This is a genomic window from Klebsiella sp. CN_Kp091, assembly GCF_040065095.1.
Taxonomy (GTDB): Bacteria; Pseudomonadota; Gammaproteobacteria; order Enterobacterales; family Enterobacteriaceae; genus Klebsiella; species Klebsiella aerogenes.
This window is the reverse complement of sequence record NZ_JBEAIO010000004.1, coordinates 173,015-228,711: the sequence shown is the minus strand read 5'-3', so window position 1 is coordinate 228,711 and position 55,697 is coordinate 173,015. Positions and strand designations below refer to the sequence as shown.

The window sequence follows — 55,697 nt, the reverse complement described above, 5'->3', positions numbered from 1 at the left end:
CCGCCGCCTGCGATAGAGAAACCTTCGCTGTCTGCGATAGCATTAGCGACAATTTCAGTACCTTTACGGAAGTTCGGGAATTCGAATACGCCAACCGGGCCATTCCACAGGATGGTTTTGGCATTTTTCAGGATATCAGCCAGCTTCTGAGCGGAAACGTCGCCGAGGTCCAGAATCTGCTCGTCATCTTTGATGTCGTTAACGGATTTCAGGGTCGCGGTGGCGGTTTCAGAGAACTCGGTAGCGACGCGAACGTCAGTCGGAACCGGGATATCGCAGGTGCTCAGCAGGCGCTTAGCTTCGTCAACCAGGTCCGCTTCGTACAGGGATTTACCAACGTTGTGGCCTTGAGCGGCAACGAAGGTGTTAGCGATACCGCCGCCAACGATCAGCTGGTCAGCGATTTTGGACAGAGAGTCGAGAACGGTCAGTTTGGTGGAAACTTTAGAACCGCCAACGATAGCAACCATCGGACGAGCCGGCTCTTTCAGCGCTTTACCCAGCGCGTCGAGTTCAGCGGCCAGCAGCGGGCCTGCGCAAGCGACATCGGCGAATTTACCGATACCGTGGGTGGAAGCCTGAGCGCGGTGCGCGGTACCGAAAGCGTCCATGACGAATACGTCGCACAGCGCAGCGTATTTCTTAGACAGTTCTTCGTCGTCTTTTTTCTCGCCTTTGTTGAAGCGAACGTTTTCCAGAACCACCAGTTCACCGGCAGCAACGTCAACGCCATCCAGGTAATCTTTAACCAGACGAACCGGGTTAGACAGTTTGTCTTTCAGGTAATTAACAACCGGCAACAGAGAGAATTCTTCGTTGTACTCGCCCTCGGTCGGACGACCCAGGTGAGAAGTAACCATTACTTTAGCACCCTGTTTCAGCGCCAGTTCGATGGTCGGCAGGGAGGCGCGGATACGCGCGTCGCTGGTCACTTTGCCATCTTTAACCGGTACGTTCAGATCAGCACGGATGAAAACGCGTTTACCAGCCAGATCCAAATCGGTCATCTTAATTACAGACATGGTGAATCCTCTCGTTGATTCTTGATAAAGTTTTGCAAGCGCCGCAGCGCCTTACCTGAAACCTTGCGCAGCCATCGCTAACGTCGTGTCGAGCATTCGGTTAGCAAAGCCCCATTCGTTATCGCACCAGACCAACGTTTTGATCAGATGCGCGCCACTGACCCTGGTTTGCGTACCATCAACGATGGCGCTGTGCGGGTCGTGGTTAAAATCTGTCGAGACCAACGGTAATTCCGTATAGTCAACTATACCATGAAATGCTCCCTGTGCTGCTTTTTGCAGCAACTGGTTGACTTCACAGGCCTTTACCGGTTTTTTCACCGTCACGCTCAGGTCTATTGCGGTGACGTTAATCGTCGGTACACGTACCGCGATCGCCTCAAAACGGTCGTTAAACTGCGGGAAAATACGGGTGATCCCCGCCGCAAGTTTAGTATCAACCGGAATAATTGACTGGCTGGCCGCACGGGTGCGCCGCAGATCCGGATGATAGGCATCGATCACCTGCTGGTCGTGCATCGCGGAGTGGATTGTCGTGACCGTTCCTGACTCAATGCCGTAGGCATCATCTAGCAGTTTAATGACCGGAATAATGCAGTTGGTCGTGCAGGAGGCGTTGGAGACAATGCGGTGCTCCGCGCGCAGTTCATCATGGTTGACGCCGAAGACTACCGTTGCGTCGAGATCGTTGCCGCCAGGATGTGAAAAGAGCACTTTCTTCGCGCCAGCCTGAAGATGGGCTTCGCCATGTTCACGGCTACCGTATACGCCGGTACAGTCCAGCACCACATCCACCGCCAGCTCCTGCCAGGGCAGCGCGGCGATAGAAGGCTCATGCAGTAGACGAATGACGTCATCGCCGACATACAGCTGTTCCCGCTCCTGGCGAACATCCCAGGAAAAACGGCCATGGCTGGTGTCGTACTTCAATAAATGCGCGATGCCTGCGGCATCCGCCAGTTCATTGATCGCCACCACGGTGATTTCCGCACGACGCCCGGATTCATACAAAGCGCGAACCACGTTGCGTCCTATGCGACCGAAGCCATTAATCGCGATGCGTATGGTCATAGGTCTCCTGCAAGGTTATCCCTGATTTGAGGTGGCTGACAGAGTAATCCAGCAACGCCTTTAGGGGAACCTTACCTGTCGCAAACTGCGACTGATTGATTAATTGTCGAACATTTATACGACTGAAACGCTTCAGCTAGAATAAGCCAAAGTCGGAATAAAAGGAATGTTTGTCCAGAGCAATAAACCAGCTATATGACTTGCGTCACATTTTCTCTGGAATAATTTACAGGGTAGTTACATGTTCGAGGAATAGTGCCTACAAAAAAACCGGGTGGCGAGATAAAAGCAAAACGGTAACTCAGGGGTTACCGTTTTTGGTGTTCACACCCTCTCCTGTGGGAGAGGGTTGAGGTGCGGGCATCAGCCCGCACCGTACCAGCGATTACAGCAGTGCTTTCGCTTTGGCAACAACGTTGTCAACGGTGAAGCCGAACTCTTCAAACAGCTGCTCAGCCGGCGCAGACTCACCGAAGGTGGTCATGCCAACGATGGCGCCGTTCAGGCCAACGTATTTGAACCAGTAGTCCGCGATACCGGCTTCTACCGCTACGCGGGCAGAAACGGCTTTCGGCAGTACGGATTCACGATAGGCCGCATCCTGCTTGTCGAACGCGTCGGTGGATGGCATGGAGACCACGCGCGCCTTCACGCCTTCGGCGGTCAGTTTGTCCCATGCGGCAACCGCCAGTTCCACTTCTGAACCGGTGGCGATGAAGATCAGGTCCGGCTGGCCGGCGCAATCTTTCAGCACATAACCGCCGCGGGCCACATTTGCCAGCTGCTCTTCGGTACGCTCCTGCTGCGCCAGGTTCTGACGGGAGAGGATCAGCGCGGTCGGGCCGTCCTGACGCTCTACGCCATATTTCCACGCAATCGCGGATTCAACCTGGTCACACGGACGCCAGGTGGACATGTTCGGCGTGACGCGCAGGGAAGCCACCTGCTCTACCGGCTGGTGAGTCGGGCCATCTTCGCCCAGACCGATGGAGTCATGGGTGTAGACCATCACCTGACGCTGTTTCATCAGCGCCGCCATACGTACCGCGTTACGCGCATACTCGACGAACATCAGGAAGGTAGAGGTGTACGGCAGGAAACCGCCGTGCAGCGCGATACCGTTGGCAATCGCGGTCATACCGAATTCACGTACGCCGTAATGGATGTAGTTACCGGCGGTGTCTTCGTTGATCGGCTTAGAGCCAGACCACAGAGTCAGGTTGGACGGCGCCAGGTCAGCAGAACCGCCGAGGAATTCCGGCAGCAGCGGGCCAAACGCTTCAATGGCGTTCTGCGATGCTTTACGGCTGGCGATCTTCGCCGGGTTCGCCTGCAGCTTAGCGATGAACTCGTTAGCTTTCGCGTCGAAGTCAGACGGCATTTCGCCTTTCATACGACGGGTGAATTCGGCTGCTTCCTGCGGGAAGGCTTTGGCGTAGGCGGCAAACTTCTCATTCCACGCGGCTTCTTTCGCCTGGCCGGCTTCTTTCGCATCCCACTGCGCATAGATGTCAGACGGGATTTCAAACGGAGCGTATTTCCAGCCCAGCGCTTCGCGGGTCAGTGCGATTTCCGCGTCGCCCAGCGGCGCGCCGTGGGAATCATGGGTGCCTGCTTTGTTCGGCGAACCGAAGCCGATGATGGTTTTGCACATCAGCAGGGACGGTTTGTCGGTGACCGCGCGCGCTTCTTCTACCGCGCGTTTGATGGCGTCAGCGTCGTGACCGTCAACGCCGCGCACCACGTGCCAGCCGTAGGCTTCAAAGCGTTTCGCGGTATCGTCGGTGAACCAGCCTTCAACGTGGCCATCGATGGAGATGCCGTTGTCATCATAGAACGCCACCAGTTTACCCAGTTTCAGGGTACCAGCCAGGGAGCACACTTCGTGAGAAATGCCTTCCATCATGCAGCCGTCGCCCATGAAGGCGTAGGTGAAGTGATCAACGATGTCGTGCCCTGGACGGTTAAACTGCGCCGCCAGCGTTTTTTCCGCGATAGCCATACCGACTGCGTTAGCGATACCCTGACCCAGCGGGCCGGTGGTGGTTTCCACGCCTGCGGTGTAGCCGACTTCCGGGTGGCCCGGAGTCTTAGAGTGCAGCTGACGGAAGTTTTTCAGTTCTTCAATCGGCAGATCATAACCGGTGAGGTGCAGCAGGCTGTAAATCAGCATGGAGCCGTGGCCGTTGGACAGCACGAAACGGTCGCGGTCGGCCCAGGACGGGTTCTGCGGGTTATGGTTCAGGAAATCACGCCACAGGACTTCGGCAATGTCAGCCATGCCCATCGGGGCGCCAGGGTGGCCGGATTTGGCTTTCTGTACAGCGTCCATGCTCAGCGCACGAATAGCGTTGGCAAGCTCTTTACGTGAGGACATTTTGACTCCAGTTCGGATGTTATAAGGCCATGCCCTTAACGACTTGACGAGAGCGCGTTTTGGGCTACGCCGGAAAAAAGTGTGAACAATGTAACCCAAGCGACAAAGCATGTACATGGAGCATCCTTTTGCCCATTAAGAAATCTCTGGAACACGTTGTGCTGCCGCGGAATCCACTCGCCCGGATCATGAGATACTATTTATACTTTGCACAGGACGAGGCGGGTCCGTCGTCGCCCATTATTCAGATAAAAAACCATAAGATTGTGGAAGATAAAAATGAAAATTCGCTCAACCCTTCTTGCCTTCGGGATCGCAGCAACATTAACCGGATGTCAGAACATGGACTCCAACGCCCTGCTGAGCTCGGGCGCGGAAGCATTCCAGGCCTACTCTCTTAGCGACGAACAGGTAAAAACCTTAAGCGACCAGGCGTGTAAAGAGATGGACGCCAAAGCTACTATTTCTCCGGCCAGCAGCGAGTACAGCAAACGCCTGAGCAAGATTGCCGCCGCGCTGGGCGATAACATCAACGGCCAGCCGGTCAACTATAAGGTTTATGAAACAAAAGACGTCAACGCCTTCGCGATGGCCAACGGCTGCATCCGCGTTTACAGCGGCCTGATGAACCTGATGAACGATAACGAAGTAGAAGCGGTTATCGGCCACGAAATGGGCCACGTTGCGTTGGGCCACGTGAAGAAAGGCATGCAGGTCGCGCTGGGCACTAACGCCGTGCGCGCGGCGGCGGCCTCCGCTGGCGGCATCGTCGGCAGCCTTTCTCAGTCGCAGCTGGGCGATCTCGGCGAAAAACTGGTGAACTCGCAGTTCTCCCAGCGCCAGGAGTCGGAAGCGGACGACTACTCTTACGACCTGCTGCGTAAACGCGGCATCAATCCATCGGGACTGGCCACCAGCTTCGAAAAACTGGCCAAGCTGGAAGCCGGCCGTCAGAGCTCCATGTTTGACGATCACCCGGCATCGGAAGCCCGCGCGCAGCATATTCGCGATCGCATGAAGGCCGACGGTATTAAATAAGCGACAGCGGGAGGCATTATTGCCTCCCTTTTTTATATACCCGTAAAAATATTTAGCCGCATCAATTGATAATTTAAGCGCACAAACCGTTAATTATTATCACAGCGCATCACAGCCAATTATTTTATGCCCGGCGATTCAGAAATATATTATTTGGTAAATTAAAAAGGCCGCACACTATCTGGCTTCCAGAATCGTCTTTAGCCGAATAATAAATAGTCCACCCCTTACTACCTGGCGCACGGCTCATGCGCCATACAGCCTGTTTCCGGCTGCAATAACTGCTCACACAATGATTGCTTTCGACATTATTTCAGGACAATATCTGACTGGCAGTGATTCCCATGAATATATCGACAGACAGAGAAGTGCCCTCAGTGAAAAAAGAATTACCATTACTCGCACTTGGCATTATTGCCGCCGCGCCGGCTTTCGCCAGCCAACAATCTACCAGTCAGGGCTTTATTGAAGACAGCCACCTCGATCTCTTTTTACGTAACGCTTATATCAAACGCGATTATCGCGATGGTTTGCCGGATAAAGCCGAATGGGGTCAGGGTATCATCGCTACCTTCGAGTCCGGCTTTACTCAAGGGCCGGTCGGCTTCGGCGTTGACGGCATTGCGCAGTACGCCGTGCGCCTCGACGGCGGCCGCGGCCGCAGCGGCGCGGGCGGTATCGACTTTTTCGCCCAGGATGATGATGGCCGCGCGAAGTCCGATTTAGCCAAATTTGGCGCTACCGCTAAAATGCGCTTCTCGAATACCGTACTCAGCTACGGCAGCCAGCGCCCGATGCTGCCTATCGTCTACGCCGATGACTCGCGGCTGCTGTATGAGAGCTATACCGGTACCATGCTGACCTCAAGAGAAATCGACGGCCTGGAAATTAACGCCGGGTATCTCACCGATCAGCAGCGCAAAAGCGACGACAGCCACAACAGCGGCCTGAAAAGCCTGGCCTTTGGCGGCGCCAGCTATCAATTCAACGACCAGCTCAGCGGCGCGCTATACGCTTCACACGTCGAGGACGTGCTGAATAAGCAGTATCTCGGCCTGAACTACAAGCAGCCGTTCGCCGCCGACCAGCAGTTGATTGTTGACTTCAATGGCTATAACTCGCGCTTAGATCAAGAATATGCCGACGCCAATGACACCGGGCGCAGCAACAGCATCTGGAGCCTGGCCGCCAGCTATATCTGGGATATTCATACCTTTAAAGTCGCTTACCAGCAAAGCAGCGGCAGCACCGGCTACCACTACGGTGGGTATCAGAATCAGGGCGGCGTCGGCGATGGCGGCAACACCATCTGGCTGGCTAACTCCTACTGGTCCGATTTTAACGGCGAGGATGAGCGTTCCTGGCAGGCCTCCTATGGCCTGGATTTTGCCGGACTGGGCGTACCGGGCCTGAGCTGGACCACCGCCTACGTTCGCGGCGATAACATTAAAACCGCCGAGACCAGCAACGGTAAAGAACACGAATGGTTCAACCAGGTGCAGTACCAGGTGCAAAACGGCATGGCGAAAGATTTGAAATTGAGACTACGCTATTCGGTGCTGCGCGTTTCCAGCAACGCCAGCGACTATAACGTCAGCGGTAATGAGGTGCGGTTCTACGTCGAATATCCGTTTAACGTATTTTAACCGTGTAATGAACCCTCTCCTGCGGGCCGGCCCTCTCCCGGCGCGCAGGAGCAACCGTCCGGCGCCTTGATTAACCCCCTGTGCCGTGCGGTACCCTCTCCCCGGAAGGGAGAGGGTTGGGGTCACTGGATTATCATTAATACAGCGTCTTCTGCGGCGGGCCGGCAAAGCGCAGCGCGCCAATCTGGCCCATTTTCACTTCCACCACCGATGGCCCCGGCATCGCCAGCGCTTCGGTCATCACCGCCTGGAAATCCTCCGCCCGTTCCACGCTCCACGCCTGCAGGCCAATCGCCTGCGCCAACAGGGTAAAGTCCGGCGTGTGCAGCTCGTTGTAATACTGGCGGCCGCCGAAGTACTTATCCTGAATACCGCGCATCACGCCGTAGCCGCCATCGTTCATAATCAACAGCGTTACGTTGGCCTTCTCCTGCGCCAGGGTCGCCAGTTCGCCAAGGTTGAGGCTCAGGCCGCCGTCGCCGACCAGGCCGACCACTTTCCGTTGCGGATTGGCAATCGCGGTGCCCACCGCCATCGGTAGCCCCATACCGATGGCTCCGGCCAGAGAATGGATATTCATCAGCGGGCCGTGAGCGCGGAACAGGCGGCTGCCCCACAGGCTGCCGGAGACGGTAATATCGCGCACCAGAATGCCGTCATCGGGCAGCGCCTGCGCAATCGCGTCATTCAATTTAGCGTAAGCGCCGCACTGGTCGCGCAGCCCCTGCTCCGCCGCCTCTACCGCCGCTTTAAGCTGGCTATCCCAACGCGCATCGCCCCACATCCGGCCCTGCACCCGCGCTGCCAGCGCCGCTAATAGCGCCCGGCAATCCGCCACCAGGGTATTGTCCATCAAGTAGTTACGGCTGGCCGCCGCCGGGTCGATATCAATCTGCACCCGCGGCGTGGGCAGTTCCAGCGTCCACGAGCGCGTTTCGTTGCTGCGCAGCCGGGAACCGGCCACAAGTGTGAAATCACATTGTGAAATCAGCGCTTCAACCGAGGGAGAATTATGAAACGCGCGCAGGCTGGCGCGATGGCTGTCCGCCAGAATGCCGCGGCCGTGGGTACTGGAAATCACCGTCACCCCCGCATCCGCCAGCGTCTTCACCGCCTCGCCGCTCTCTAACGCGCCGCCGCCAAGCCACAGCAGCGGCTGCTTCGCCTGCTTAAGCTGCGCCCACAGCGTATCGACCAGCGACGCTTCCGGCTCAACCGCCGGAGCGCGTTTCAACGGCGCGGTCAGCAGTGAAAGCGGAATTTTGGCGCTCTGAATATCGATGGGGATTTCCACCGATACCGGGCCGCACGGGGGCGTTTGCGCCTCCTGAATCGCCTTATGCAGCATAGCCACCGCCTGGTTGGCGTTGCTAATGCGGTAAGCGCGCTTCGAACTGGCTTTCAGGAAGGTCAACTGATCGCGGGTTTCATGAATAAAACCGGTGTCGGCGTCCAGCCAGGCTTTTTCGACCTGTCCGGTCAGGTGTAGCAGCGGCGTACCGGCGTTCATCGCCTCAACCAGCGCGCCGACCGCATTACCCGCGCCCGCGCCGGTACTGGTCAACGCGACGCCGAGCCCGGAAAAGCGCCCGTGGGCGTCGGCCATGGTCACCGACCCCGCTTCACCGCGCGCCGGAACAAAGCGGATTTTTTCCCGCTGGCCGACGGCATCAGCGATCGGCAGGTTATGGATAGAAATGACGCCATAAATGGCTTCAACGTGATACTGCTCCAGCGTTCTGGCGATGGCATCGCCGACGGTTATCATTTCGCTCATTGCTCACCCTTTCTCAGTCGCACCAGTGGTTGACGCTATTACCCGTCGCCAGATAAATGCTCTTTTGTTGCATCCAGGCTTTCAGCCCCTGGATCCCTTTTTCGCGGCCCAGACCGCTCTCTTTAAAGCCCCCAAACGGGGTCGAAATGGAGAAAACTTTGTAGGTATTGATCCACACCGTACCGGCTTCCAGTTGCTCGCTCAGACGCAGCGCGCGGCCGGTATCGCGCGTCCAGATCCCCGCCGCCAGCCCGAAGACCGAATCATTGGCCTCGCGGATCAGCGCCGCTTCATCGTGAAAACGCATTGCCACCAGCACCGGCCCGAAGATCTCTTCCTGGCAAACGCGGGCCTGATTGTTCAGCCCTTCAATGATGGTCGGCAGGAAATAGCTCCCCGCCGCCAGCGCCGGATCCGCCGGGATCTCGCCGCCGCATAGCACGCTGCCGCCTTCGCGTTTCGCCAACTCGACGTACTCCAGCACGCTCTGACGGTGTTTATCGTTGATCAGCGGCCCGACGTGGGTGCCAGCGCTGAACGGATGACCAACCCGCAGCTCTTGGGTTAACTCCAGCAGGCGGGCCATTAATTGCGGATACACTTTTTCATGGACAAACAGCCGCGAGCCGGCAATGCAGGCCTGGCCGCCGGAGCTGAAAATGCCGTAGCAGATGCCCCGCGCCGCCTGTTCGATATCGGCATCTTCCAGCACGATGGTCGGCGATTTGCCGCCCAGCTCCAGCGACGCCGGGATCAGCTTTTCCGCCGCCACGTGCGCCAGGTGACGCCCGGTGGTAGTGCCGCCGGTAAAGGAAATTTTGCGCACCTTAGGATGGCGGGCTAGCGCATCGCCGATAATCGATCCTTTACCCGGCAGCACGCTCAGCAGTCCGGCGGGTAAACCGGCCTGCTCAAAGATCTTCGCCAGTTCCAGCGCCATGAGCGGCGTGGCTTCCGCCGGTTTGAGGATCACCGCATTTCCGGCGGCGATCGCCGGGGCCACCTTCTGCATTTCACTGGCGATCGGCGAGTTCCATGGGGTGATCGCCGCCACCACGCCCAGCGGCTCATAGCGGCTCAGGGTCAATAGATCCGCCTGCCGCGGCGTCGGCAACTCCCCTTCCAGTAGTTCGCAGGCGGCGGCAAAATAGCGTGCTGTGCCCGCCGCGCTCATCACCAGCCCTCGCGCTTCCGCCAGCGGTTTACCGTTATCGCGGCTCTGCTTTTGGGTGAGCGCATCAAGCTGTGCTTCAATCAGATCGGCAACCTTATGCAAGATCTTCGCCCGCTGATGCGGCAGCATCGTCCGCCACGTTGGCTCCCGCCAGGCGCGGTCGGCGCAGTCGACCGCCTCCTGTAAATCATCGAGGCTTGCCGCATGCAGCGCCGCGTTAATAGCGCCATCCGCCGGAAACAGGCTGTGCATTAAATTGCCGCCGCCGCGACGCCACTGGCCGCCGATAAAAATGTCTAATTCGTCCATCTCAGTCTCTCTGCGTTATGCCAGTTCACGGCAGGCGCGTACCGCGCTCAGTGCCGCGAGGGTCGATGTTTTCGGATTGCTGGCGAGCGGCAGGCCGCTCAACTCCAGGTGAAACTCGCCGAACAGTCCTTCGGCGTGTAGCGTATGGGTGTTGCGTTGCGTCGTCGGATCGACCATCAGCTGTACCCGGGTCGCGTCAAGGCCGATACCGCCCAGCGCGATGGTTGCCGCCACGTTGGCATTTGCCGGGAATAGCCGCGCCGCCTCGCGGGCGCTGCCTTCAAAGAAAATTTGCGCTTCATTGACCGCGCTGAGGTCGATAAGCTGTTCGGCATAGCTGCCGCGCCAGCTGGCCGGGCTTTTACGCGACTGATAGGTCACTCGTTCAAGCCCCCCCTCTTTGGCCGCCGCCAGGCCGTCAATCCCGGCTACTGCGCCAGCCAGCAGCGTCAGCCTGCCGCCCGCCTGGCGTAAACGCTGTTCCAGTTCGCTGTCCGCCAGCGCGCCGGTGGAGATCACCGCCAGATGCCAGCCGCGCGCCAGCACCGCTTCGCCGTACTGCGCGACCGCCTGCTGGCTGGCGCATTCCAGCACCAGATCCGGCGTCTCTTCGCATTGCAGCGGATCGGTAAGCGGCGTCCCCGTGTGGCCGAACTGCAGGCGGATCGCCGCATGATGCGATTCGCGGGCGACGATCCAGCCCAACGTCACCTGCGGCGGCAGGCGTTCAATCACCGCCTGGGCCATCGCGCCATAGCCGATTAACATGACCTTTTTCATCATCTTTCCTTACAGATGGCGGCAGAAACCGCCGGAAACGTCCAGCGCCGCGCCGGTGGTAAAGGAGGCCAGCGGCGAAGCGAGGAACAGCAACGCCTGCGCCGGCTCCTGCGGCTTACCAAGACGTGCCATCGGGATCCCACGCTTACGGGCAATATCCGCGGTCCACTGCGGCCAACTCTGGCTCTTATCGCTGCGGTTTTCAAAACGGCGCTGCCACTGCCCGGATTCGACCATTCCCAGCAGGATGGAATTCACGCGGATGCCTTTCTCCACCAGCTCTTTCGACAGGGTCAGCGTCATATTGAGCAGCGCGGCGCGGGCAGCAGAGGTGGCAATCATGTGCTCTTCCGGCTGCAGCGCCAGCAGAGAGTTCACGCAGGTAATCGAGGCGATATCCGACTGCTCAAGCTGCGGCTGGAAAGCCTTTACCGGGTTAATCACGCCGAACAGTTTCAGTTCAGCTTCGTGCAGCCAGGCCTCGCGCGGCGTATCGGCGAAGTGGGCGACATAACCCTGCCCGGCGTTATTAATCAGCATGTCGGCGCCGCCGAAACGCGCGGCGACCGCGTCAGCGAAGGCCTGAACTTCCGCTTCATTCAGTACGTCGCAGCGCCAGGAGAACACCTCGCCTTCTGGATATTCGTTTTGCAACGCCGCATGGGCGCTGGCCAGCCGATCCGGGTTGCGGCCGCAAAAGGCGACCTTCGCCCCTTCGCCCAGCAGCAGGCGCAGCGTTTCAAAGCCGATCCCTGACGAGCCGCCGGTGACTACCGCGACGCGTCCTTCAATTTGTGCATTCATCGCGCACCTCTTCCCCTATGCGTAAAAGCTGTTGATTAAAAAAGGTTTCGTTATCGAGATAGCTGGCATGTCCAGCCTGCGGGATGGCGATGTAAGGGGCGCCGTAACGCAGCGCCACTCCCTGTACCAGCTCCGGTTGGGTAATGGCATCCTGCTCGCCGCACCACACCGAGAGACGACCGCGATAGTCGGCGAGCCAGCGGTGGATGTCGTCATGCGCCAGCATCCAGGCGGCGGCGAGGTAACCTTCGCTACGCAGCCTGCACATGCCTGCCGCCACCGTCGCCACATCGGCTTCGCGCGCGCCGGGGCGCAGCAGTTTTGCCGCCCGCCCCTGCGCCATCGCCTCGCCGCCCAGCGCCATCTGCTGTTGACGTCCCTGCCAGACTTTTTCCCGCTGTGCGGCTTCCGCCTGGCCGTATCCCTGCGCGACGTCGGCGAGTACCAGATAAAGCACCCGCTGCGGGTATTTCGCGGCGAAGGCGGCCGCCACCAGCGCGCCCAGCGAATGGCCGACCAGTATGGTTTGCTCTACTCCAGCGCGGTCCAGCATTCGCGCCAGCGCGTCGGCGTAATCACCAGCATCCGCCGGCGTTGCCGCCAGCATCGGGCTCTCGCCATAACCGGGCATATCCCAGGCCAGCACGCGGTAGCCGGGAAGCGCCATCTGTTTATGCCAGGAGGCCGCGCCGGAACTGATGCCGTGCAGCAGCGTCAGCGGAATGCCGCTTCCTTGTTCACGAAAACCCGTCATCATCGCCCCTTAGTTACGTTTTACTTTTGCCAGCGGATGATCTTCCGGGTAGGTCGGAATATGCGGCTTATGGGTGCCGAGCATCACGCACATCAGCGCCTCTTCTTCGCCGTGGTTAAACAAACCGCGGTAGATTCCAGGCGGTACCGAGATCAGATCGCGTTCGCGCAGCACGGTTTCGGTATAGTTGTCGCCGTCCTGAATCATCAGGGTGATCTGCCCTTTGAGCATGAAGAACACCTCTTCTACGTCATCATGCAGGTGCAGCGGGCCTTCACATTTGGACGGCAACACCATGGTGGAGAAGGTGAAGTGCTCGGCCGGAACGGTGTTGGTATCACTGGCGACGCCGGTGGCGCCGGTGCCGATGTAGCGCATCTGCGCGCGGCGATATTTCGGATCGAAATCGGCCTGGAATTTCAGCGCATTCCAGTCGTATTTACGGCCTTCAAAGCGCGCGATACGCGACTCCACCCACTCTTCCATCGTCATATGGTCAGGTTTCAAACTCTGTTTTGCAGTTACGGTTGAATCAGTCATCGTTTTATCCTCAGTAACGTCTCAGCAGCGGCAGTAACAGGGCGCAGCCCACCGCCGCCATCACCGCCAGAAAAATCAGCCCGGAATCCATGCTATGGGTGAAGGCGATAAGCGCGCCCATCACCGCCGGCGATAAGGCCCCGGCAAAGTTTCCCAGCCCGTTGAAAATCCCGCCCGCCGTGGCGCTGACCCGTGGATGGGTCGCTTTAGCCAGCAGCGCGAAAATGTTTGGCGCGCCGGTGCCCCACATAAAGGTGCTAAAGCTCATCGCCGCGATCACCGGCAACGGCGCGCTAAAATGCATCACCGCCGCCAGCCCGATTCCGGCGCCCGCCAGGGAAATAAAGCAGGCGGCGGCGCGCTTATCGACGCGGTCAGAGAGCCAGGCGCCAATGATTTCGCCTAGCAGCATGGCGATAAACGGCATCGACGACAGCCAGCCGGCGTGTTCCAGATGAATGCCTTTGCCTTTAATCAGGTAGCCCGGCAGCCAGCCGTTGATCCCCCACAGATAGGCGAGAAAGGCGATGTTGAAAATGCAGATCATCCAGAAATGCGGACTCACGAAGAGCTCGCGACGCGCGCTGCGGCGCGCTTCCTGCGACGTTTTATCGCTGCCGACTTTCGCCTCCAGCTGCACGCCGCGCAGCCCGATGCGCACAAAAATCAGCACCGGTACCGTCAGCATCGCCATCACGAAAAAGGTGCTCTGCCAGCCGAAGGTATTGAGTAGCCAAATTGACAGCGGGAAACCCAGCGCCGCGCCAACCGGCGTGCCGAGCAGCCACAGCATGGTGGCGCGCGCCTGTAGCCGCTGCGGGAAGGTGTGGCGCACCACGGCGAACGCCAGCGGGAACAGCGGCCCTTCAGCGATGCCCAACAGGATGCGCAGCGTCACCATCAGCGCGTAGTTGTGGGTGAAGCCCATGATCACCATCAGGATGCACCACACCACCATCATTCCAGTTAGCAAGCGCAGCGGCGCAATCCGGTCGCCAAGGCCGCTTAATAACACTGACGAGAAGCCGTAGCTCAGCAAAAAGGCGCTCATCAGAATACCCAGCCGGGTGGTATCGAAATCGATCCCCATCGCCTGCTGGAAGTGGCTATCGGAAAACAGCGCGGCGATACTGATTTTGTCGAAAAACGCCAGCAGTACGCAGGCCAGCAGCGACAGCGGAATGGCCCAACGCACCGCTTTTTCAGGCATGCGGACGCCCTCGCCGCTCGCCTCAGCAGGCGCGGCGTTAGTCTCTAATGTGGTCATTTCTCCCCCTTAAGGGTTCGCGTTAATTATCGCAATGACATCAGCGAGAAAGTCGGGTCAGCGAGCGGGACGTCAGAGAGATCCCTCCCCGCCGCCATCCAGCGCTTCGCCAGCTTCACGGTACGTGCATTATTGAAGGCCACCAGCTGCGTTAAACGTCCATCGGCGTTCAGCGAGAAGTAGAGCGCGCCCTGTGGCTCGTCACGCACGATGGTGCGGCTGCCCGCCTGCGGGATCCCAAGGATCTGGATATTGCGATCGTATTGATCTGACCACAGCCACGGCGCCTCGTCGTAGCCGCTGGCCTGCGGATCGAGCATCGCTTTCGCCGTCGCGATCGCCTGATTTTGCGCAAAGGCCCACGACTGAATGCACAGGCCGTACTGATGGTGCTGGGCGACATCGCCGGCGGCGAAAATCGCCGGATCGCTGCTGCGCCCTTGGGCATCGACGACAATTCCGCGCTCGACAGTGAGCCCGGCATCGCGCGCCAGTTCGAGATTCAGATCGACGCCGATCCCCACCACCACCGCGTCGAAGGTTTCCCGCTGGCCGTCGCAGTGCAGCGTCGGCAGGCCGTTATCATCTTCCAGCTCCAGCGCGCCGCAGCCGCGGCGAATATCAACGCCCTGCCCGCGATGCAACTCATCCAGCGCCTGCGAGACCTCCATACTGACCGAGCGCATGCACAGCGCCGGCTGCTGTTCATAAAGGGTCACGGCTACGCCGCTTTTGCGCGCCGAGGCGGCGATTTCGAGGCCAATCCAGCCGCCGCCGACGATCGCCAGCCGCGTTGCCGATGCCAGCCGCTGCTTCAGACGCTGCGCGTCCTGCCAGTGGCGCAGGGTATAGACCTGCGGATGCTGCGCCCAGGCCTCGGACGGCAGCCGCGCGCGGCCGCCGGTGGCGATCAGCAGTTGGTCGTACGCCAGCGTTTCGCCGTTGCTCAGCGCCAGGGTTTTATTTTGCCGGTCAATCGATTCCGCGCGCAGCGGTCGGTACCAGCGCAGATCCAGCGCCTGCTGCGCCTCGGCGCTGAATAACCGCGGCAGCGCCGGTTCGGCCTCCAGCAATGCCGCTTTCGACAGCGGCGGGCGCTCGTAAAAATCCCATTGCTCTTCGGCAACCACGCAAATCTCGCCGCTAAACCCTTCATCACGCAGCGTTTTCGCCGCCCAGCCGCCAGCCTGGCCGCCGCCGATAATGACTATCCGCGCCGTCATACCGCCTCCGGTTTTTTCTGCTGGCGACGGGTATCGTGATCGATACCGCCTTCCACCGCCCATTCGGTAAAGGACACGAGTGAATGCTCAAGTTCGCGCGGCTGCCAGTTTTCCGTCAGATAGTCATCGTTGGTGTAGTACTCAAAAGCGCCGCCGGTCGGGCTGTTGACATACCAGAAGTAGGCCGAGGAGACCGGATGGCGGCCGGGGCCGATAAACGTGCTCCAGGCGTTTTTATTCATCGCAATACCGCCGCCGATCACTTCGTGAATATCACGTACGGTAAACGCGACGTGGTTAAGTCCACGTTTGCGGTTGGGCAACTGCAATAAGAAGAGGTTATGGTGGCCGCCGCGTACGCCGCAGCGCAGGAACACCGCGCGATTGATATAGCGGTCTGAAACCTGGAAGCCGAGCACTTCGCGATAGAAACTTTCCACCGCCGCCAGTTCTTCCACGAAGAACACCACGTGGCCGACGTTAATCGGCTGCGCGCGGTCGTACACCGGGCTCGGGGTGTCGATGCGACGCACATCGCCCCACTGGTTGATCGGTTCAACGTTCAGTTCAACCGCCGTTTGCTGGCTAACCTGCACCCGCAGCGTCATACCGTTAGGGTCGCGGCACTCCAGCGCGCCGTCGATTTCACGGAAGCCGGGCTGGCGTTCCAGCTTCGGGCGCAGCGCATCCAGCGCCGCCCGATCCGCCACGCCCCAGGTCATGCGACGCAGAGTGTTGCCCGCCTCAAAGGCTGGCGGGAGATCGGCGGCATCGGTCGGGTTAAGTTCGACCCGCGCGCCGCTGAGGGTGGTAAACGCGCGGCCGCTGGCGTCGCCGGTCAGGCCAAAATCGCGCATAAATTTGGCGCTGTGGTTCAGGTCGTCTACGCCAAATTCCAGCTTTTCAATTCCGGTAATACTCATTATTCGTCGCCTCTTTACCGTTCAGTCGCCCGAATTTGGGCGTAAAACATGCCCGACGCAATCAAGCGCCTGCTGTTAAGTTGTTGATTTAACTTGCCTGTGACAAATATCCGAGGAAGCCGGAAATTTTGTCCGCCGCCATACTGACCTCGTTCTGTAACCGCTCGCGATCGCTTTGCGGGATCTCGTCCGACGGCACCAGAATGCTGACGACCGCCGCCACCCGCCCGCTGCGGTCAAAGACCGGATAGACAATCGATGAGATACCGTGGCGGTAGAACGATTCGCCAATCACGTAGCCGCGAGCTTTATCCTGCTGCACCATCTGCCACAGCGCTTCGCGGTCGTACAGCTGGCCCGGCGTATTGCCCGGCAGACGTGCATCCGGGAACAATTGTTCAAACTCGCTACGGGAAACATCGGTCAGCAGCATACGGCCAAGCGAGGTGCAGTGCACCGGTAGCCGCGTTCCGACGCTGACCTGGTTGATACGTGAACCGGCTGCGCTGACGCGGGCAATGTAGATGATGTCGCGGCCATCGCGGATCGCCAGATGGCTGCTGCACTGGCTGATATCGCGCAGTTGCTCGATGACCGGCTGACCCACCTGAGCGACATCCAGTGAGGCGATATATTCAAAGCCCAGACGCAGTACGTTCATGCCCAGCGAAAAGGTATTGGTGCGGGCATTGCGCTCGAGAAAGCCCATATATTCCAGCGTCTGCACCACGCGATAGGCGGTCGCTTTCGGCATATCCACCAGCCGATGCAGCTCGGCAAAGGTCAGATCGCGATGCTGTTCGCCAAACGCCAGCAGCAGTTGTAAACCGCGCTCCAGACCCGGTACCAGGTACTTCACTTCCTGATCGTTCGCCATACCGCCTCACTTGTTAGTTAAAGACAAAACCGCCGTTGACCGGGATCAGCTGGCCGGTGATAAAGCGCGAAAGATCGCTCAGCAGCCAGACCACGCTGCCGGTGACATCTTCCGGCTGCTGCGCGCCGCTGAGCGCGCGGCCGTTCTCATACAGCTGATGACGCTCGGCGGGAACGTATTCCGTGGCCTCAACGCGGGTCAGTCCCGGCGCGATGGCGTTGATACGGATCCGCTTTTCACCCAACTCGCGGGCCATGGAGCGGGTCATCGCAATCACCGCGCCCTTACTGGCGACATAGGCCATCAGCCGCGGCGCGCCCCACAGCGCGGTATCCGAAGCGACGTTGACGATCGCCGACCCTTCGCGCAGCAGCGGTACCGCCTCGCGGGTCACCAGCCAGGTGCCTTTGACATTGACCGTCATCACCCGATCCCACAGGTCCGGATCGTAATCGATCATATTTTTACCGCCGACGCCGGTGGCCATCGCCGCGTTATTGACTAAGCCATCGATAGGCCCCTGCGCGCCGATGGCGCTGAAGACCTGCTCGATCGACGCTTGACTGGCAAGATCGATGGCGTGGGATTCGATCTGATAGCCCTTCTGCTGCAGGCGATGAGCGCTTTCCGCCAGCTCCCCCTGCAGGATGTCGCACATCACCACCGTCGCGCCCTGCGCGGCGCAGGATTCGGCAAAGTGGTAACCGAGGCCGCGCGCCGCGCCGGTGACGACAATACGTTTACCGTTCAGCAGGCCGTTCATCAGGCGGCACCCTGCTGCGCTTCGCGAAGCGCTAACTGCTCTTTCGCCGCTTTCTGCATCATGCGGCGCAGGCGGGACAAACCGACGTCATGTTGATAGAGATATTCATGATCGCGGGCGTTCGGCGCCAGGCTTTCCAGCACCACGCGATCCTGTTCCAGTACTTCCCAGTGCAGTTTTTCCAGACGGTTGCGGTACATAAAGCGCCACAGATCGCGCTGCCAGCCCTGAACGCCGCGGATGCGCCAGAAGAAGACGCGGCAGTTGTCGTTATCTTCCGGAACCACCATGCCGACGATCCAGAAGTGGCCGCCCGGCCCGAAACGCTTTTTGTACGGAATAGACAGGCGCATCCAGTAGGCGCCGCTGTTGCCCAATTCAACCCAGTCAAAGTTGACGCCGCTCTGCCCTTTTTTCTCGAAGATAAAGCCGGTTTTCGTCGGCTGCAGCACCATATCGGCTTTGCGATCGCCTTCCGCCATCGAGTGCGATGACGAGTGCAGATAGGTACCGTGCATCGGGTCCATCACGTTTTCCAGCGCGTACTGGTAGTTGCATTTCCACGCCGCGGTGCACAGGAAGTTACTGTATTTTTCGTGATCGGCCAGTTCCTCCGGGAAGCTCAGTTCATCAGGCTGCTGGTCGGCGGTGACGCCGAACCACAGGAAGATTGCCCCGTGCGCTTCCTGCACGTTGTAGCTGCGCACGCACTGCTGGCCGACCAGCGGGCAGCGGTCAACCGCCGGGACGTCTTTGACTTCGCCGTTGCCGGCGACTTCCACGCCGTGATACCAGCAGGCGATACGATCGCCTAAGTTCCAGCCCATTGACAGGCGCGCGCCGCGATGCGGGCAGCGGTCTTCCAGCGCCTGCACCTGGCCGTCTTTATTTCTCCAGACCACGATCTGCTCGCCGAGACGGGTAATGCCTACCGGCGCAGACTGCACTTCCCAGCTCGCCAGCACCGGATACCACAGGCCGCGCAATCCTTTATCAAGATAGTTTTGTACCGTTGTCGTCATCGCTGTGTCCTCAGTAGCCGTTAACCTGTAAAAATGCCTGGAAGCTGCTTTCGCTCCACGGTTCGCCCTGCTGGTCATGCATCCTGACGCCATTGAGGCCGCTCACCAGTTCACCGAGACTTTCCGCGCCCTGCTCGAACAGCGTTTCCAGGGTGGCGATAAGTTGCAGTTCCCAGTTTTCCGGCACCCGGCTGCGGGTTTGCCAAATCAGATTGTGATAGTCGCCAGGCTTATGGATATTGCCGTTTCCGCCTTCCGCCGGTGGCGTAAACTGGCGGCTTTCCGGTAGCGCCGGGTTGAAGTCCAGGGATTCGCTCATGCCACGTTCTCCTCGATAAAGGTAATCTGGATCTGATTGTCGTATACCCGCACCGGGTAACGATTAAGGTTGCGACCGCCGGGGCCATGCAGGCACTGGCCGGTTTTGACGTCGAATACCGCCTCATGCAGCGGGCATTCCACCTTGCCATCTTCGACAAAGCCCTGGCTCAGGAGCGCATAGGCATGAGGGCAAACGTCTTCCAGCGCGTAATATTCGCCATCAATCAGATAAATACCGATTTCCTTACCGTCGATATTGCCGCTATATGGAAAATCTTCCTGTACTTGCTCCGCGTCACATACGCCTATCCAGCTCATCGCAATCCTCCAGGCTTTTGTTTCATATATGAAACTCTGTTTCTTATTTAATACGGTCAATATAAAAGCGGTGAATGTTTCGTCAAGCGTTAATGTGACAAACTTGTTAATGAATGACTTTTAAATTAGCTAAGTGTGCAATTGATCACGAAAAACTGCATTCAGATGAAATGATGATATTTAAAGTGGTGATCCATTATAAATAAAAATGCCGATTTAAATTTCACACGCGACTATTGACTTCCTTTGCAGACGATCATTAAAAATGTGCAACGGCGGAAGCCATGGTGTTTCACCCATGAAACAATAATTTATTTAATCTTTTAAAAACAACGAGTTTCACTGGTGAATCATTTTACTTATGTAACTATTTCTGGCGTTAAAAAAATAATAACCGGCAATCATTAAATTAAGCGTGGAGACAACAAATGGCGGCAAGATGGCAAGGGGTAATAGCATTACTTTTGTTAATAATTATTTCCTACGTCGATCGGGTAAATATCTCGGTGATGATCCTTAACCCGGAATTTGCGGCCCACTTTCAATTAAATGAAAACAGAATGTTACAAGGCATGCTAATGACATGCTTTCTTCTGGGTTATGGATTTTCGGCATTATTATTAACCCCAGTTATAGAAAGTAAATGGCATTACCGCCAGGGACTCTTAAGCAGCATTGCTATATGGGCGCTGGTTTGCGCAGTATCACCGCTGCTGGGCTCGCTCTTCGGGATGTTAATCGCGCGCATTGTTCTTGGCGTGGCGGAGGGACCGCTATTCTCACTGAAGACACGTTTTATCAACGACAACTTCGCCGCCGATGAAATAGGTAAACCGAATGCGGTGACCGCCCTCGGCGTATCGCTTGGGCTGGCGGTAGGCTTCCCGCTAGTCACCTGGTTGATGGCGCATGTTGGCTGGATCGGCTCCTTCTACGCGCTGGCGCTGCTTAACCTCCTGCTCGGCGGCGGATTAATCTGGCGGTTTCTCCCCGCGCCAAAAGTGACCGCACAGCGCGCGAAGCCGGGCTTCAGTCAGACTTTTGCCCTCGCCTGGCGTACGCCGCTGCTTGGCTGGATCCTACTGGTGGAAATCGCCACGCTCAGCTATCTATGGGGAAGTAGCGCCTGGCTGCCCGCCTGGCTACGCGACGAGCACCACTTCTCGCTGCAGGCCACCGGCCTGCTGGCGGCAGTACCCTTTTTGTTAAGCCTGGGCTCAAAGTTTGTTGGCGGCGTGCTCCTCGACAAAATGCGCCCGGAGCAGGCGCCGCTGCTGTTTATTATCGGCGGCCTACTCACCGCCGGTTCCGTGCTGGCGCTGATGCTCAGCCAGCAGCCGGCGATGCTGGCGCTGTTTATGCTGGCGGCGAACGTTTTCTGGGGATTACAGGGGGCGGCGATCCCGGCGGTGGTGCAGCATCACGCCCCGCGCGAAGCGGTGGGCAGCGCCTATGGGATCATTAACGGCATTGGCAATATCTGCGCGGCGTTTATTCCGCTGCTGATGGGAGTGGTGATGAAATCGGTGGGATCGGTAAGTTCAGGTTTTTCCGTTCTGGTGGCATCACAGCTGATCACGCTGTGCGCCGGCGGCGTACTGCTGCTGCGCATGCGTCGCGCAGCAGCAGTAAACGCTTAGCCTTTCTTCGCTGCCTGAATGTATAGCATCTCCAGCGCCAGAGTCGCCGCCGCCAGGGCGGTGATTTCAGACTGGTCATAAGCCGGGGCGACTTCAACCACGTCCATTCCGACGATGTTCAGATCTTTCAGGCCGCGCACCAGTTTGATCGCACGGTCAGAGGTCAACCCACCGATCACCGGCGTACCGGTACCTGGCGCAAAAGCCGGATCCAGACAGTCGATATCGAAGGTCAGGTACACCGGCATATCACCGACGATCTGCTTCACCTGAGCGATGATGTCATCGACGCTGCGGTCGTTAACCTGGCCCGCATCAAGCACGGTAAAGCCGTTATCTTTATCGAATTCGGTACGAATACCGATCTGCACGGAGTGGTTCGGATCGATAAGCCCTTCGTTCGGCGCGGTGTAGAACATGGTGCCGTGGTCGAATTCACAGCCGTTGGCGTAGGTATCGGTGTGAGCATCGAAGTGTACCAGCGCCATTTTACCGAAATGCTTGGCATGGGCGCGCAGCAACGGCAGGGTGACGAAATGGTCGCCGCCGAAGGAGAGCATGCGTTTACCGGCCGCCAGCAGTTTCTCCGCGTGCGCCTGCAGTTTCTCGCTCATTTCGCGAGCGTCGCCGAAGGCGTAGACCAGATCGCCGCAGTCCACGACGTTCAGGCGTTCACGCATGTCGAAGTTCCATGGGAAACGGTTGTGCTCCCAGGCGAGGTTGGTTGACACCTGACGGATCGCCGCCGGGCCATGACGGCCGCCCGCGCGCCCGGAGGTCGCCATATCAAACGGCACGCCGGTGATGACCCAATCCGCATCGCTTTCATACGGCATAAAGTTCATCGGCAGACGCAGGAAACCAAAAGCGTTGGATACCAGGGAGTTATCGTATTGATGACCTAAAGTGCTCATGGGTATGACCTCTTTTCACAGTCGTGGAACGTAAAAAATAAGTATAAAAAAACCCCTCCGCGTCGTTAGGCCCGACGAGGAAGGGTTTGAATTAGGTTACTGCTTATAAGGACAAATTATCGCCTGAAAACCGCCCGGCGGCAAGCGGGACGTTTATTTTTGACAAGGCGCCGGGGCGAAACCGTTCGCCGGGAAGGCCTGAGCCGAACACGGTGGAAGCGGCGCCGGCTTTTCTCCGCGTAAGGCGAAGGCGGCAAAGCCAATGATCCCGGCGTTACGCGTATCCCCCTGAGCGGAATGGGCGGCATAAGATTGCACAACATCAGAAAACTCAAACGCCGCTACGGTACGGTTATTTTTACGGAATCCTTTGATCGCCAGCGAGCCGCCGGCACGGATAATATAACCATTATTCTGGAGCGAACCGGCCTTACCGCTCAGGACATCGAGACCATCCACGGTAGCAACAATTTCGTAATCCACGCGATGGCTATAATTACGAACATATAATTGATATTGTGTGCCAACGCGGGCCACAACAGCGTATTGCCATTTTCCGGTAGAATTATTATAGCTGCGAGTAATAGGGAGAGAGTTAAAATTAGCATCGCGTACCGCATATTCCAGATCGCTAATTCGAATGCTATACAGCTGGTCGAAACCGGTATGATATTGACCGGAATAATTAATCAATACGATTTCGTCAGGATGGGAATCCTGGCGTTCTGCGGACACGCCTTTAACCGTTGAGTGAACGTCGCTGCCCCAGCGGGTGGCGACATCGGTGGTAGACGCCGCACGGTCATGGTACACAGCCTGGCTCGAACAACCGCCTAATAATAATAAACCGATAATAAGACCGTACCGCGATATACTTTTCATATTCTGTCCCTGTTCCACTAAGTATTAATTCCTCGCGGCAGTGTACAGGCTATTATCGCTTTAAAAAGCATCCACTATGTTTTTTCAGATTTCATTTATAAAAAAGGGTCGGTTTATTAACATAAACCGACCCACCAGCGGATTAGTCTTAATTACTCATCTTCAAGATAAGTATATCCGTACAACCCCGCTTCGAACTCTTCAAGGAACTGCTGCTGCAGCTCGGCGTCGAGACCGGTATTTTTCACCTGATCGCGGAACTGGGTCAGCAACGTATTCGGATCCAGCTGAACATACTGCAGCATATCCGCCACCGTATCACCCTCATCGGAGAGCTCAACCTCAACGCTACCGTCCGGGAAGACGAAAACATCTACCGCTTCGGTATCGCCGAACAGGTTGTGCATGTTGCCGAGGATCTCCTGATAAGCCCCAACCATAAAGAAGCCCAGCATTGGCGGGTTCTCCGGGTCGTATTCCGGCATCGGCATGGTGGTGGCGATCCCGTCGCCGTCAACATAGTGATCGATGGCGCCATCGGAGTCGCAGGTAATATCCAGCAGCACCGCGCGGCGTTCCGGCGACTTGTTCAGCCCTTCCAGCGGCATCACCGGGAACAGCTGATCGATACCCCAGGCATCCGGCATCGACTGGAACAGCGAGAAGTTGACGTAGATTTTATCCGCCATACGTTCCTGCAGCTCATCGATGATCGGACGATGGGCGCGGTTGCTCGGATCGAGCTGTTTTTGTACTTCATGGCACATGTTCAGATACAGCTGTTCCGCCCACGCGCGCTCCTGCAGGTTGAAGGTGCCGGAGGAGTAGCCGATGTGGATATCGTGCAGATCCATCTGACTGTCGTGCAGCCATTCGCGTAGCGAGCGGCGGTTGCCGGTTTCGTGCATCTCCAGCCAGGTTTCCCACATGCTCTGCAGCGGACGCGCGGCGTCTTCCGCCGGCGGGGTCGCCTCGGTGTATTCGTTGCGCTCGACGCCGATAATGTTGGAAACCAGTACGGTGTGGTGCGCGGTCACCGCGCGGCCGGACTCTGTAATCACCGTCGGGTGCGGCAGGCCGTTCTCTTCGCAGGCGTCGCCGATCGCCCAGATGATATTGTTGGCGTACTCATTCAGGCCGTAGTTCACCGAACAGTCGGACTGCGAGCGGGTCCCTTCGTAATCGACACCCAGACCGCCGCCGACATCGAAGCACTGAATATTAACGCCCAGCTTATGCAGCTCGACGTAGAAACGCGCCGATTCGCGCACGCCGGTGGCGATATCGCGAATGTTGGCCATCTGCGAGCCGAGGTGGAAGTGCAGCAGTTGCAGGCTCTCAAGATGGCCTGCCTCGCGCAGAATTTCGACCAGTTGCAGCACCTGCGTCGCCGCGAGGCCGAATTTAGATTTCTCGCCGCCGGAGGACTGCCATTTACCGGAACCCTGCGAGGCCAGACGCGCACGCACGCCAAGGCGCGGCACCACGTTCAGACGGGCGGCCTCTTCCAGCACGATGGCGATTTCCGACATCTTCTCGATGACCAGATAGACCTTATGGCCCATCTTCTCGCCCACCAGCGCCAGACGGATGTATTCACGATCTTTATAACCGTTACAGACGATCACGCTACGGGTCATCCCCGCGTGCGCCAGCACCGCCATCAGCTCAGCCTTCGAACCAGCCTCCAGCCCCAGCGGTTCGCCGGAGTGGATCAAGGATTCAATCACGCGACGGTGCTGGTTGACCTTGATCGGGTAGACAAGGAAATAGTCGCCGTTATAACCGTAGGATTCACGCGCGCGCTTGAAGGCGGCGTTAATCGAGCGCAGACGATGTTGCAGGATCTGCGGGAAGCAGAACAGCGCCGGTAGGCGTTGTCCCTGGGCTTCGCGCGCTTTGACCAGCTCGGCCAGGTCGACGCGCGCTTCCGGGACGTCAGGATCCGGGCAAACGCTGATATGGCCCAGTTCGTTAACGTCGTAATAGTTATTACCCCACCAGGCAATATTGTAGGTACGTAGCATTTTGCTGGCTTCCTGGGAGCTCATCGCAACCTCCTGCATGGAACGTAGTACACCGTGTTCGCCTGCTGACGAAAGCGAACCCAAAGACATGTCGTCAGACATAGCGAACCTCAACTTGTAATATTAACTACTATCGCAGTCGACAGACGCGATAACAACCCATGAACAGCCTTTAATCCCAGCAGATAGTGCTGGCACTGCAGCTGCGCGACCGGTTTCTTATTCATATATAGTAAAACACGTACCCGAAGCTGGTATGACAGCCCGGAGAAACCACGAGAAAACCCTTGCTCACGCAAGAGCGCCCTTGTTCAGTTTTCAAAAAGCCTGGAGGCCCTGGAATCCTGAGAAGCGCCGAGATGGGTAGAACATCGGCAGGTTTGCACGAAAGAGATGCAGATTGCGGGATAGAATTGCGCGACAGAACGACGCGGCGAATCAGGCGAAAAACGTTGGTTCATTATCTGGTATCACCTCCACACTGCCCCGAAAAAGGCCAGCGACAAGCCAAAGCTATACATATCGAACAGCTGGCGAAACCGCCGCTGTGTAACAGAGTGCTTAACCCGGCTGGAAGTGGCGTCACGAGATGGGCTTCGTGCGCTTTTTTAATGAGCCGCGCGCGGCGTTTTATACCGAGAAGCGGGGTAAAATGCAAAATAAAAATACGCGTCTTGCCGGAGTTGTCAGGAAAAATTTCCACCACGCTTTTTCCATTAATGCGGGCGATGTCAAAAAAATGTGGAAATGCGATGAAGTTCTGACCTAAAATAGCCATCCAGAAGTTAATCCATCTATACTGATTAACACTCAGACTGCTCGTGTCACTACCTGCAAGCCTTGGTAGGGTCATCTATCAAAGCCTCTCTACACAACAGTATGAGCTACACGAATACTCACAGGTAAAATAAAACATGGCAAAACACCTCTTTACGTCCGAGTCTGTATCAGAAGGGCATCCAGACAAAATTGCTGACCAAATCTCCGATGCCGTGCTGGACGCGATCCTCGAACAGGATCCGAAAGCGCGCGTAGCCTGCGAAACCTATGTCAAAACCGGCATGGTTCTGGTTGGCGGTGAAATCACCACCAGCGCATGGGTTGATATCGAAGAGATCACCCGTAACACGGTGCGTGAAATTGGCTACGTGCATTCCGATATGGGCTTTGACGCCAACTCTTGCGCGGTCCTGAGCGCCATTGGTAAGCAGTCCCCGGATATCAACCAGGGCGTTGACCGCGCCGACCCGCTGGAACAGGGCGCGGGCGACCAGGGCCTGATGTTTGGCTATGCCACTAACGAAACTGACGTGCTGATGCCGGCGCCGGTGACTTACGCGCACCGTCTGGTACAGCGCCAGGCTGAAGTCCGCAAAAACGGCACCCTGCCGTGGCTGCGTCCGGACGCGAAAAGCCAGGTCACTTTCCAGTATGACGACGGCAAAATCGTCGGCATCGATGCGGTTGTGCTTTCCACTCAGCACGCTGAAGATATCGATCAGAAATCCCTGCAGGAAGCAGTGATGGAAGAGATCATCAAGCCGATTCTGCCGACCGAATGGCTGAACGCTTCCACCAAGTTCTTCATCAACCCGACCGGACGTTTCGTCATCGGCGGCCCGATGGGCGACTGCGGTCTGACCGGTCGTAAGATCATCGTTGATACCTACGGCGGCATGGCTCGTCACGGCGGCGGTGCGTTCTCCGGTAAAGATCCATCTAAAGTTGACCGTTCCGCAGCCTACGCGGCGCGCTATGTGGCGAAAAACATCGTTGCCGCAGGTCTTGCCGATCGTTGTGAGATTCAGGTTTCCTACGCCATCGGCGTCGCTGAACCGACTTCAATCATGGTCGAAACCTTCGGCACCGAAAAAGTGCCTTCTGAACAGCTGACCCTGCTGGTACGCGAGTTCTTCGACCTGCGTCCGTACGGCCTGATTCAGATGCTGGATCTGCTGCACCCGATCTACAAAGAGACCGCCGCTTACGGTCACTTTGGTCGCGAACATTTCCCATGGGAAAAAACCGACAAAGCAGCCCTGCTGCGCGAAGCGGCTGGCCTGAAATAAGCCACCCCGCTTGACTGCTTAAGGCCAGCCCCGCGCTGGCCTTTTTGTTGCCCTGAATCTCTCCCCCGACGTTTGACCGTCTTTGATCCATTTCCTTTCCCCACTTGATGAAAGCGATTACATATCTGCCGCAAGGGCGGGATCGTTCTAGCTACCCGCAGGCGCGAACTCTTTTCACAATGTTACATAACATGTCAAAAATCGCCGTTTCAGCCCATTCTTATTGGCGATATTTGCCTTTTATATCTATGATTTGAATATGTTTTTACTGATTACATATCTTTACCTTAGTGTAACCGATTACACAGTCGTGATTGTAATCACGTTTTTTTGTCCTGCACTCCCCTACTCTAAGCATCGACAGAATCAATAACTCAACTGGAGGGCGTTATGCCTGACAACAAAAAACAAGGGCGTTCAAACAAGACGATGACGTTCTTTGTCTGTTTCCTCGCCGCGCTGGCCGGCTTACTGTTCGGCCTTGATATCGGCGTTATTGCCGGCGCCTTACCGTTCATTGCCAATGAATTCCAAATCAGCGCGCATACCCAGGAGTGGGTGGTCAGCTCCATGATGTTCGGCGCCGCCGTCGGCGCAGTGGGCAGCGGCTGGCTCTCTTTCAAACTTGGGCGTAAAAAAAGCCTGATGATCGGCGCGATCCTGTTCGTGGCCGGTTCGCTATTTTCCGCCGCCGCGCCGAACGTCGAAATCCTGCTGATCTCCCGCGTCCTGCTGGGGCTGGCGGTTGGTGTCGCCTCTTACACCGCGCCGCTGTACTTATCGGAAATCGCGCCGGAGAAAATCCGCGGTAGTATGATTTCGATGTACCAGTTGATGATTACCATCGGTATTCTCGGCGCCTACCTCTCTGACACCGCCTTCAGCTACAGTGGCGCGTGGCGCTGGATGCTCGGCGTGATTATCATCCCGGCAATCCTGCTGCTGATCGGCGTAATCTTCCTGCCGGATAGCCCGCGCTGGTTTGCCGCTAAACGCCGTTTCGTCGATGCCGAACGCGTCCTGCTGCGCCTGCGCGATACCAGCGCCGAAGCCAAACGCGAGCTCGATGAAATCCGCGAAAGCTTGAAAGTCAAACAGTCCGGCTGGGCGCTGTTCAAAGAGAACAGCAACTTCCGCCGCGCGGTGTTCCTTGGCGTCCTGCTGCAGATCATGCAACAGTTCACCGGGATGAACGTCATCATGTACTATGCGCCGAAGATTTTTGAACTGGCGGGCTATGCCAATACCACTGAGCAAATGTGGGGCACAGTGATCGTCGGCCTGACCAACGTACTGGCCACCTTTATCGCTATCGGCCTGGTCGACCGCTGGGGCCGTAAACCGACGCTGATCCTCGGCTTTATCGTGATGGCCGCCGGTATGGGCGTACTGGGCAGCATGATGCATATCGGTATTCACTCTGCTACCGCGCAGTACTTTGCAGTACTGATGCTGCTGATGTTTATCGTCGGCTTCGCGATGAGCGCCGGCCCGCTGATTTGGGTACTGTGTTCGGAAATCCAGCCGCTGAAAGGCCGCGATTTCGGTATCACCTGCTCCACCGCGACCAACTGGATTGCCAATATGATCGTCGGCGCCACCTTCCTGACCATGCTGAACTCTCTCGGCAGCGCCAACACCTTCTGGGTCTACGGCGGTCTGAACGTGCTGTTTATCCTGCTGACTATCTGGCTGATTCCGGAAACCAAAAACGTCTCGCTGGAACATATTGAACGCAACCTGATGCAGGGACGTCCGCTGCGCGAAATCGGCGCTCGCGATTAATCTCCTCTGTGCTTCCTCCCCTTCGGGAGGAAGCTTCTTCTTGCTCTCCCCCGCGCGGCGCACTATCCTCTGGCGCTATGAAAACACCCCGAATTCCCATCGCTATCCAGCAGGCCGTCATGCGTAGCCTGCGGGAGCATCTCGCCACCGCCAATCTCAAGCTGGAACGCCGCTATGCGGAACCGACGCTGGTTTATCAGCAGCGCGGCACCTCCGCAGGCACCGCGTGGCTGGAGAAAAACGAGATCCGCCTCAATCCAGTACTATTGCTGGAAAACCAGCAGGCGTTTATCGATGAAGTGGTACCGCACGAACTGGCGCATCTGCTGGTGTGGAAACACTTTGGCCGCGTCGCGCCGCACGGTAAAGAGTGGAAATGGATGATGGAGGCCGTGCTGGGCGTCCCCGCCCGCCGCACCCACCGCTTTGAGCTCGATTCGGTACGCCAGAACACCTTCCCCTATCGCTGCCAGTGCCAGCAGCATCAGCTCACCGTTCGTCGTCATAACCGCGTGGTGCGCGGTGAAGCCACCTACCGCTGCGTTCGCTGCGGCGATCTGCTGGTGGCGGAAAAGTAACCACCGGAATTAATTAGAAACTTTCTGATCTGACTGATTGCATCTGACACCCTCATTCGCTACGTTGCGGGCTCGTTTTGACACGGAGTTTACGATGTCCCGTATGTATGTTTTTGCCGTCGCGTTGTTCAGCGTGGCAGCCAGCGGCCCGCTTGCGGCAGCTGGTATTCATAGTTTTTCCCAGGCGAAAGCCGCTGGCGTAAAAGTGAATGCCGACGTCCCCGGCGACTTTTATTGCGGTTGTAAAATCGACTGGCAGGGTAAAAAAGGCGTTATCGATCTGGAATCTTGCGGCTACAAAGTGCGTAAAAACGAGAACCGCGCCAGCCGGGTCGAATGGGAACACGTGGTTCCGGCGTGGCAGTTCGGCCACCAGCGCCAGTGCTGGCAGGATGGTGGACGTAAAAACTGCGCCAAAGATCCGGAATATCGCAAGATGGAAAGCGATATGCATAACCTGCAGCCTGCGGTCGGCGAGGTCAATGGCGATCGCGGCAACTTTATGTACAGCCAGTGGAACGGCGGCGATGGACAGTATGGTCAATGCGCCATGAAGGTGGATTTCAAAGATAAAGTCGCCGAACCGCCGGTACGCGCCCGCGGCTCGATCGCCCGCACCTACTTCTATATGCGCGACCGCTATCAGCTGACTCTTTCCCGCCAGCAAACCCAGCTGTTTACCGCCTGGGATAAGCAGTATCCGGTGACCTCCTGGGAGTGCGAACGCGATGAGCGAATCGCCAAAGTTCAGGGCAACCATAATCCTTACGTCCAGCAGGCTTGCCAGGCGCAAAAGAGCTAACCTACACTAGCGGCAATTGTTAATTTGCAGCCGCCGTCTTCCCCGCCCAGGGGAAGGCGCTATCTGCGCGAAGAACGGAATATCAAGCATGCGCATTCCTCGCATCCACCACCCGGAACGCATTACCCCCGGCAGCCACATCGCCCTCAGCGAAGACGCAGCCAACCACGTTGGCCGCGTCCTGCGCATGAGCAAAGGCCAGGAAATACAGCTGTTTGACGGCAGCAATCAGGTTTTTGACGCGGTCATCACCGAAGCGGGCAAGAAAAACGTCATGGTTGAGGTTATCCGCGGCCAGCTCGACGATCGTGAATCTCCGCTGCACATCCATCTCGGCCAGGTGATGTCACGCGGCGAAAAAATGGAATTCACCATCCAGAAATCGATCGAACTTGGCGTAAGCCTCATAACGCCACTGTTTTCCGAGCGCTGCGGCGTTAAACTGGATGCCGAACGCTTGCAGAAGAAGATTCAGCAGTGGCAGAAAATCGCCATTGCCGCCTGCGAACAGAGCGGCCGTAACGTCGTGCCGGAAATACGCCCGGCGATGCAGCTGGAAGCCTGGTGCGCCGAGGAAGAAAACGGCCTCAAGCTCAACCTGCACCCGCGCGCCAGCGCCAGTATCAATACGCTGCCGCTGCCGGTTGAACGTGTTCGCCTGCTGATTGGCCCGGAAGGCGGCCTGTCGGCGGAAGAGATAGCGATGACCGCTCGCTACCAGTTTACTGATATCCTGTTGGGACCGCGCGTTCTGCGTACTGAGACTACCGCGCTCACCGCCATCACCGCGCTGCAGGTGCGTTTTGGCGATCTGGGCTAAAATCTGGCGCAACAATCCGCAAACACGACAGCGCTAATGGAGAGAACAATGATCAAGCTCGGCATCGTGATGGACCCTATCGCATCCATCAACATTAAAAAAGACACCAGCTTCGCGATGTTGCTGGAAGCGCAGCGTCGCGGCTATGAACTCCATTATATGGAGATGAACGACCTGTACCTCATCAACGGCGAATCCCGCGCCCGTACGCGCACGCTGAGCGTCGAGCAGAATTACGACAAATGGTACGCGTTCACCGGCGAACAGGATCTGCCGCTTGCGGATCTCGACGTCATCCTGATGCGTAAAGACCCGCCGTTCGATACCGAGTTTATCTACGCCACCTACATTCTCGAACGCGCGGAAGAGAAAGGCACGCTTATCGTCAACAAGCCGCAGAGCCTGCGCGACTGTAACGAAAAGCTGTTCACCGCCTGGTTCTCCGAGCTAACTCCGGAAACGCTGGTCACCCGTAATAAAGCCCAGTTGAAAGCGTTCTGGGAAAAACACGGCGATATCATTCTCAAACCGCTGGACGGCATGGGCGGCGCTTCAATATTCCGCGTGAAAGCAGGCGATCCGAACCTCGGCGTCATTTCCGAAACCCTGACCGAACTGGGTAGCCGCTACTGCATGGCGCAGAATTATCTGCCGGCCATCAAAGACGGCGACAAACGTGTGCTGGTGGTAGACGGCGAGCCGGTGCCATACTGCCTCGCACGCATCCCGCAGGGCGGTGAAACGCGCGGCAACCTGGCCGCTGGCGGCCGTGGCGAAGCGCGTCCGCTGACCGAAAGCGACTGGGAAATCGCCCGCCGCGTCGGCCCGACGCTAAAAGCCAAAGGCCTTATTTTCGTCGGCCTGGATATCATCGGCGATCGCCTGACCGAAATTAACGTCACCAGCCCGACCTGCGTGCGCGAAATCGAAGCCGCTTTCCCGGACGTGTCGATTACCGGCATGCTGATGGACGCTATCGAAAAACGTATCAACAAATAAGCACTGGGAAGGGCAAACGCCCGCCCGTCAGGCGCCTCTCTGGCGCCTGTAAAACAAAGTGCATCGACACGTTTCTACTTTACCCGCATACTGGGTGTTGTTTTTTTAAACCAGGAACAGAACCTCTGACAATGAATTTACAGCATCACTTTCTGATTGCCATGCCTGCGCTACAGGACCCTCTTTTCCGTCGCTCCGTCGTCTATATCTGCGAGTACAACGACGATGGCGCCATGGGCATTATCATCAATAAGCCGCTGGAAAATTTGCAGGTGGAAGGGATCCTGGAAAAACTGAAAATCGCGCCGGTGGCGCGCAACCCGGAAATTCGCCTGGATAAACCGGTGATGGTCGGCGGCCCGCTGGCGGAGGATCGCGGTTTTATCCTGCACACGCCGCCGTCTGATTTTTCCTCCAGCATCCGTATCTCCGACAACACGGTGATCACCACCTCACGCGACGTGCTGGAAACCCTCGGTACCGATAAACAACCGAGCAACGTGCTGGTGGCGTTGGGCTACGCGTCGTGGGAAAAAGGGCAACTGGAGCAGGAAATTCTCGATAACGCCTGGCTTACCGCACCGGCCGATCAGAATATTTTGTTTAAAACGCCGATTGCCGATCGCTGGCGCGAGGCGGCCAAACTTATCGGTATCGATATCGTGACGATGCCTGCCGACGCGGGGCATGCATAATGAGCGGTACCTTTTTGAGTTTTGATTTTGGCACTAAAAGCATTGGCGTCGCCGTTGGGCAGCGCATTACCGGCACGGCGCGTCCGCTCCCGGCGCTGAAGGCGCAGGACGGCAAGCCGGACTGGAACATCATCGAAAAGCTGTTGAAAGAGTGGCAGCCGGAAGCGGTGATTGTCGGTCTGCCGCTGAACATGGACGGCACCGAACAGCCGCTAACCGCGCGCGCACGTAATTTCGCCAATAAAATTCATGGCCGCTTCGGCGTGAAAATCACCCTCCACGACGAGCGTTTAAGCACCGTCGAAGCTCGCGCCGGCCTGTTTGAACACGGTGGTTTTCGCGCGCTCAATAAAGGCAGCGTTGATTCCGCCTCTGCCGTGGTTATCCTCGAAAGCTATTTCGAACAGGGATACTGATCGGTAGCTCTGGGATGAAAGCGAAGCATGGATTCGCTTTTGCGCCGGGTGGCGGCTTCGCCTTACCCGGCCTACAAAACCCCCGCTGGCATCACCCGTAGGCCCGCGCAAGCGTAGCGCCGCCGGGCAATCAGTGACGCAGATGTTCATTCGCCCAGCTTACCGCCTGGGTTCGGTTCTTCACGCTCAGCTTGCGGAACACATTGTACAGATGGGTACGTACGGTGTTTTCGCTGATGAATAACGCGCGTGCGATATCCATATTTGTTGCGCCGCAGCGCAGCTCGTTGAGGATCTCACATTCACGCTCGGTCAACGGTGAGTTCTCCGTCGGCGCCGTGACCTGATCTGCAGAATACAGCGCCGGGTGCATCACGCTCAATTCAGCCGTCTGTTCACCATTCAATACGGCTTTGACGCCCTCAATTAAGCGCGATTGGTCGTCGTCATGACGGAATACGCCATATAACGCAGGCCATTGCGCCATTTCGTACAACTCATACTTTTGCGCGCTATTGATAATCAACAAACGCGGATTATCTGCCTGTACGCGAATAATATCTCGCCACACGCTATTCAATTTCTTATTGGAAACAGCAATATCAAACAATATTACGGAATCTTTTGCCAGACGTTGAGTTAGCGGTTTGTTGATATTATGCAGAGTTACGTTTACGGATAGCTTCTCAGTCAACCACGCCGCAAATGCATTACTCTGAATGGATGGATGAGTAATGAAAGTCACCTGACGCGAATGCAGTAAATTCTCCGATAAATTAATCACTTGAAACTCTCCTTAGCAGTACCCCGCCATCTTAGCGGTTAAATTAACTGAAAATTAAACGTTCAATAATGTATTTATATTTTCAAATACAGTTTGGTTATTGAAACATCATTTCATGAGAATCTTCCTATTCCCGTAAACAGCATAAATCGAACCCCGCAAAAGTGTCAAAAGGTAATCCTACTTTTTTCCTGGTGAAGCGAGGTAAATGTAAGCCTGCTGTCATAACATTCATTATTTAGGCTTAGGTCGTACCACTTATTTGTATTATAAAAACATTTATCAAAACATTAATTGAACACTGAATTAACAATTTAATGAATACCAACTTGGTTTCATCTCTACGAGGGCAATAACTCACCTGCCGCTGCACGTTGTTGAAAACTCTGCGCAAAGGTTTGCATTCCTGCCTGCTGACCGGTTTGCATCACGCCGGGTAGCTGATGCGTTTTCCCTTCGCGGATCAAATTTGCCACCGCTGGCGTGTTCACTAAAAGTTCGTATAGCGCAACCCGACTGCCGGAAGCATTTGGCAACAATTTTTGCGCCGCCACAGCGCATAAGCTCCCTGCCAGCTGGCTGCGAACCGGCTCTTTTTCTTCCGCCGGAAACACATCCACCAGCCGCTCGATGGCCTGCGCCGCGCTGCGGGTATGCAGCGTCGCCAGCACCAGGTGCCCGGTTTCGGCTGCGGTCAGCGCCAGGCGGATAGTTTCGCTATCGCGCAGCTCGCCTAATAAGATGACGTCCGGGTCCTGACGCAGCGCTACGCGTAGCGCCGCCGCGAAGGAGGAGCAATGGCGGCCGATTTCGCGCTGCTGGATCAGGCAGTTCCTGCTGGCGTGAATAAACTCCACGGGATCCTCAAGGGTTAAAATATGACCATGGCGATGTTGATTGAGGTAGTCCACCATCGCCGCCAGGGTGGTCGACTTGCCGCTACCGGTAGCGCCGGTAACCAGGATCAAACCACTCTCTTCATTTAGCAATTCGCTAAGCGCGGCGGGCGCGCCCAAATCCCCCAACTGCGGGCATCGCTGCGGCAAAAGACGCAGCGCCAACGACAAGCCGCGCGCGTGGGCAAAAGCGCTGGCACGCAGCCGCGGCCCATCTGAAAGGGCCAGGGCAAAGTCCACCTGGCCATCAGCACGCCACTGCGCCAACTGTGGGTCGTTAAGCCAGCGAGTGAGGATTTCCTCAACATCCGGCGAAGTAAACGGTGCAGGCTCAAGCTTTCCCAAACGACGCCAGCGCGGCGGATACGCGCTGCACAGGTGTAGATCGGAGACGTTATGCTTTACACTAAGGGCCACGATTTCTTCCAGCTCCATAACTGATCCTCGGAATATGAACGATATTGCGCATAACCTGGCACAGGTCCGGGATAAAATCTCAGGCGCCGCCGCCCGCTGCGGCCGCGCTTCAGAAGAAGTTACGTTGCTTGCAGTGAGTAAAACCAAACCTGCGAGCGCTATCGAAGAAGCAATGACCGCAGGACAGCGGGCATTCGGCGAAAACTACGTCCAGGAAGGGGTGGATAAAATCCGCTATTTCCAGCAGGCGGGCGCCAGCGGTCTGCAGTGGCACTTCATCGGCCCGCTGCAGTCCAACAAAAGCCGGCTGGTGGCCGAACATTTTGACTGGTGCCACACCGTCGACCGGTTGAAAATCGCCACCCGCCTGAGCGAGCAACGTCCGGCGGATTTACCGCCGCTGAACGTGCTGATTCAAATCAACATCAGCGATGAACAGAGTAAATCCGGGATCCCGCTGGCGGAGCTTGACGCTTTAGCCGCCGGTGTCGCCGCCTTACCGAACCTCCAGCTTCGCGGGTTAATGGCCATTCCGGCGCCGGAGTCAGAGTATGAAAGGCAGTTTGCCGTCGCCCAACAAATGGCGGTAGCATTCGCGCAACTGAAAACGCTCTACCCTTCGGTTGATACGCTCTCTCTGGGCATGTCGGATGACATGGAAGCCGCTATCGCGGCGGGAAGCACTATGGTGCGCATCGGGACCGCAATCTTCGGCGCGCGCGACTACAGCAAAAAATAAGGAATCTGAGGAACGCCATGAAGACGTTGACCTTCCTGCTCTCAACGGTCATTGAGCTCTACACAATGGTCATGTTGTTACGCGTCTGGATGCAGTGGGCGCGCTGCGACTTTTACAATCCGTTTTCACAGTTCGTCGTGAAAGCGACCCAGCCAATCGTCGGGCCGCTGCGCCGGATTATCCCGGCAATGGGGCCGCTGGATAGCGCCTCCCTGCTGGTCGCCTTCGTGCTCTGCGTTATCAAGGCGATCGTGCTGTTTATGGTGGTCACCTTCCAGCCGATTATCTGGATTGCCGCGGTGCTGATCCTGCTGAAAACCATCGGTTCGCTGATTTTCTGGGTGCTGCTATTGATGGCGATCATGAGCTGGGTAAGCCAGGGCCGCAGCCCGGTGGAATACGTGCTGATGCAGTTGGCCGACCCGCTGCTGCGCCCGATCCGCAACCTGCTGCCATCCATGGGCGGCATCGACTTTTCGCCGATGGTGCTGGTCCTGCTGCTGTACGTGATTAACATGGGTATCGCCGAGCTGCTGCAAGCTACTGGCAATGTCCTGCTTCCGGGGCTGTGGATGGCGCTATGAGTGCCGTTGAAGTCTGCGCTGACGGGCTGGTGCTCAGGCTGTATATTCAGCCAAAGGCCAGCCGCGACAGCCTTGTTGGTCTGCATGGCGACGAGCTCAAAGTCGCCATCACCGCCCCACCCATCGACGGCCAGGCAAATGCCCATCTGGTAAAATATCTCGCTAAACAGTTCCGCGTCGCGAAAAGCCAGGTGCTTATCGAAAAAGGCGAACTGGGCCGTCATAAACAGATAAAAATCATTCACCCGCAGCAGATCCCGCCCGCCGTCGCGGCGCTGGCTGACTAAACAGGATTGAATATGCAAAAAGTTGTACTCGCTACCGGCAACGCCGGTAAAGTTCGCGAGCTGGCCTCGCTGCTGGAAGATTTTGGCCTCGACATCGTCGCCCAGACTGAGCTTGGGGTCGATTCCGCCGAAGAAACCGGCCTGACCTTTATCGAAAACGCGATCCTCAAAGCGCGTCACGCCGCGCAGGTCACCGGCCTGCCGGCCATTGCCGACGATTCGGGTCTGGCGGTGGATGCGCTGGGCGGCGCGCCGGGAATTTACTCCGCTCGCTACTCGGGTGAAAACGCCAGCGACCTGCAGAATCTGGAAAAGCTGCTGGATGCTCTACAGGATGTGCCCGATGAGCAACGCCAGGCCCATTTCCACTGCGTGCTGGTGTATCTGCGTCATGCCGAAGACCCGACGCCGCTGGTATGCCATGGCAGCTGGCCGGGCGTGATTACTCGTCAGGCGGCGGGTAACGGCGGCTTTGGCTATGACCCGATTTTCTTTGTTCCGTCCGAGGGTAAAACCGCAGCGGAGCTGAGCCGTGAAGAGAAAAGCGCCATTTCCCACCGCGGGCAGGCGCTGAAACTGTTACTGGAAGCATTACGTAATGGCTAATTTGCCGCCTCTGAGTCTTTATATTCATATCCCGTGGTGCGTGCAGAAATGCCCGTACTGCGATTTCAATTCGCATGCGTTAAAGGGCGAAGTGCCGCACGACGACTACGTCCAGCACCTGCTTGCCGATCTGCGCCACGATGCGCCATACGCACAGGGACGTGAAATTAAGACTATTTTTATCGGCGGCGGTACGCCGAGCCTGCTTTCCGGCCCGGCGATGCAAACCCTGCTTGATGGCGTGCGCGCCTGCCTGCCGCTGGCGGCGGATGCGGAGATCACCATGGAAGCCAATCCGGGGACCGTGGAGGCCGATCGCTTCGTTGAGTATCAGCGTGCCGGGGTCAACCGTATCTCCATCGGCGTGCAGAGCTTTAGCGAGCCCAAATTGCAGCGTCTGGGGCGTATTCACGGTCCTGAAGAGGCAAAGCGCGCGGCGCGGCTGGCGAGCGGCCTGGGGCTGCGTAGCTTTAACCTCGATTTAATGCATGGCCTGCCGGACCAGTCGCTGGAAGAAGCGCTGGATGACTTACGCCAGGCGATCGCGCTGAATCCGCCGCATCTGTCGTGGTATCAGTTGACTATTGAGCCGAACACGCTGTTTGGTTCGCGCCCGCCGGTGTTACCGGATGACGACGCGCTGTGGGATATTTTCGAGCAGGGGCATCAATTGCTAAGCGCCGCAGGTTATCAGCAGTACGAGACCTCCGCTTACGCCAAACCAGGCTATCAGTGCCAGCACAATCTCAACTACTGGCGCTTTGGCGACTACCTCGGTATCGGCTGCGGCGCACACGGCAAAGTGACCTTCCCTGATGGCCGCATTCTGCGTACGGCAAAAACCCGTCACCCGCGCGGCTACATGGAAGGCCGTTACCTGGAGCGCCAGCATGACGTGGAGGCGGCGGATAAACCGTTCGAGTTCTTTATGAACCGCTTCCGCCTGCTGGAGGCCGCGCCGCGCGCGGAGTTCAGCTTGTATACCGGCCTTGATGAGCAGGTTATCCGTCCGCAAATCGATGCCGCCATCGCCGAAGGCTATCTGCTGGAAGATGCGCAAAACTGGCAGATTACCGAGCACGGTAAGCTGTTTTTAAATTCGCTGCTGGAGCTGTTCCTCAGCGAAGAGTAATCCCTGCGGGCGGCGCATCGTCGCCCGTATCTTCCCCCTATATCCTCTCCCGCTACGGTCAAATCGACTGGCGTTTTTTTGTTCGCTTATTTGCAGCGAATCACAAAATCAGATCGACTTTTTTCCTTTTCTTGACTCATTTTTTGCACAGTGGTAATCCTGCTTCATCGGTTGAGCAAATGTAAAACCGAAGTATCCTGCATGTGAATTATTGGTAACTCTGATTAAAAAAGTCTCTGTAACGTCGGCGCAACCCGGCGGGCTTAAGCCTATAAAAAAGAGGGTAACACAATGAATTACTGTAATATTTTTATCACACTCGCCGCACTATCCGGCACCATCACGGCTTCAGCCTGGTCTGCAGAGTCCGCCACCGTGGCCTTTTTAATGCCCGATCAGGCCTCTACCCGCTATGAGCAGCACGACTTCCCCGGTTTTAAGGCGGAAATGAGCAAGCTTTGCGCGGATTGTAAGGTCATTTATCAGAATGCCAACGCCAACGCGTCGCTCCAGCAGCAGCAGTTTAATTCGGTTATTGCCCAGGGGGCGAAAGTGATCGTCCTGGATCCGGTTGACTCTTCCGCCGCCGCCGCGCTGGTCGAAAACGCCCAGGCTCAAGGGGTTAAGGTCATCGCCTATGACCGCCCGGTGCCAAACAAACCGGCCGATTTTTATGTTTCGTTTGATAACGAGGGCATTGGCTACGCCATCGCGAAATCTCTCACCGACCATTTGAAAGCGAGTGGCGTGCCGCAGGATGCCGGTGTGCTGCAAATTAACGGTTCGCCAACCGATGCCGCCGCAGGGCTGATCCGCGACGGTATCCATCGCGGATTGAAAGAGTCCGGTTACAAAACGCTGGCCGAATTCGACACCCCGGAGTGGGCGCCGCCGAAAGCCCAGGAGTGGACCGCCGGGCAGGTTACCCGCTTTGGCGACAAAATTAAGGGCGTGGTCGCGGCGAACGACGGTACCGGCGGCGGCGCTATTGCCGCCTTTAAGGCTGCCGGCGTCCAGCCGCTGCCGCCGGTCACCGGCAATGACGCCACTATCGCCGCGCTGCAGCTGATCATCGCCGGCGACCAGTACAACACCATCTCCAAACCATCGGAGATCGTCGCCGCGGCGGCGGCCAAAGTGGCGGTTGATTTTATTCAGGGCAAAAAACCGCAGGCCAGCACCACCTTGTACAACACCCCTTCCCAGCTATTTACCCCGGAAGTGGTGACGGCCAAAAACATCAAAGCGGAAATCTTCGATAAAAAAATCCAGACCTGGGATCAGGTGTGTAGCGGCGAGTACGCCGCCGCCTGCCAGAAGTTAGGCATCAGCAAGTAAGCTGTGCCCCTGCGCCCGCCGCGGCGGGCGTGATTTCGCCATTATTGAGGTCGTTTTGTATGCCGCAACAACAACACAACTCCGCCGCCGGGCGGCCAATACTGCAACTGCGCAACGTCTCTAAACATTTTGGCGCGGTGTCCGCGCTGACGGATATCGAATTAGAAGTCCACGCCGGCGAGGTGGTCGCGCTAGTCGGAGACAACGGCGCGGGCAAATCCACGCTGGTGAAGATCCTCGCCGGCGTCCACCAGCCGACCTCCGGCACCATTGAGTTTGACGGCAACCCCGTCACCCTCGATAGCCCCGGCAAAGCGCTGGAATACGGTATTGCTACGGTGTTTCAGGATCTGGCGCTGTGCGAAAACCTTGATGTAGTGGCAAACCTGTTTCTGGGCCATGAAATTTCGCCGTTCCAGCTCGATGAAGTGGCGATGGAAGTTAAGGCCTGGACGCTGCTGCAGGAGCTGGCGGCACGTATTCCGTCGGTACGCGAACCGGTGGCATCGCTTTCCGGCGGCCAGCGGCAGACCGTCGCCATCGCCCGTTCGCTGCTGCTGAACCCTAAAATCATTATGCTCGATGAGCCCACCGCGGCGCTGGGGGTCGCGCAGACCGCGGAAGTACTCAACCTGATTGAGCGCGTTCGCGAGCGCGGGCTTGGCGTCATCATCATCAGTCACAACATGGAAGACGTTCGCGCCGTCGCCGACCGTATCGTGGTGCTGCGTCTCGGGCGCAACAAAGGGATCTTCACGCCCGATGCTTCTAATCAGGATCTGGTCGCCGCGATCACCGGCGCGACGGAAAACGCCGTCTCACGCCGGGTTGAACGTAAATCACAGCCCACGACTTCCGGAGCGATGTAATTTTATGAACAGTAAGACCGCATCCCACACCGCGCTGGACCGCAGCGATGAGCGCGTTCGTCACGACGAGGGGCTGTTTGGCGCCCTGCGCGCGCAGATAACCCGCATCAAAACCGGCGACCTCGGCACCGCGCCGGTGATAGCCGGGCTGATTGTGATTTCCCTGGTCTTCACCTTTCTCAATCCGGTCTATATCGCGCCGAGTAACCTGGTGAACCTGCTGTTCGACTGCGCGACGGTCGGGTTTATCTCGCTCGGCATCGTCTGCGTGCTGATGCTTGGCGAGATAGACCTGTCGGTTGGCTCGATGAGCGGCCTGGCATCGGCTATCGTCGGCGTGCTGTGGGTAAACGCAGGATGGCCGCTGGCGGGAGCCATCGCCGTGGCGCTGGCCTGCGGCGTGGCCGTCGGGCTGGTCTACGCGCTGCTGTATAACCGCGTCGGCATGCCGAGTTTCGTCGCCACTCTCGCCGGCCTGCTGGCGCTGCTGGGCATGCAGCTGTATATCCTCGGGCCAAGCGGCAGCATCAACCTGCCCTATACTTCGCCGCTGGTGCGCTTTGGCCAACTGCTGGTGATGCCCGGCTGGTTCTCACACCTGATGGCATTGCTGCCAGGACTGGCGATTATTGTCTTTGGTCTGAAAAAACGCTCGCGGCGGCTGGCGGCCAATCTTTCCGCCGAGGGAGTCAGCTCGCTACTGGCGCGCGCGATCGCGCTGACGATTATCTTCGAGGCCGCGGTGCTTTACCTCAATCAGGGGCGCGGTATTCCGTGGATTTTCGGTCTCTTCGTCGCCTGCGTGATGATCCTCAACTACGCGCTGAAACGGACAAAATGGGGCCGCTCAATGTTCGCGGTCGGCGGCAACCGTGAAGCGGCGCGCCGTTCGGGGATTAACGTACGGGCGATTTATGTGAGCGCTTTCGTCCTGTGTACCACGCTTGCGACCTTCGGCGGCATTCTCGCGGCGTCACGACTGGCCTCCGCCAGCCAGCAGGCCGGCACCGGCGACGTCAACCTCAACGCCATCGCCGCGGCGGTGATCGGCGGCACCAGCCTGTTCGGCGGACGCGGCAGCGCCTGGTCCGCGCTATTGGGGATCATCGTGATTCAGTCGATTTCAAATGGGCTGACGCTGTTGAACCTGCCGTCATCGCTGCGCTATATCATAACCGGCGCGGTACTGGCGATTGCGGTAATCATTGATTCTCTGGCTCGCCGTTCACGCGTGTCGCACGGCCGGGCCTGAGTGGAGAAGAGCGCGGCCCAAAGGTATGCGGGCCGCGAAATCTTGATTATTTTAACGAGCCAACCAGCGCTTTGCGGCTCTCTTCCAGCGAGACCACCCGGCTGCAGACATCTTTGCCGAACTGCTGGAAATCCGCTTCCTGGTTTTTCCACTCATCCTGGATTGCGGTTTGCAGGCCGCCAAGACTGCCGAGAATGCCCTGCAGCGGATTGCCGCCGCCTTTGAGCACCGCTTTGGTGCCCATCTCGTTAATGCTGTCCTGCAGAATGCCGCCCATCGCCTGATTCACCAGCTGTTGGCCATCGGCGCGAACCTGGTCGATAGCTTTATAGTGGAAAGTCAGGCCATCGCTGCGACGTTCGATAATGCGGTTCATCTGTTCTTTCAGCTGCGCGTCCAGCTTGGTCAGGCGGCTATGCATACTGCTGCTGGCGCCGACCTGCTCGGTGATGATTTTATCCAGCGCCTTGCGGCCTTTCTCGACGCGCGAGCGCGCGCCGTCGTCAATCCACGGCAGGCTGCTGCGCAGACCGGCCTGATAATCTTGCGCCTGTTCGCGCTGGGCGGCGCTAAGGGCATAGGCTTTACCGTTAAAGGTCAGATTGCCGTCCGGCTTAATCACCAGATCGCCGTTTTCACCCTTCACCTGCACCTGCTGCGGGCTGAGGATCACATCGTCACGCGGCGTGACGCTACACTGGTAGTCCGCGTGGGCAGACAAAGCGGTGACGGAAAGCGCCACCGCCAGCAGCGTTTTGCGCATCTTTTTACTCCCTTAAGACAAATCGGGCCGGCAATTGCCGACCCTTGTCAAACTTAGTCCCACCAGACGTCAAAAAGTTCGCTGGTGCGCACATCCGCTAATTTACGATCTTCCAGCCACTTGCGAACGATGGCCTGATGCTCTTCGGTACATTTACCGATTTCCTGCATGCAGATGAGCCCTTCCCACGAGAGATAACCGCTGCCGTCAAAGGCCAGTTTGTTCGGCTCAATGACCTCTTCAATCAGATCGTTGACCGTCTGGTCGATCTGCTCTTCGCTGGTCCCTTCCGGGAAACGCCAGGCTACGGAGAAACCTAACTCCTGAAACTCGTCGATATGCATTTTTTTACGCAGACGACGGCTACGATTCTTGGCCATTATTTCACCCTCTCGAACATTAAGTCCCATACGCCGTGGCCAAGACGATGGCCACGTTGTTCAAATTTGGTTACCGGGCGCGATTCCGGGCGCGGTACGTAATCGTTACTTTCCGACAGGTTACGATAGCCTTCCAGCGAAGACATCACTTCCAGCATATGCTCGGCATAGGCTTCCCAGTCGGTCGCCATATGGAAGACGCCGCCCAGCTTCAGTTTGCTTTTTACCAGCTCGGCGAAAGGCGGCTGCACGATACGACGTTTATTATGACGCGCTTTATGCCACGGGTCAGGGAAAAACAGCTGCACCATATTCAGCGAGTTATCCGGGATCATAGTGTGCAGCACTTCGACCGCATCGTGACACATTACGCGCAGATTTTGTACGCCTTCTTCTTCCGCGGACGCCAGGCATGCGCCGACGCCCGGCGAGTGCACTTCAATACCGAGGAAGTTTTGCTCCGGTTTAGCTTTCGCCATCGCCACCAGCGAGGCGCCCATGCCGAAACCAATTTCTAAGGTGACCGGCGCTTCGCGGCCAAACAGGGCGGCGAAATCGAGCGGCGCATCGTTGAATTCAACGCCCATCACCGGCCAAATGTTATCCAGCGCATGCTGCTGCCCTTTCGTCAGGCGGCCCTGGCGACGGACGAAGCTACGAATACGGCGCAGCGGGCGACCGTTTTCATCGAATTCCGGAGAAATGACGTCGTTTTTCATAAAAGTTAAGTCTGCTTGTGAATGTGTTCGGAAAACGGGCATTATCCAAAGTTACCCGGCGGATGCAAGGGTTTACAGCCACTCGCCCTTGTGCTGCAATCTGCCACCCTGTAATCGCGATTCCGGAGCCGTAGCTTTGACTTTTCTCGCCGCGCAATTTTCAGCCCAGGTCCTGGACTGGTACGACAAATACGGCCGTAAAACCCTGCCCTGGCAAATCGCCAAGACGCCCTACAAAGTATGGCTCTCCGAAGTGATGTTGCAACAAACCCAGGTCACCACGGTTATTCCCTATTTTGAACGCTTTATGGCGCGTTTCCCAACGGTTGTTGATTTAGCCAACGCGCCGCTGGATGAAGTGCTGCATCTGTGGACCGGCCTTGGCTACTACGCGCGGGCGCGCAATTTACATAAAGCCGCGCAGCAGGTCGCCACGCAACACGGCGGCGAGTTCCCGCAAACCTTTGAAGAGGTGGCCGCGCTTCCCGGCGTCGGGCGCTCGACGGCGGGGGCGATTTTATCCCTTTCGCTCGGTCAGCATTATCCGATTCTCGACGGCAACGTGAAGCGGGTACTCGCCCGCTGCTATGCTGTGAGCGGCTGGCCGGGGAAAAAAGAGGTGGAAAAACGGCTGTGGGAAATAAGCGAAGAGGTGACGCCGGCGCAGGGCGTAGAACGCTTCAACCAGGCGATGATGGATCTCGGCGCCATGGTTTGTACCCGCTCGAAGCCGAAGTGCGAACTGTGCCCGCTGAGTAACGGCTGCGTGGCCTACGCTAACCATTCATGGGCGGAATATCCGGGGAAAAAACCGAAGCAGACCATTCCGGAGCGCACCGGCTACTTCCTGCTGATGCAGCACGGCGACGAGGTGTTTCTTTCCCAACGTCCGCCGGTGGGTTTATGGGGCGGATTGTTCTGTTTTCCGCAGTTTGAGGATGAAGCCGGGCTGCGCGAGTGGCTGGCGCAACGTCAGATAAAGGCCGATAATCTGACGCAATTAACCGCCTTCCGCCACACTTTCAGCCATTTCCACCTGGATATTGTGCCGATGTGGCTTACAGTGCACTCATCTGGCGCATGCATGGATGAAGGTAACGCACTCTGGTATAACTTAGCGCAGCCGCCATCGGTCGGACTGGCGGCCCCCGTGGAGCGCTTGTTGCAACAGTTGAAAGCCGGAACGCCGGTCTAGTTTTTTCGGCTATAAAAGAGGATTGATTATGAGCAGAACGATTTTTTGTACTTTCTTGCAGCGTGAAGCGGATGGCCAGGATTTCCAGCTCTATCCGGGCGAGCTCGGTAAGCGCATTTACAACGAAATCTCCAAAGAGGCCTGGGCGCAGTGGCAGCATAAGCAGACCATGCTGATCAACGAGAAAAAACTCAGCATGATGAACCCGGAGCACCGCAAGCTGCTGGAACAGGAGATGGTGCAGTTCCTGTTTGAAGGGAAAGACGTTCACATCGAAGGCTACACGCCGCCGGAACAACAGTAAGGGCCTCACGGCCTTTACCAAACAAACACAACACGCACTCCCGGAATGATGAAAAAATACTTAGCGCTCGCGCTGATTGCGCCACTGCTCGTGTCCTGTTCCAGTTCCAATAAAAAAGGCGCCGAATATAACGAGGCCTGGGTCAAGGACACTAACGGATTCGATATCCTGATGGGCCAGTTTGCCCATAACATCGAGAACATTTGGGGGTATAACGAAGTTCTGCTCGCCGGGCCGAAGGACTACGTAAAATATACCGACCAGTATCAAACCCGCAGCCACATCAACTTTGATGCCGGTACGATTACCGTCGAGACCATCGCCGGGACCGATCCGCAAGGACGGTTACGCCAGGCGATTATCAAAACCCTGTTGATGGGCGATGACCCCAACTCTATCGACCTCTATTCCGATGTCGATGATATTCAGATTTCCAAAGAACCGTTCCTCTACGGCCAGGTCGTTGATAACACAGGTGAATCCATCCGCTGGGAGTGGCGCGCCGCGCGCTATGCCGATTATCTGCTGCAAACCCGCCTGAAGAGCCGCAGCAATGGCCTGCGCGTGGTCTATAGCATCACCATCAACCTGGTGCCGAACCACCTCGATAAACGTGCGCATAAATATCTCGGCATGGTGCGCCAGGCCTCGCGTAAATACGGCGTAGATGAGTCGCTGATCCTTGCGATAATGCAGACAGAGTCGTCGTTTAACCCCTATGCGGTAAGCCACGCGGATGCCATGGGGCTGATGCAGGTCGTCCAGCACAGCGCGGGGAAAGACGTCTTCCGCTCGCAGGGCAAATCCGGCCTGCCGAGCCGCAGCTATCTGTTTGACCCGGCGAATAACATCGATACCGGTACCGCCTATCTGGCGATGCTGAACAACGTTTATCTCGCCGGCATCGATAACCCCACCTCGCGTCGCTACGCGGTGATCACCGCCTATAACGGCGGCGCCGGCAGCGTACTGCGCGTCTTCTCCAGCGATAAAGTCCAGGCGGCGAACATCATTAACAGCATGGCCCCAGGCGACGTCTACCAGACGCTCACCACCCGCCATCCGTCGGCGGAATCGCGCCGTTATCTGTATAAAGTTAACACCGCGCAGAAAAGCTATCGCCGTAAGTAGCCCCTCTCCCGCAGGCCCGGACATCGCACCGGGCCTCTCTTTTTTACGACATACTTCGTAATATCTTTCGATTTTCTGCGGCAGTTAACAGAAGCTTGCAACCGCTGAATGATAGAATCGCATCAAAATAACGGTGGTTATGTTATTTAAAAAACATAACCAGCCCACATTCGTGAGGATAAATACATGAATCTTAAGCTGCAGTTAAAAATACTGTCGTTCCTGCAGTTCTGCCTTTGGGGGAGTTGGCTGACCACGCTCGGCTCGTACATGTTTGTTACGCTGAAGTTTGACGGCGCGGCCATCGGTGCGGTGTATAGCTCGCTCGGTATCGCCGCCGTCCTGATGCCAACGTTGCTCGGGATCGTCGCCGATAAATGGATCAGCGCCAAATGGGTGTATGCCATCTGCCACCTGGTCGGCGCATTAACGCTGTACCTCGCGGCGCAGGTCACCACGCCAGGCGAGATGTTCCTCGTGATCTTGCTTAACTCGCTGGCCTATATGCCGACGCTTGGCTTGATCAACACCATCTCCTACTACCGCCTGCAGTCGGCGGGGCTGGATATCGTGACCGATTTCCCGCCAATTCGTATCTGGGGCACCATCGGCTTTATCCTCGCCATGTGGGGCGTTAGCTTCTCGGGCTTCGAGCTTAGCCATATGCAGCTTTATATCGGCGCGACGCTGTCGGTCTTGCTGGCGCTGTTCACCCTGACGCTGCCGCATATTCCGGTCGCCAACGCCCAACGTAACCAGAGCTGGACCGAGATGCTCGGCCTGAACGCTTTTGCGCTGTTTAAAAACAAGCGTATGGCAATCTTCTTTATCTTTTCCATGATGCTCGGCGCCGAACTGCAAATCACCAATATGTTTGGCAACACCTTCCTGCACAGCTTCGATAAAGACCCGCTGTTCTCCGGTAGCTTTATCGTCGAACACGCGTCGGTATTGATGTCGATTTCGCAGATCTCCGAAACGCTGTTTATCCTGACCATCCCGTTCTTCCTTAGCCGCTACGGCATTAAGAACGTGATGCTGATTAGTATCGTGGCGTGGATGCTGCGCTTCGGCCTGTTCGCCTTCGGCGACCCGACGCCGTTCGGTACCGTGCTGCTGGTACTGTCGATGATCGTCTACGGCTGCGCCTTCGATTTCTTCAACATCTCTGGTTCAGTGTTCGTGGAGAAAGAGGTACGTCCGGAAATCCGCGCCAGCGCCCAGGGAATGTTCCTGATGATGACCAACGGCTTCGGCTGTATCCTTGGTGGGATGGTGAGTGGCAAAGTTGTCGAGCACTTTACCGTTGAGGGGATCACTAACTGGCAAAGCGTGTGGCTGATTTTCGCCGCCTACTCGCTGGTGCTGGCCTTCGCTTTCGTAGCGCTGTTTAAGTATCAACACGTCAGACAGCCTGCCGCCGCGCGCCATCACGCCTGATCGTCATTGCCCGGTGACGGCGCGTTGCGCCTTCTCCGGGCTACCAAATCGCACAGCGCTGTAGCCCCGGTAAGCGGCAGCGCCACCGGGGGTTTTGAGGTCATTGGTACCGGCAGTTTCAGCCAGCACGATGATTAAATTAAAGGCAGGCCGCACGGACCGTAGGCCGGATAAGGCGCCAGCCGCCATCCGGCAAAATACGCGCACAATGCCTGGTCCCGGTTTACGCTTTCAACACATACCCATACAGCCGCTTAATACCATCGGTATCCGTTTCGCTATAAACCCCCTGCAGCTCCGGCGAAAAGCCTGGCAGCATATTGACCCCCTCTTCCAGCGCGAGGAAGTAGCGCAGTACCGCGCCGCCCCAGATTTCGCCCGGCACCACGCACAGCACGCCCGGCGGATACGGTAGCGCCCCTTCCGCCGCGATGCGGCCTTCGGCCTCGCTCAGGCGCACCAACTCAACGTTACCGCGGATAAATTCACGGTTGGCGTCCTGCGGGTTCATCACCACCGGCGGGAAACTCTGCTTGCGGAACATCGCCTTTTGCAGGTCTTTAACATCAAAACTGACGTACAGATCGTGCATTTCCTGACACAGCTGGCGAATGGTGTAATCGCGATAGCGAACCGGGTATTTGTGGTAAATAGTCGGCAATACCTCAGCAAGCGGCGAATCCGCTTCGATATGCTGTTCGAACTGGGCCAGCATCGCCACCAGCCGCGCCAGTTTCTCCGCGCTTTCCGCCGGCGTCAGCAGGAACAAAATCGAGTTGAGATCGCACTTCTCCGGCACGATGCCGTTTTCGCGCAGGTAGTGCGCCAGGATGGTCGCCGGGATGCCAAACTCGGTATAGTCGCCGCTATCGGCATCGATGCCCGGCGTGGTCAGCAGCAGCTTACACGGATCGACAAAGTATTGATTGTCAGCATAACCGCTAAAGCCGTGCCAGCTCGCGCCCGGCTCGAAGCTAAAGAAGCGACGTTCGCTGGCGATAGTCGCCGTCGAATGCTCCTGCCACGGTTTCCCGCCGACCAGCGGCGGCACAAATGGCCGCAATAATTTACACTGCGCTAGTATCGCTTTACGCGCTTCGATACCCAGCTCCACGCACTCCGCCCACAGCCGCCGACCGCTCTCTCCTTCATGGATTTTGGCATTCACGTCCAGCGAGGCGAACAGCGGATAAAACGGACTGGTGGAAGCATGCAACATAAAGGCGTTATTCAGCCGCTTATGCGGGCAGAAACGCGCCTGGCCGCGCAGATGGTTATCCTTCTTGTGAATTTGCGAAGTCTGCGAAAAACCGGCCTGTTGCTTATGCACCGATTGCGTCACAAAAATGCCCGGATCGTTTTCATTGAGATCCAACAGCAGCGGCGAGCAGTCAGCCATCATCGGGATAAACTGCTCGTAACCGACCCACGCCGAGTCAAACAGGATGTAATCGCAGAGATGGCCGATTTTATCGACCACCTGGCGCGCGTTATACACCGTGCCGTCATAGGTGCCCAGTTGGATCACCGCCAGGCGGAACGGGCGCGCCGCGTCGGCTTTTTCCGGCGCCGCTTCGCGGATCAGCTCGCGCAGGTAGGTTTCGTCAAAGCAGTGGTCGTCGATGCCGCCAATAAAGCCGAACGGGTTACGCGCGGCTTCCAGATAGACCGGCGTCGCCCCGGCCTGGATCAGCGCGCCATGGTGGTTTGATTTATGGTTGTTGCGATCGAACAGTACCAGATCGCCGCGGGTCAGCAGCGCATTGGTCACGACCTTGTTCGCCGCGGAAGTGCCGTTAAGCACGAAGTAGGTTTTATCGGCATTGAAGACTTTTGCCGCAAATTTCTGCGCGTGCTTCGCCGAACCTTCATGGATCAGCAGATCGCCGAGCTTGACGTCGGCGTTGCACATGTCAGCGCGAAAAACGTTCTCGCCGAAAAACTCGTAGAACTGGCGGCCCGCGGGATGCTTTTTAAAGAACGCGCCATGCTGATGGCCGGGACAGGCGAAAGTACTGTTGTCCATCTCAACGTACTGGCTAAGCGTATTAAAAAACGGCGGCAGCAGTTTCTCTTCATAGCCGCAGGCGGCCGCTTCCAGCTCCAGCCACTCCTGCTCTTTGCCGCTAATCACCGCGATGACCCCTTCCGGCTTATCCGTTTGCGTTTCGCTAAACAGATAGACCGGCAGATTGAATCCGCTGCGCTTGAGCAAGGCCAGGATACCGCTGCGGCTATCCGCCGCGGTGATGACGACCGCTGCCGCATCGGTAAAATCAGTGCTGTCCAGCGCCACAACCTGGCGATGGGTGGACAGACGGGAGACCAGCTCGCAGCTGGCGGCAATGTGCATAGATTTCATAAGCGCAAATGCCCGTATCGGGAGTGTAAAAATCTCAGGCAAAGGTGGAGCCTTGCCCAACGATGTGTCCGGGTCTGACGGAATTCAGCTCCGACCGCCGGACATCAGTAAAAGCAGACGCGTCCGATCTTACTGTTGTCCTACAGTGAGCATACGTGGCCTTCACCGCATGGTGAACAGGGGGAGTAAGGAATGAGGCAAACCGCGCAGCAGTACGCAGCGGCAACGGCGATGTAATGGCGATGTCGTCATCCCGGCGGCCTCAGGGTAAAGAGGTGAAAATCCGCGCAATCATGGCACCTTTCCGAAAGTGGCGCAAGATGAAATCCATATGCATTCTCCCCACGTATCCGCAAGCCTTAGCGGCGAAACAACGTCATAATAATGCGGACATCAGGAATAATTAACAGGAGTTTACTTTGGTTATAGGGCCATTTATTAACGCCAGCGCGGTGCTTGTCGGCGGCGTACTGGGCGCGCTGCTGAGCCAACGATTGCCGGAACGGATCCGCACCTCGATGACCTCGATTTTTGGGTTGGCATCACTGGGGATTGGTATTTTACTGGTCATCAAGTGCGCCAACCTGCCGGTGATGGTGCTGGCGACGCTGGTCGGCGCGCTGCTCGGCGAAGTGTGTAATATGGAGAAAGGCATCAATACCCTGGTGAGCAAACTCCAGCAACTATTGTCGCCAAAGGGCAGGAAAAAGGCCTCGGCCCACGAGTCTTATATTCAGAGCTACGTGGCGATCATCGTGCTATTTTGCGCCAGCGGTACGGGCGTTTTTGGCGCCATGCGCGAAGGAATGACCGGCGACGCCAGCATCCTTATCGCCAAAGCGTTTCTCGACTTTTTCACCGCTACTATTTTCGCCTGCACCCTGGGGCTGGCGGTGTCGGCAATCTCGGTGCCGATGCTGCTGATTCAGCTGAGTCTGGCGGCCTGCGCCTCGCTTATCATGCCGCTGACCACGCCGATGATGATGGCCGACTTCAGCGCCGTCGGCGGTATGCTGCTGGTGGCGACCGGCCTGCGTATCTGCGGAATTAAGATGTTCGCGGTGGTCAATATGCTCCCCGCCCTGCTACTGGCAATGCCGATTTCGGTCGCGTGGACGGCCTTTTTTGCCTGACGACGCGTGCTTTTACGGCAAAGTGGTGATAGATTGTGCAGTCTACTGCGAAATTTATAAATTTCGTTGACGAGGCGCGGTGAATCAGGTTTAATGCGCCCCGTTGCCCGGATAGCTCAGTCGGTAGAGCAGGGGATTGAAAATCCCCGTGTCCTTGGTTCGATTCCGAGTCCGGGCACCACTATTTAAAGAACCCGCCCAAAAGGCGGGTTTTTGCTTTTCTGCGGCCGGACTCTCCATCGAACGTCGTCCCCTTCGCCGCCAACATAACCGCGTTAAAGCTGATGAACGACCTGCTGCAGAATGCCCATGTTAGACTGGTCCAATACCCGTTCATCCCAACCCATTTCTGAGCTCGAAACCGCAACACTCCAGGCTGAATTTGTACCCTTCGGCAGAATTTTGGCTCTGATTTCGTGGTTTACGGTAACAAAGTCCTGAGTGACCAAACGTTGAATAGGGGCCAGGTTTGCATGTACTACCTGACTTCCTGAACCGACACCAAAACGTAACGGATGTGACCTCATTTCATTGTTGAGCGCCGTTTCTGCTTTTGTCTTATCCGAATAGACTTTGTTGTTGAGGCCCTGGAAGAAATCATTCAGCTTGTTTCTTAGCTTGGCGATAGACTTGATGGTTTCGAGGAAATCTTTATTCGTCGCAACCTGAACATCGGAAAAATTATTACGGAGCAACGCCATCGCGCCAGCGGCCAGGCCGGTCGCGCCGACAGAAGATAACGCATAACGCGCTGCTATACCCGAAAGCGACGAACCCGCCTGCGAGGCGGCGATGGCGGCTGTACCTGCGCCAAAAGAAGCGAGCCCGCCAATGCCTGCCAGTATTTTACCGGCTACATCATAATAGCTTTTAGTCTGATCCCGGTAGACGTTACCGCCGTAACCATACATATGCGCAGGCGTTGTTCTGAAGCGATCAAAAAACGCGGCATGATTGCTCATGGTAGCAGTACGACGACTGGCCCCCGTCAGAGATTCCAGTTCGTATTCTTCGTCGCGTTGTCTTCTGGCAGGCTCTTTACTGGCAGAAAGCAACCGCTCATAGGTATCCATAATCGTGCGATCCGGAGCGTTCTCAAACTGACTCAATGTTCCTTTATCCAGTTCATTGACGAATGAAATAATAATATCCAGCTGCTCCGCGTCAAACCGGGAATGATCGGAGAGAACCGCATTTATCTCGGAGGTAATATCTGGCATTGCAGGCGCTCCAGCGTCGATTAAATTTCTTTATTCTGTTTGATATCCCAACCCGATTTAGTTTCTGCGCCTTTGGTCCCTTGAGAAGACTGCTCCCAATAATGCAGATTAACTTTAGATGCCTGAAACAGGTAATTCACCATAATAGTGTCGGTATGACCCACACCGCTAAAACTGGTTTTCGTCACCAGAACATCTTCAAGAACAACACGCGAATACTCAATTTGCGAGCCGCCGGCTTTGCAAATTGATAGTTCGACTTTAGCGACATGTTTACCGCTAGCGCAAAACTTGAGAACTGCCGGCGTTGCTTTATCTATCAATGCTTGTACCGAAAGGTCCTGAAAATTAACTTTACCCGCTCCGCCACCGCCGCCAACGCTCATATTCCCAGGCTGCTCAGCCGCCCAGCTAAATGACAAAACATCTATCCAATTTTTATGATTTGAGTCGTTAGATTCACCGGTTACCCCATCAACCTTCAGATACATATCAATAGCCATAACAGTCCCTATATTGCATGTTTTAAGAAAAGGAGCCCCCTAATAAGCTAGTTTAAATTTTGCAGATTTAAATGAAGAACACATTACACAAACAAAACCAGGAATAATCTCAGCATCAGTATTCGTTTTGCAAAAGGCTAACATTAACCTTAACGACTACCTTTTTAATCTCCTGCGGCAATGTCGTAATACATCCAGGTTTATGCGGCTCACCAGGCATAAATATCACGAAATTACCAGGCCGTAGCGTAATGGCCTGCTGATTTTCAATCGCATTACACAACTGATAATCCTCTTCAACGTGTATCGCTTCGCACTGCTGTGCACAATTTACCATTCCCCACAGAATACGTTCTTCACCGCTTAGCAACAGTTGAATATCGATATATTGCGCATGCTGTTGCCGATAGTTTCCTGGGTGTCATCTGACGAGTGATCGAACGCGCTCATAAGTATCGTTTAACCTGGAAAAAAGAGAAAAAGTTTCGCTTTTTCATCATATCACAAATCCTACACGGGTAATGAAGAGCGGTAAGCAGCCGCTTTCCGGAATAAAAAAACAACCGATTGGCCTTTGTTCCTGCAGAACGACATCACTTACTGGAACCCATCGCCCCTCCTGAAAAGCTCACCTGCGATTTGTCCTATAAACGTTTACCCGTTCCATTAAGTTTTTACTTATCATTGCAATTTGCAAATGATATTGGTAATTATTCTCATTAGCATTTGCATTGGTGATTTCTTTGGCAAGGTATACCGAGGCCGTAAGGGAACGAGCATCGTCTGAACAACGGCGCTTTGTCCCTTACCGACCCGCGAAGGCGACGCTATCAGGATGATGCGACACGGTGTCTTCAGGAATTACGGACATCGCCCAGCGCGTTGACCGGCCTCTCATCCGGCAAATGCGGCCTTACAAGCCGCCGTGGCAGTGCGGCGGGGCGTCAGACCGTTCATCAGGACAATGACGCGCAAGCGTTAATGGAAGTCGGGACAGGGAATTCCCGATTCGTCAGCGCGCGCTACGGATTCACCGCCTGCGATAGGGTCGCCGGCGTTGCCGTGCGTCGCGCTGGCGAAACTAAAAAATGGCGCAGCGCCAGGCTCAGCCGGGTTAACGATAGTTAACGTCGCGCTGGCCGGCATATTGACTGCGTCGACTTCCTGAATTAGTTCGTCAAGCGGAGAGGGATTTTCTCATGCGCATTCTGTTTGTTGGCCCACCACTCTATGGGCTGCTATACCCGGTGCTGTCTTTGGCGCAGGCATTTCGCGTTAACGGTCACGAAGTGCTGATCGCCAGTAGCGGTAAATTCGCCCAAAAGGCGGCCGAGGCAGGGCTGGTGGTGTTTGATGCCGCGCCCGGCTTCGATTCGGAGGCCGATTATCGCCGCCGCGAGGCGCAGCGGAAGGAAAGTAACATCGGCACCAAAATGGGCAACTTCTCGTTCTTCAGCGAAGAGATGGCCGACCAACTGGTGGAGTTTGCCGGACACTGGCGGCCCGACCTTATCGTCTATCCTCCCCTCGGCGTCGTCGGGCCGCTGATCGCCGCCAAATACGATATCCCGGTGGTCATGCAAACCGTCGGCTTCGGCCACACCCCCTGGCATATCAAAGGCGTGACGCGCTCGCTCGCTGACGCCTACCGCCGCCACGGCGTCGAAGCTCCACCGCAGGATATGGCGTGGATCGACGTGACGCCGCCGAGTATGAGCATCCTGCAAAACGATGGCGAACCGATCATTCCCATGCAATACGTGCCGTATAACGGCGGTGCGGTTTGGGAAGAATGGTGGGAACGCACGCCCGATCGCAAGCGGCTACTGGTCAGCCTGGGCACCGTCAAACCGATGGTCGACGGCCTCGATCTGATCTCCTGGGTGATGGATTCCGCCAGTGAAGTCGATGCCGAGATCATTCTGCATCTCTCAGCCAATGCGCGATCCGATCTACGCGCGTTGCCGTCAAACGTTCGTCTGGTTGACTGGATCCCGATGGGCGCCTTCC

56 protein-coding genes, 1 tRNA gene and 1 pseudogene (2 of these 58 running past the window's edge) are annotated in these 55,697 nt (G+C 56.8%); 26 read left to right on the top strand and 32 right to left on the bottom strand.

Annotated features, from left to right (window positions below; all coding sequences use genetic code 11):
* The 3 genes from pgk to tkt form a co-directional block, all read right to left on the bottom strand.
* A protein-coding gene (gene pgk, locus ABLV17_RS04410) for a phosphoglycerate kinase (protein ID WP_087859766.1) crosses the window boundary here: on the bottom strand, positions 1-1,022 show its 5' portion. The gene continues 142 nt to the left of window position 1, outside the view; 1,022 of the gene's 1,164 nt are visible here — the first part of the coding sequence; the start codon lies at positions 1,020-1,022; its stop codon lies off the left edge, out of view.
* A gap of 51 nt (positions 1,023-1,073) precedes the next feature.
* A complete protein-coding gene (gene epd, locus ABLV17_RS04405) occupies positions 1,074-2,093 on the bottom strand; it encodes an erythrose-4-phosphate dehydrogenase (RefSeq protein ID WP_015369761.1) in 1,020 nt (339 codons plus the stop codon).
* Between the two features lie 385 nt (positions 2,094-2,478).
* Positions 2,479-4,470 carry a transketolase gene (gene tkt / locus ABLV17_RS04400; RefSeq protein WP_308958125.1) on the bottom strand — a complete coding sequence of 664 codons (1,992 nt, stop codon included), beginning with the start codon at positions 4,468-4,470 and terminating at the stop codon, positions 2,479-2,481.
* Positions 4,471-4,749: 279 nt separating this feature from the next.
* Here tkt and ABLV17_RS04395 point away from each other — a divergent pair, with 279 nt between their 5' ends.
* Positions 4,750-5,508: a M48 family metallopeptidase gene (locus ABLV17_RS04395; RefSeq protein ID WP_015369758.1), complete on the top strand. Its 759-nt coding sequence runs from the start codon at positions 4,750-4,752 to the stop codon at positions 5,506-5,508.
* A 377-nt stretch (positions 5,509-5,885) separates the two neighbouring features.
* On the top strand, positions 5,886-7,154 hold the full coding sequence (locus ABLV17_RS04390) for an OprD family outer membrane porin (protein ID WP_108684058.1): 1,269 nt from the start codon (positions 5,886-5,888) through the stop codon (positions 7,152-7,154).
* Positions 7,155-7,290: 136 nt separating this feature from the next.
* Here the strand turns inward: ABLV17_RS04390 and ABLV17_RS04385 are convergent, their stop codons facing one another.
* The 14 genes from ABLV17_RS04385 to ABLV17_RS04320 all read right to left on the bottom strand — a co-directional run bounded on the left by ABLV17_RS04385 (position 7,291) and on the right by ABLV17_RS04320 (position 20,006).
* Positions 7,291-8,931 carry a thiamine pyrophosphate-binding protein gene (locus tag ABLV17_RS04385; RefSeq protein WP_308958126.1) on the bottom strand — a complete coding sequence of 547 codons (1,641 nt, stop codon included), beginning with the start codon at positions 8,929-8,931 and terminating at the stop codon, positions 7,291-7,293.
* A 13-nt stretch (positions 8,932-8,944) separates the two neighbouring features.
* Positions 8,945-10,414: an aldehyde dehydrogenase gene (locus tag ABLV17_RS04380; RefSeq protein WP_308958127.1), complete on the bottom strand. Its 1,470-nt coding sequence runs from the start codon at positions 10,412-10,414 to the stop codon at positions 8,945-8,947.
* Between the two features lie 15 nt (positions 10,415-10,429).
* Positions 10,430-11,194: an aspartate dehydrogenase gene (locus tag ABLV17_RS04375; RefSeq protein ID WP_308958131.1), complete on the bottom strand. Its 765-nt coding sequence runs from the start codon at positions 11,192-11,194 to the stop codon at positions 10,430-10,432.
* A gap of 9 nt (positions 11,195-11,203) precedes the next feature.
* Entirely contained in the window at positions 11,204-11,998 is a 795-nt protein-coding gene (locus tag ABLV17_RS04370) for an SDR family oxidoreductase (protein ID WP_015703442.1), read from the bottom strand.
* Positions 11,982-12,752 (bottom strand): alpha/beta hydrolase, encoded by a 771-nt coding sequence (locus tag ABLV17_RS04365; protein ID WP_113373035.1) that lies wholly within the window; start codon positions 12,750-12,752, stop codon positions 11,982-11,984. The genes ABLV17_RS04370 and ABLV17_RS04365 overlap by 17 nt, the downstream gene beginning before the upstream one ends.
* A gap of 9 nt (positions 12,753-12,761) precedes the next feature.
* Positions 12,762-13,292, bottom strand: a complete 531-nt coding sequence (locus ABLV17_RS04360; protein WP_004174433.1) for a cupin domain-containing protein — start codon at positions 13,290-13,292, stop codon at positions 12,762-12,764.
* A 10-nt stretch (positions 13,293-13,302) separates the two neighbouring features.
* Positions 13,303-14,559 carry an MFS transporter gene (locus ABLV17_RS04355; protein WP_308958128.1) on the bottom strand — a complete coding sequence of 419 codons (1,257 nt, stop codon included), beginning with the start codon at positions 14,557-14,559 and terminating at the stop codon, positions 13,303-13,305.
* Between the two features lie 26 nt (positions 14,560-14,585).
* Positions 14,586-15,782 (bottom strand): FAD-dependent oxidoreductase, encoded by a 1,197-nt coding sequence (locus ABLV17_RS04350; protein WP_015703445.1) that lies wholly within the window; start codon positions 15,780-15,782, stop codon positions 14,586-14,588.
* A complete protein-coding gene (locus ABLV17_RS04345; RefSeq protein ID WP_015369749.1) occupies positions 15,779-16,705 on the bottom strand; it encodes a VOC family protein in 927 nt (308 codons plus the stop codon). The genes ABLV17_RS04350 and ABLV17_RS04345 overlap by 4 nt, the downstream gene beginning before the upstream one ends.
* Before the next feature lie 88 nt (positions 16,706-16,793).
* Positions 16,794-17,582 (bottom strand): IclR family transcriptional regulator, encoded by a 789-nt coding sequence (locus ABLV17_RS04340; RefSeq protein WP_113373038.1) that lies wholly within the window; start codon positions 17,580-17,582, stop codon positions 16,794-16,796.
* A gap of 13 nt (positions 17,583-17,595) precedes the next feature.
* The gene (locus ABLV17_RS04335) at positions 17,596-18,345 is read right to left on the bottom strand and encodes an SDR family oxidoreductase (RefSeq protein WP_015703448.1); all 750 of its coding nucleotides are present in this window, start codon (positions 18,343-18,345) and stop codon (positions 17,596-17,598) included.
* The gene (locus tag ABLV17_RS04330; protein WP_032413044.1) at positions 18,345-19,367 is read right to left on the bottom strand and encodes an aromatic ring-hydroxylating dioxygenase subunit alpha; all 1,023 of its coding nucleotides are present in this window, start codon (positions 19,365-19,367) and stop codon (positions 18,345-18,347) included. The genes ABLV17_RS04335 and ABLV17_RS04330 overlap by 1 nt, the downstream gene beginning before the upstream one ends.
* A gap of 10 nt (positions 19,368-19,377) precedes the next feature.
* Complete coding sequence (locus tag ABLV17_RS04325) at positions 19,378-19,686, bottom strand: recombinase-like helix-turn-helix domain-containing protein (protein WP_045379565.1); 309 nt, start codon at positions 19,684-19,686, stop codon at positions 19,378-19,380.
* Positions 19,683-20,006 carry a non-heme iron oxygenase ferredoxin subunit gene (locus ABLV17_RS04320; RefSeq protein ID WP_004151769.1) on the bottom strand — a complete coding sequence of 108 codons (324 nt, stop codon included), beginning with the start codon at positions 20,004-20,006 and terminating at the stop codon, positions 19,683-19,685. Before ABLV17_RS04320 ends, ABLV17_RS04325 begins: the two co-directional genes overlap by 4 nt.
* A gap of 428 nt (positions 20,007-20,434) precedes the next feature.
* Between ABLV17_RS04320 and ABLV17_RS04315 the strand changes: the two genes are divergently transcribed.
* Positions 20,435-21,646 (top strand): MFS transporter, encoded by a 1,212-nt coding sequence (locus ABLV17_RS04315; protein ID WP_087859775.1) that lies wholly within the window; start codon positions 20,435-20,437, stop codon positions 21,644-21,646.
* Here ABLV17_RS04315 and speB read toward each other — a convergent pair.
* The 5 genes from speB to ABLV17_RS04290 form a co-directional block, all read right to left on the bottom strand.
* Entirely contained in the window at positions 21,643-22,560 is a 918-nt protein-coding gene (speB, locus tag ABLV17_RS04310) for an agmatinase (RefSeq protein WP_047080345.1), read from the bottom strand. The genes ABLV17_RS04315 and speB overlap by 4 nt on opposite strands.
* 153 nt (positions 22,561-22,713) lie before the next feature.
* The gene (locus tag ABLV17_RS04305) at positions 22,714-23,442 is read right to left on the bottom strand and encodes a hypothetical protein (RefSeq protein WP_308958129.1); all 729 of its coding nucleotides are present in this window, start codon (positions 23,440-23,442) and stop codon (positions 22,714-22,716) included.
* A gap of 152 nt (positions 23,443-23,594) precedes the next feature.
* Positions 23,595-25,571, bottom strand: coding sequence for a biosynthetic arginine decarboxylase (gene speA, locus ABLV17_RS04300; RefSeq protein WP_020077953.1), 1,977 nt, complete (start codon positions 25,569-25,571; stop codon positions 23,595-23,597).
* 8 nt (positions 25,572-25,579) lie between these two features.
* Positions 25,580-25,696, bottom strand: a complete 117-nt coding sequence (yqgB, locus tag ABLV17_RS04295) for an acid stress response protein YqgB (RefSeq protein WP_015369741.1) — start codon at positions 25,694-25,696, stop codon at positions 25,580-25,582.
* A gap of 233 nt (positions 25,697-25,929) precedes the next feature.
* Positions 25,930-26,247, bottom strand: a complete 318-nt coding sequence (locus tag ABLV17_RS04290; RefSeq protein WP_143115472.1) for a hypothetical protein — start codon at positions 26,245-26,247, stop codon at positions 25,930-25,932.
* A gap of 136 nt (positions 26,248-26,383) precedes the next feature.
* Between ABLV17_RS04290 and metK the strand changes: the two genes are divergently transcribed.
* From metK to ruvX, 8 genes are all read left to right on the top strand, one after another.
* The gene (metK, locus tag ABLV17_RS04285) at positions 26,384-27,538 is read left to right on the top strand and encodes a methionine adenosyltransferase (RefSeq protein WP_004149807.1); all 1,155 of its coding nucleotides are present in this window, start codon (positions 26,384-26,386) and stop codon (positions 27,536-27,538) included.
* A 390-nt stretch (positions 27,539-27,928) separates the two neighbouring features.
* Entirely contained in the window at positions 27,929-29,323 is a 1,395-nt protein-coding gene (locus tag ABLV17_RS04280; protein ID WP_045379571.1) for a sugar porter family MFS transporter, read from the top strand.
* Positions 29,324-29,400: 77 nt separating this feature from the next.
* On the top strand, positions 29,401-29,901 hold the full coding sequence (locus tag ABLV17_RS04275) for a SprT family zinc-dependent metalloprotease (RefSeq protein ID WP_020077952.1): 501 nt from the start codon (positions 29,401-29,403) through the stop codon (positions 29,899-29,901).
* Between the two features lie 94 nt (positions 29,902-29,995).
* Positions 29,996-30,703, top strand: a complete 708-nt coding sequence (gene endA, locus ABLV17_RS04270; RefSeq protein ID WP_015369737.1) for a deoxyribonuclease I — start codon at positions 29,996-29,998, stop codon at positions 30,701-30,703.
* A gap of 88 nt (positions 30,704-30,791) precedes the next feature.
* On the top strand, positions 30,792-31,523 hold the full coding sequence (gene rsmE, locus ABLV17_RS04265; protein ID WP_087859778.1) for a 16S rRNA (uracil(1498)-N(3))-methyltransferase: 732 nt from the start codon (positions 30,792-30,794) through the stop codon (positions 31,521-31,523).
* Between the two features lie 48 nt (positions 31,524-31,571).
* Entirely contained in the window at positions 31,572-32,522 is a 951-nt protein-coding gene (gene gshB, locus ABLV17_RS04260) for a glutathione synthase (RefSeq protein ID WP_045392071.1), read from the top strand.
* 131 nt (positions 32,523-32,653) lie between these two features.
* Positions 32,654-33,217 (top strand): YqgE/AlgH family protein, encoded by a 564-nt coding sequence (locus ABLV17_RS04255; protein ID WP_045392076.1) that lies wholly within the window; start codon positions 32,654-32,656, stop codon positions 33,215-33,217.
* Positions 33,217-33,633 (top strand): Holliday junction resolvase RuvX, encoded by a 417-nt coding sequence (ruvX, locus tag ABLV17_RS04250; RefSeq protein WP_015369733.1) that lies wholly within the window; start codon positions 33,217-33,219, stop codon positions 33,631-33,633. The genes ABLV17_RS04255 and ruvX overlap by 1 nt, the downstream gene beginning before the upstream one ends.
* Before the next feature lie 130 nt (positions 33,634-33,763).
* Here the strand turns inward: ruvX and ABLV17_RS04245 are convergent, their stop codons facing one another.
* On the bottom strand, positions 33,764-34,417 hold the full coding sequence (locus ABLV17_RS04245) for a LuxR C-terminal-related transcriptional regulator (protein WP_087859779.1): 654 nt from the start codon (positions 34,415-34,417) through the stop codon (positions 33,764-33,766).
* 341 nt (positions 34,418-34,758) lie between these two features.
* A complete protein-coding gene (locus ABLV17_RS04240) occupies positions 34,759-35,748 on the bottom strand; it encodes a type IV pilus twitching motility protein PilT (RefSeq protein ID WP_348854093.1) in 990 nt (329 codons plus the stop codon).
* A gap of 16 nt (positions 35,749-35,764) precedes the next feature.
* Here ABLV17_RS04240 and ABLV17_RS04235 point away from each other — a divergent pair, with 16 nt between their 5' ends.
* The 8 genes from ABLV17_RS04235 (at position 35,765) to ABLV17_RS04200 (ending at position 42,537) form a co-directional block, all read left to right on the top strand.
* Positions 35,765-36,469 carry a YggS family pyridoxal phosphate-dependent enzyme gene (locus ABLV17_RS04235; protein ID WP_032715810.1) on the top strand — a complete coding sequence of 235 codons (705 nt, stop codon included), beginning with the start codon at positions 35,765-35,767 and terminating at the stop codon, positions 36,467-36,469.
* A 17-nt stretch (positions 36,470-36,486) separates the two neighbouring features.
* Positions 36,487-37,053, top strand: a complete 567-nt coding sequence (locus ABLV17_RS04230) for a YggT family protein (RefSeq protein WP_015369729.1) — start codon at positions 36,487-36,489, stop codon at positions 37,051-37,053.
* Positions 37,050-37,340, top strand: coding sequence for a DUF167 family protein YggU (yggU, locus tag ABLV17_RS04225; protein ID WP_308958903.1), 291 nt, complete (start codon positions 37,050-37,052; stop codon positions 37,338-37,340). Before ABLV17_RS04230 ends, yggU begins: the two co-directional genes overlap by 4 nt.
* A 12-nt stretch (positions 37,341-37,352) precedes the next feature.
* Positions 37,353-37,946 carry an XTP/dITP diphosphatase gene (locus ABLV17_RS04220; RefSeq protein WP_308958904.1) on the top strand — a complete coding sequence of 198 codons (594 nt, stop codon included), beginning with the start codon at positions 37,353-37,355 and terminating at the stop codon, positions 37,944-37,946.
* Positions 37,939-39,078: a radical SAM family heme chaperone HemW gene (gene hemW / locus ABLV17_RS04215; RefSeq protein ID WP_087859782.1), complete on the top strand. Its 1,140-nt coding sequence runs from the start codon at positions 37,939-37,941 to the stop codon at positions 39,076-39,078. Before ABLV17_RS04220 ends, hemW begins: the two co-directional genes overlap by 8 nt.
* Before the next feature lie 291 nt (positions 39,079-39,369).
* The gene (locus tag ABLV17_RS04210; RefSeq protein WP_348854092.1) at positions 39,370-40,416 is read left to right on the top strand and encodes a sugar ABC transporter substrate-binding protein; all 1,047 of its coding nucleotides are present in this window, start codon (positions 39,370-39,372) and stop codon (positions 40,414-40,416) included.
* 59 nt (positions 40,417-40,475) lie between these two features.
* Positions 40,476-41,285 carry an ATP-binding cassette domain-containing protein gene (locus ABLV17_RS04205; RefSeq protein WP_004181271.1) on the top strand — a complete coding sequence of 270 codons (810 nt, stop codon included), beginning with the start codon at positions 40,476-40,478 and terminating at the stop codon, positions 41,283-41,285.
* Between the two features lie 4 nt (positions 41,286-41,289).
* Positions 41,290-42,537: a sugar ABC transporter permease gene (locus tag ABLV17_RS04200; protein ID WP_271032122.1), complete on the top strand. Its 1,248-nt coding sequence runs from the start codon at positions 41,290-41,292 to the stop codon at positions 42,535-42,537.
* 46 nt (positions 42,538-42,583) lie between these two features.
* Here ABLV17_RS04200 and ABLV17_RS04195 read toward each other — a convergent pair whose 3' ends face one another.
* From ABLV17_RS04195 to trmB, 3 genes are read right to left on the bottom strand one after another with little or no spacing between them, the layout of a single operon-like run.
* The gene (locus ABLV17_RS04195) at positions 42,584-43,300 is read right to left on the bottom strand and encodes a DUF2884 domain-containing protein (protein ID WP_271032121.1); all 717 of its coding nucleotides are present in this window, start codon (positions 43,298-43,300) and stop codon (positions 42,584-42,586) included.
* A gap of 53 nt (positions 43,301-43,353) precedes the next feature.
* On the bottom strand, positions 43,354-43,680 hold the full coding sequence (locus ABLV17_RS04190) for a YggL family protein (RefSeq protein WP_015369722.1): 327 nt from the start codon (positions 43,678-43,680) through the stop codon (positions 43,354-43,356).
* Positions 43,680-44,399, bottom strand: a complete 720-nt coding sequence (gene trmB, locus ABLV17_RS04185) for a tRNA (guanosine(46)-N7)-methyltransferase TrmB (protein WP_045392086.1) — start codon at positions 44,397-44,399, stop codon at positions 43,680-43,682. Before trmB ends, ABLV17_RS04190 begins: the two co-directional genes overlap by 1 nt.
* Positions 44,400-44,535: 136 nt before the next feature.
* Here trmB and mutY point away from each other — a divergent pair, with 136 nt between their 5' ends.
* The 4 genes from mutY to ABLV17_RS04165 all read left to right on the top strand — a co-directional run bounded on the left by mutY (position 44,536) and on the right by ABLV17_RS04165 (position 48,469).
* On the top strand, positions 44,536-45,594 hold the full coding sequence (gene mutY / locus ABLV17_RS04180; protein ID WP_020077946.1) for an A/G-specific adenine glycosylase: 1,059 nt from the start codon (positions 44,536-44,538) through the stop codon (positions 45,592-45,594).
* Positions 45,595-45,622: 28 nt separating this feature from the next.
* The gene (locus ABLV17_RS04175) at positions 45,623-45,898 is read left to right on the top strand and encodes an oxidative damage protection protein (RefSeq protein WP_045392090.1); all 276 of its coding nucleotides are present in this window, start codon (positions 45,623-45,625) and stop codon (positions 45,896-45,898) included.
* Positions 45,899-45,946: 48 nt separating this feature from the next.
* Positions 45,947-47,029 (top strand): membrane-bound lytic murein transglycosylase MltC, encoded by a 1,083-nt coding sequence (gene mltC, locus ABLV17_RS04170; RefSeq protein WP_015369719.1) that lies wholly within the window; start codon positions 45,947-45,949, stop codon positions 47,027-47,029.
* Between the two features lie 186 nt (positions 47,030-47,215).
* On the top strand, positions 47,216-48,469 hold the full coding sequence (locus ABLV17_RS04165; protein WP_087859785.1) for a nucleoside permease: 1,254 nt from the start codon (positions 47,216-47,218) through the stop codon (positions 48,467-48,469).
* A 223-nt stretch (positions 48,470-48,692) separates the two neighbouring features.
* Here ABLV17_RS04165 and ABLV17_RS04160 read toward each other — a convergent pair whose 3' ends face one another.
* The gene (locus ABLV17_RS04160; protein WP_308958908.1) at positions 48,693-50,831 is read right to left on the bottom strand and encodes an ornithine decarboxylase; all 2,139 of its coding nucleotides are present in this window, start codon (positions 50,829-50,831) and stop codon (positions 48,693-48,695) included.
* Between the two features lie 419 nt (positions 50,832-51,250).
* Here ABLV17_RS04160 and ABLV17_RS04155 point away from each other — a divergent pair, with 419 nt between their 5' ends.
* Both ABLV17_RS04155 and ABLV17_RS04150 read left to right on the top strand, forming a co-directional pair.
* Positions 51,251-51,964: a DUF554 domain-containing protein gene (locus ABLV17_RS04155; RefSeq protein ID WP_045379610.1), complete on the top strand. Its 714-nt coding sequence runs from the start codon at positions 51,251-51,253 to the stop codon at positions 51,962-51,964.
* 105 nt (positions 51,965-52,069) lie between these two features.
* Positions 52,070-52,145: transfer RNA gene (locus tag ABLV17_RS04150), tRNA-Phe, on the top strand.
* A gap of 94 nt (positions 52,146-52,239) precedes the next feature.
* Here the strand turns inward: ABLV17_RS04150 and ABLV17_RS04145 are convergent.
* From ABLV17_RS04145 to ABLV17_RS04130, 4 genes and pseudogenes are all read right to left on the bottom strand, one after another.
* Positions 52,240-53,184, bottom strand: coding sequence for a transcriptional regulator (locus ABLV17_RS04145; RefSeq protein ID WP_113373046.1), 945 nt, complete (start codon positions 53,182-53,184; stop codon positions 52,240-52,242).
* Positions 53,185-53,204: 20 nt separating this feature from the next.
* Complete coding sequence (locus ABLV17_RS04140; RefSeq protein ID WP_015369713.1) at positions 53,205-53,687, bottom strand: type VI secretion system tube protein Hcp; 483 nt, start codon at positions 53,685-53,687, stop codon at positions 53,205-53,207.
* A 115-nt stretch (positions 53,688-53,802) separates the two neighbouring features.
* A pseudogene (locus tag ABLV17_RS04135) lies at positions 53,803-54,090 on the bottom strand (YhcH/YjgK/YiaL family protein); the annotation flags it as partial.
* A gap of 575 nt (positions 54,091-54,665) precedes the next feature.
* Positions 54,666-54,833, bottom strand: coding sequence for a hypothetical protein (locus ABLV17_RS04130; RefSeq protein ID WP_348854091.1), 168 nt, complete (start codon positions 54,831-54,833; stop codon positions 54,666-54,668).
* Between the two features lie 53 nt (positions 54,834-54,886).
* On the opposite strand from ABLV17_RS04130, the gene iroB reads away from it, so the two are divergent.
* Positions 54,887-55,697: the 5' portion of a salmochelin biosynthesis C-glycosyltransferase IroB gene (iroB, locus tag ABLV17_RS04125; protein ID WP_015703469.1), read on the top strand. 305 nt of this gene lie beyond the right edge of the window; the window shows 811 of its 1,116 coding nt (coding positions 1-811); it begins with the start codon at positions 54,887-54,889; its stop codon lies off the right edge, out of view.

What these genes read in the sequence shown, in the direction of transcription:
- mltC (WP_015369719.1), top strand. Translation starts at nt 45,947, where the DNA reads ATGAAAAAATACTTAGCGCTCGCGCTGATTGCGCCACTGCTCGTGTCC.
- ABLV17_RS04385 (WP_308958126.1), bottom strand. Translation starts at nt 8,931, where the DNA reads ATGAGCGAAATGATAACCGTCGGCGATGCCATCGCCAGAACGCTGGAG.
- yqgB (WP_015369741.1), bottom strand. Translation starts at nt 25,696, where the DNA reads ATGAATAAGAAACCGGTCGCGCAGCTGCAGTGCCAGCACTATCTGCTG.
- epd (WP_015369761.1), bottom strand. Translation starts at nt 2,093, where the DNA reads ATGACCATACGCATCGCGATTAATGGCTTCGGTCGCATAGGACGCAAC.
- yggU (WP_308958903.1), top strand. Translation starts at nt 37,050, where the DNA reads ATGAGTGCCGTTGAAGTCTGCGCTGACGGGCTGGTGCTCAGGCTGTAT.
- speA (WP_020077953.1), bottom strand. Translation starts at nt 25,571, where the DNA reads ATGTCTGACGACATGTCTTTGGGTTCGCTTTCGTCAGCAGGCGAACAC.
- ABLV17_RS04335 (WP_015703448.1), bottom strand. Translation starts at nt 18,345, where the DNA reads ATGAACGGCCTGCTGAACGGTAAACGTATTGTCGTCACCGGCGCGGCG.
- ABLV17_RS04200 (WP_271032122.1), top strand. Translation starts at nt 41,290, where the DNA reads ATGAACAGTAAGACCGCATCCCACACCGCGCTGGACCGCAGCGATGAG.
- ABLV17_RS04205 (WP_004181271.1), top strand. Translation starts at nt 40,476, where the DNA reads ATGCCGCAACAACAACACAACTCCGCCGCCGGGCGGCCAATACTGCAA.
- ABLV17_RS04210 (WP_348854092.1), top strand. Translation starts at nt 39,370, where the DNA reads ATGAATTACTGTAATATTTTTATCACACTCGCCGCACTATCCGGCACC.
- ABLV17_RS04130 (WP_348854091.1), bottom strand. Translation starts at nt 54,833, where the DNA reads ATGCCGGCCAGCGCGACGTTAACTATCGTTAACCCGGCTGAGCCTGGC.
- ABLV17_RS04280 (WP_045379571.1), top strand. Translation starts at nt 27,929, where the DNA reads ATGCCTGACAACAAAAAACAAGGGCGTTCAAACAAGACGATGACGTTC.
- ABLV17_RS04375 (WP_308958131.1), bottom strand. Translation starts at nt 11,194, where the DNA reads ATGAAAAAGGTCATGTTAATCGGCTATGGCGCGATGGCCCAGGCGGTG.
- ABLV17_RS04235 (WP_032715810.1), top strand. Translation starts at nt 35,765, where the DNA reads ATGAACGATATTGCGCATAACCTGGCACAGGTCCGGGATAAAATCTCA.
- gshB (WP_045392071.1), top strand. Translation starts at nt 31,572, where the DNA reads ATGATCAAGCTCGGCATCGTGATGGACCCTATCGCATCCATCAACATT.
- ABLV17_RS04305 (WP_308958129.1), bottom strand. Translation starts at nt 23,442, where the DNA reads ATGAAAAGTATATCGCGGTACGGTCTTATTATCGGTTTATTATTATTA.
- ruvX (WP_015369733.1), top strand. Translation starts at nt 33,217, where the DNA reads ATGAGCGGTACCTTTTTGAGTTTTGATTTTGGCACTAAAAGCATTGGC.
- ABLV17_RS04220 (WP_308958904.1), top strand. Translation starts at nt 37,353, where the DNA reads ATGCAAAAAGTTGTACTCGCTACCGGCAACGCCGGTAAAGTTCGCGAG.
- ABLV17_RS04370 (WP_015703442.1), bottom strand. Translation starts at nt 11,998, where the DNA reads ATGAATGCACAAATTGAAGGACGCGTCGCGGTAGTCACCGGCGGCTCG.
- ABLV17_RS04355 (WP_308958128.1), bottom strand. Translation starts at nt 14,559, where the DNA reads ATGACCACATTAGAGACTAACGCCGCGCCTGCTGAGGCGAGCGGCGAG.
- speB (WP_047080345.1), bottom strand. Translation starts at nt 22,560, where the DNA reads ATGAGCACTTTAGGTCATCAATACGATAACTCCCTGGTATCCAACGCT.
- ABLV17_RS04315 (WP_087859775.1), top strand. Translation starts at nt 20,435, where the DNA reads ATGGCGGCAAGATGGCAAGGGGTAATAGCATTACTTTTGTTAATAATT.
- rsmE (WP_087859778.1), top strand. Translation starts at nt 30,792, where the DNA reads ATGCGCATTCCTCGCATCCACCACCCGGAACGCATTACCCCCGGCAGC.
- ABLV17_RS04320 (WP_004151769.1), bottom strand. Translation starts at nt 20,006, where the DNA reads ATGAGCTGGATAGGCGTATGTGACGCGGAGCAAGTACAGGAAGATTTT.
- ABLV17_RS04165 (WP_087859785.1), top strand. Translation starts at nt 47,216, where the DNA reads ATGAATCTTAAGCTGCAGTTAAAAATACTGTCGTTCCTGCAGTTCTGC.
- ABLV17_RS04290 (WP_143115472.1), bottom strand. Translation starts at nt 26,247, where the DNA reads ATGGCTATTTTAGGTCAGAACTTCATCGCATTTCCACATTTTTTTGAC.
- ABLV17_RS04330 (WP_032413044.1), bottom strand. Translation starts at nt 19,367, where the DNA reads ATGACGACAACGGTACAAAACTATCTTGATAAAGGATTGCGCGGCCTG.
- endA (WP_015369737.1), top strand. Translation starts at nt 29,996, where the DNA reads ATGTCCCGTATGTATGTTTTTGCCGTCGCGTTGTTCAGCGTGGCAGCC.
- ABLV17_RS04365 (WP_113373035.1), bottom strand. Translation starts at nt 12,752, where the DNA reads ATGACGGGTTTTCGTGAACAAGGAAGCGGCATTCCGCTGACGCTGCTG.
- ABLV17_RS04190 (WP_015369722.1), bottom strand. Translation starts at nt 43,680, where the DNA reads ATGGCCAAGAATCGTAGCCGTCGTCTGCGTAAAAAAATGCATATCGAC.
- ABLV17_RS04240 (WP_348854093.1), bottom strand. Translation starts at nt 35,748, where the DNA reads ATGGAGCTGGAAGAAATCGTGGCCCTTAGTGTAAAGCATAACGTCTCC.
- ABLV17_RS04230 (WP_015369729.1), top strand. Translation starts at nt 36,487, where the DNA reads ATGAAGACGTTGACCTTCCTGCTCTCAACGGTCATTGAGCTCTACACA.
- trmB (WP_045392086.1), bottom strand. Translation starts at nt 44,399, where the DNA reads ATGAAAAACGACGTCATTTCTCCGGAATTCGATGAAAACGGTCGCCCG.
- ABLV17_RS04350 (WP_015703445.1), bottom strand. Translation starts at nt 15,782, where the DNA reads ATGACGGCGCGGATAGTCATTATCGGCGGCGGCCAGGCTGGCGGCTGG.
- ABLV17_RS04345 (WP_015369749.1), bottom strand. Translation starts at nt 16,705, where the DNA reads ATGAGTATTACCGGAATTGAAAAGCTGGAATTTGGCGTAGACGACCTG.
- ABLV17_RS04140 (WP_015369713.1), bottom strand. Translation starts at nt 53,687, where the DNA reads ATGGCTATTGATATGTATCTGAAGGTTGATGGGGTAACCGGTGAATCT.
- ABLV17_RS04145 (WP_113373046.1), bottom strand. Translation starts at nt 53,184, where the DNA reads ATGCCAGATATTACCTCCGAGATAAATGCGGTTCTCTCCGATCATTCC.
- ABLV17_RS04340 (WP_113373038.1), bottom strand. Translation starts at nt 17,582, where the DNA reads ATGGCGAACGATCAGGAAGTGAAGTACCTGGTACCGGGTCTGGAGCGC.
- ABLV17_RS04395 (WP_015369758.1), top strand. Translation starts at nt 4,750, where the DNA reads ATGAAAATTCGCTCAACCCTTCTTGCCTTCGGGATCGCAGCAACATTA.
- ABLV17_RS04325 (WP_045379565.1), bottom strand. Translation starts at nt 19,686, where the DNA reads ATGAGCGAATCCCTGGACTTCAACCCGGCGCTACCGGAAAGCCGCCAG.
- ABLV17_RS04160 (WP_308958908.1), bottom strand. Translation starts at nt 50,831, where the DNA reads ATGAAATCTATGCACATTGCCGCCAGCTGCGAGCTGGTCTCCCGTCTG.
- ABLV17_RS04175 (WP_045392090.1), top strand. Translation starts at nt 45,623, where the DNA reads ATGAGCAGAACGATTTTTTGTACTTTCTTGCAGCGTGAAGCGGATGGC.
- ABLV17_RS04255 (WP_045392076.1), top strand. Translation starts at nt 32,654, where the DNA reads ATGAATTTACAGCATCACTTTCTGATTGCCATGCCTGCGCTACAGGAC.
- ABLV17_RS04275 (WP_020077952.1), top strand. Translation starts at nt 29,401, where the DNA reads ATGAAAACACCCCGAATTCCCATCGCTATCCAGCAGGCCGTCATGCGT.
- ABLV17_RS04380 (WP_308958127.1), bottom strand. Translation starts at nt 10,414, where the DNA reads ATGGACGAATTAGACATTTTTATCGGCGGCCAGTGGCGTCGCGGCGGC.
- tkt (WP_308958125.1), bottom strand. Translation starts at nt 4,470, where the DNA reads ATGTCCTCACGTAAAGAGCTTGCCAACGCTATTCGTGCGCTGAGCATG.
- hemW (WP_087859782.1), top strand. Translation starts at nt 37,939, where the DNA reads ATGGCTAATTTGCCGCCTCTGAGTCTTTATATTCATATCCCGTGGTGC.
- metK (WP_004149807.1), top strand. Translation starts at nt 26,384, where the DNA reads ATGGCAAAACACCTCTTTACGTCCGAGTCTGTATCAGAAGGGCATCCA.
- ABLV17_RS04360 (WP_004174433.1), bottom strand. Translation starts at nt 13,292, where the DNA reads ATGACTGATTCAACCGTAACTGCAAAACAGAGTTTGAAACCTGACCAT.
- ABLV17_RS04195 (WP_271032121.1), bottom strand. Translation starts at nt 43,300, where the DNA reads ATGCGCAAAACGCTGCTGGCGGTGGCGCTTTCCGTCACCGCTTTGTCT.